This window comes from Streptomyces sp. NPDC048604 (assembly GCF_043199435.1).
In the GTDB taxonomy this organism is placed as follows: domain Bacteria; phylum Actinomycetota; class Actinomycetes; order Streptomycetales; family Streptomycetaceae; genus Streptomyces.
Genome location: NZ_JBICVX010000004.1, coordinates 269737 through 315527, shown reverse-complemented (window position 1 = coordinate 315527; position 45791 = coordinate 269737). Strand labels below are relative to the sequence as shown.

At 72.6% G+C, this 45791-nt stretch carries 47 protein-coding genes and 1 pseudogene (1 of these 48 running past the window's edge); 14 read left to right on the top strand and 34 right to left on the bottom strand.

Annotated features, from left to right (window positions below; genetic code table 11):
• Positions 1 to 137: 137 nt before the first annotated feature.
• On the bottom strand, positions 138 to 431 hold the full coding sequence (locus ACGFMM_RS10825) for a TcpD family membrane protein (protein ID WP_393645214.1): 294 nt from the start codon (positions 429 to 431) through the stop codon (positions 138 to 140).
• A 2-nt stretch (positions 432 to 433) separates the two neighbouring features.
• Between ACGFMM_RS10825 and ACGFMM_RS10820 the strand changes: the two are divergent.
• Positions 434 to 571, top strand: a pseudogene (locus ACGFMM_RS10820) (hypothetical protein); the annotation flags it as partial.
• A gap of 24 nt (positions 572 to 595) precedes the next feature.
• Here ACGFMM_RS10820 and ACGFMM_RS10815 read toward each other — a convergent pair.
• Positions 596 to 1939, bottom strand: coding sequence for a hypothetical protein (locus ACGFMM_RS10815; RefSeq protein ID WP_393645212.1), 1344 nt, complete (start codon positions 1937 to 1939; stop codon positions 596 to 598).
• Between the two features lie 249 nt (positions 1940 to 2188).
• Entirely contained in the window at positions 2189 to 2404 is a 216-nt protein-coding gene (locus ACGFMM_RS10810; protein WP_393645210.1) for a cold-shock protein, read from the bottom strand.
• Positions 2405 to 2544: 140 nt separating this feature from the next.
• Here ACGFMM_RS10810 and ACGFMM_RS10805 point away from each other — a divergent pair, with 140 nt between their 5' ends.
• Both ACGFMM_RS10805 and ACGFMM_RS10800 read left to right on the top strand, forming a co-directional pair.
• On the top strand, positions 2545 to 4389 hold the full coding sequence (locus ACGFMM_RS10805) for a prolyl oligopeptidase family serine peptidase (protein ID WP_393645208.1): 1845 nt from the start codon (positions 2545 to 2547) through the stop codon (positions 4387 to 4389).
• Between the two features lie 22 nt (positions 4390 to 4411).
• Complete coding sequence (locus tag ACGFMM_RS10800) at positions 4412 to 5158, top strand: SURF1 family protein (RefSeq protein ID WP_393645206.1); 747 nt, start codon at positions 4412 to 4414, stop codon at positions 5156 to 5158.
• Positions 5159 to 5177: 19 nt separating this feature from the next.
• Here the strand turns inward: ACGFMM_RS10800 and ACGFMM_RS10795 are convergent, their stop codons facing one another.
• The 7 genes from ACGFMM_RS10795 to ACGFMM_RS10765 form a co-directional block, all read right to left on the bottom strand.
• Complete coding sequence (locus ACGFMM_RS10795; protein ID WP_393645205.1) at positions 5178 to 6308, bottom strand: hypothetical protein; 1131 nt, start codon at positions 6306 to 6308, stop codon at positions 5178 to 5180.
• A complete protein-coding gene (locus ACGFMM_RS10790) occupies positions 6305 to 7135 on the bottom strand; it encodes a SigE family RNA polymerase sigma factor (protein ID WP_393645204.1) in 831 nt (276 codons plus the stop codon). Before ACGFMM_RS10790 ends, ACGFMM_RS10795 begins: the two co-directional genes overlap by 4 nt.
• A 270-nt stretch (positions 7136 to 7405) precedes the next feature.
• Complete coding sequence (locus ACGFMM_RS10785; RefSeq protein ID WP_393645202.1) at positions 7406 to 8455, bottom strand: aspartate-semialdehyde dehydrogenase; 1050 nt, start codon at positions 8453 to 8455, stop codon at positions 7406 to 7408.
• On the bottom strand, positions 8452 to 9726 hold the full coding sequence (locus ACGFMM_RS10780) for an aspartate kinase (RefSeq protein ID WP_393645200.1): 1275 nt from the start codon (positions 9724 to 9726) through the stop codon (positions 8452 to 8454). Before ACGFMM_RS10780 ends, ACGFMM_RS10785 begins: the two co-directional genes overlap by 4 nt.
• Before the next feature lie 160 nt (positions 9727 to 9886).
• Positions 9887 to 10549, bottom strand: coding sequence for a DUF5063 domain-containing protein (locus tag ACGFMM_RS10775; RefSeq protein ID WP_393645198.1), 663 nt, complete (start codon positions 10547 to 10549; stop codon positions 9887 to 9889).
• A gap of 44 nt (positions 10550 to 10593) precedes the next feature.
• A complete protein-coding gene (gene recR / locus ACGFMM_RS10770; protein WP_363005558.1) occupies positions 10594 to 11193 on the bottom strand; it encodes a recombination mediator RecR in 600 nt (199 codons plus the stop codon).
• A 55-nt stretch (positions 11194 to 11248) separates the two neighbouring features.
• Positions 11249 to 11584 (bottom strand): YbaB/EbfC family nucleoid-associated protein, encoded by a 336-nt coding sequence (locus tag ACGFMM_RS10765; RefSeq protein WP_393645520.1) that lies wholly within the window; start codon positions 11582 to 11584, stop codon positions 11249 to 11251.
• A gap of 337 nt (positions 11585 to 11921) precedes the next feature.
• Between ACGFMM_RS10765 and ACGFMM_RS10760 the strand changes: the two genes are divergently transcribed.
• The gene (locus ACGFMM_RS10760; RefSeq protein WP_393645518.1) at positions 11922 to 12653 is read left to right on the top strand and encodes an SLATT domain-containing protein; all 732 of its coding nucleotides are present in this window, start codon (positions 11922 to 11924) and stop codon (positions 12651 to 12653) included.
• A 163-nt stretch (positions 12654 to 12816) separates the two neighbouring features.
• Here the strand turns inward: ACGFMM_RS10760 and ACGFMM_RS10755 are convergent, their stop codons facing one another.
• From ACGFMM_RS10755 to ACGFMM_RS10745, 3 genes are all read right to left on the bottom strand, one after another.
• Positions 12817 to 13467 carry a hypothetical protein gene (locus tag ACGFMM_RS10755; protein ID WP_393645196.1) on the bottom strand — a complete coding sequence of 217 codons (651 nt, stop codon included), beginning with the start codon at positions 13465 to 13467 and terminating at the stop codon, positions 12817 to 12819.
• Positions 13468 to 13577: 110 nt separating this feature from the next.
• Positions 13578 to 14303, bottom strand: coding sequence for a GntR family transcriptional regulator (locus tag ACGFMM_RS10750; protein ID WP_393645195.1), 726 nt, complete (start codon positions 14301 to 14303; stop codon positions 13578 to 13580).
• Positions 14304 to 14414: 111 nt separating this feature from the next.
• Positions 14415 to 15776 (bottom strand): aspartate aminotransferase family protein, encoded by a 1362-nt coding sequence (locus ACGFMM_RS10745; protein WP_393645193.1) that lies wholly within the window; start codon positions 15774 to 15776, stop codon positions 14415 to 14417.
• Between the two features lie 174 nt (positions 15777 to 15950).
• On the opposite strand from ACGFMM_RS10745, the gene ACGFMM_RS10740 reads away from it, so the two are divergent.
• Positions 15951 to 16553 carry a DJ-1/PfpI family protein gene (locus tag ACGFMM_RS10740; protein ID WP_393645192.1) on the top strand — a complete coding sequence of 201 codons (603 nt, stop codon included), beginning with the start codon at positions 15951 to 15953 and terminating at the stop codon, positions 16551 to 16553.
• A gap of 7 nt (positions 16554 to 16560) precedes the next feature.
• Positions 16561 to 17037 carry a MarR family winged helix-turn-helix transcriptional regulator gene (locus tag ACGFMM_RS10735; protein ID WP_393645190.1) on the top strand — a complete coding sequence of 159 codons (477 nt, stop codon included), beginning with the start codon at positions 16561 to 16563 and terminating at the stop codon, positions 17035 to 17037.
• Between the two features lie 208 nt (positions 17038 to 17245).
• On the opposite strand, the gene ACGFMM_RS10730 is transcribed toward ACGFMM_RS10735, so the two are convergent.
• The 3 genes from ACGFMM_RS10730 to ACGFMM_RS10720 form a co-directional block, all read right to left on the bottom strand.
• Positions 17246 to 18634, bottom strand: a complete 1389-nt coding sequence (locus tag ACGFMM_RS10730; protein ID WP_393645188.1) for an 8-oxoguanine deaminase — start codon at positions 18632 to 18634, stop codon at positions 17246 to 17248.
• Positions 18635 to 18850: 216 nt separating this feature from the next.
• Positions 18851 to 19159, bottom strand: coding sequence for a hypothetical protein (locus ACGFMM_RS10725; RefSeq protein ID WP_393645538.1), 309 nt, complete (start codon positions 19157 to 19159; stop codon positions 18851 to 18853).
• Positions 19160 to 19508: 349 nt separating this feature from the next.
• A complete protein-coding gene (locus ACGFMM_RS10720; RefSeq protein WP_393645517.1) occupies positions 19509 to 19946 on the bottom strand; it encodes a hypothetical protein in 438 nt (145 codons plus the stop codon).
• A 159-nt stretch (positions 19947 to 20105) separates the two neighbouring features.
• On the opposite strand from ACGFMM_RS10720, the gene ACGFMM_RS10715 reads away from it, so the two are divergent.
• Together ACGFMM_RS10715 and ACGFMM_RS10710 are read left to right on the top strand one after the other, a co-directional pair.
• Positions 20106 to 20942: a helix-turn-helix transcriptional regulator gene (locus ACGFMM_RS10715; RefSeq protein WP_393645516.1), complete on the top strand. Its 837-nt coding sequence runs from the start codon at positions 20106 to 20108 to the stop codon at positions 20940 to 20942.
• Positions 20939 to 21175, top strand: a complete 237-nt coding sequence (locus tag ACGFMM_RS10710) for a DUF397 domain-containing protein (protein WP_393645186.1) — start codon at positions 20939 to 20941, stop codon at positions 21173 to 21175. The genes ACGFMM_RS10715 and ACGFMM_RS10710 overlap by 4 nt, the downstream gene beginning before the upstream one ends.
• 202 nt (positions 21176 to 21377) lie before the next feature.
• On the opposite strand, the gene ACGFMM_RS10705 is transcribed toward ACGFMM_RS10710, so the two are convergent.
• Together ACGFMM_RS10705 and ACGFMM_RS10700 are read right to left on the bottom strand one after the other, a co-directional pair.
• Positions 21378 to 22271, bottom strand: a complete 894-nt coding sequence (locus tag ACGFMM_RS10705; RefSeq protein ID WP_393645184.1) for a glycoside hydrolase family 19 protein — start codon at positions 22269 to 22271, stop codon at positions 21378 to 21380.
• Between the two features lie 133 nt (positions 22272 to 22404).
• The gene (locus ACGFMM_RS10700; RefSeq protein ID WP_393645183.1) at positions 22405 to 23343 is read right to left on the bottom strand and encodes an NADP-dependent oxidoreductase; all 939 of its coding nucleotides are present in this window, start codon (positions 23341 to 23343) and stop codon (positions 22405 to 22407) included.
• A 167-nt stretch (positions 23344 to 23510) separates the two neighbouring features.
• Between ACGFMM_RS10700 and ACGFMM_RS10695 the strand changes: the two genes are divergently transcribed.
• Both ACGFMM_RS10695 and ACGFMM_RS10690 read left to right on the top strand, forming a co-directional pair.
• Positions 23511 to 25391: a serine/threonine-protein kinase gene (locus ACGFMM_RS10695; protein WP_393645181.1), complete on the top strand. Its 1881-nt coding sequence runs from the start codon at positions 23511 to 23513 to the stop codon at positions 25389 to 25391.
• A 104-nt stretch (positions 25392 to 25495) separates the two neighbouring features.
• The gene (locus ACGFMM_RS10690) at positions 25496 to 26674 is read left to right on the top strand and encodes an NAD(P)/FAD-dependent oxidoreductase (protein WP_393645179.1); all 1179 of its coding nucleotides are present in this window, start codon (positions 25496 to 25498) and stop codon (positions 26672 to 26674) included.
• A 67-nt stretch (positions 26675 to 26741) separates the two neighbouring features.
• Here the strand turns inward: ACGFMM_RS10690 and ACGFMM_RS10685 are convergent, their stop codons facing one another.
• The 3 genes from ACGFMM_RS10685 to ACGFMM_RS10675 all read right to left on the bottom strand — a co-directional run bounded on the left by ACGFMM_RS10685 (position 26742) and on the right by ACGFMM_RS10675 (position 29184).
• Positions 26742 to 27101, bottom strand: coding sequence for a hypothetical protein (locus ACGFMM_RS10685; protein WP_393645178.1), 360 nt, complete (start codon positions 27099 to 27101; stop codon positions 26742 to 26744).
• A complete protein-coding gene (locus ACGFMM_RS10680; RefSeq protein WP_393645176.1) occupies positions 27098 to 27775 on the bottom strand; it encodes a DUF6232 family protein in 678 nt (225 codons plus the stop codon). Before ACGFMM_RS10680 ends, ACGFMM_RS10685 begins: the two co-directional genes overlap by 4 nt.
• A 125-nt stretch (positions 27776 to 27900) precedes the next feature.
• Positions 27901 to 29184: an adenylosuccinate synthase gene (locus ACGFMM_RS10675; RefSeq protein WP_393645174.1), complete on the bottom strand. Its 1284-nt coding sequence runs from the start codon at positions 29182 to 29184 to the stop codon at positions 27901 to 27903.
• 142 nt (positions 29185 to 29326) lie between these two features.
• Here ACGFMM_RS10675 and ACGFMM_RS10670 point away from each other — a divergent pair, with 142 nt between their 5' ends.
• The gene (locus ACGFMM_RS10670) at positions 29327 to 30163 is read left to right on the top strand and encodes a diacylglycerol kinase (protein WP_393645172.1); all 837 of its coding nucleotides are present in this window, start codon (positions 29327 to 29329) and stop codon (positions 30161 to 30163) included.
• Positions 30164 to 30169: 6 nt separating this feature from the next.
• Here the strand turns inward: ACGFMM_RS10670 and ACGFMM_RS10665 are convergent, their stop codons facing one another.
• Entirely contained in the window at positions 30170 to 30664 is a 495-nt protein-coding gene (locus ACGFMM_RS10665; RefSeq protein WP_393645170.1) for a GbsR/MarR family transcriptional regulator, read from the bottom strand.
• A gap of 92 nt (positions 30665 to 30756) precedes the next feature.
• Between ACGFMM_RS10665 and ACGFMM_RS10660 the strand changes: the two genes are divergently transcribed.
• The 3 genes from ACGFMM_RS10660 (at position 30757) to ACGFMM_RS10650 (ending at position 33909) form a co-directional block, all read left to right on the top strand.
• Positions 30757 to 31656, top strand: a complete 900-nt coding sequence (locus ACGFMM_RS10660; RefSeq protein WP_393645169.1) for an ATP-binding cassette domain-containing protein — start codon at positions 30757 to 30759, stop codon at positions 31654 to 31656.
• On the top strand, positions 31653 to 33233 hold the full coding sequence (locus ACGFMM_RS10655) for an ABC transporter permease (RefSeq protein WP_393645167.1): 1581 nt from the start codon (positions 31653 to 31655) through the stop codon (positions 33231 to 33233). Before ACGFMM_RS10660 ends, ACGFMM_RS10655 begins: the two co-directional genes overlap by 4 nt.
• Positions 33234 to 33309: 76 nt before the next feature.
• Positions 33310 to 33909 carry a hypothetical protein gene (locus ACGFMM_RS10650; protein ID WP_393645165.1) on the top strand — a complete coding sequence of 200 codons (600 nt, stop codon included), beginning with the start codon at positions 33310 to 33312 and terminating at the stop codon, positions 33907 to 33909.
• A 12-nt stretch (positions 33910 to 33921) separates the two neighbouring features.
• Here the strand turns inward: ACGFMM_RS10650 and ACGFMM_RS10645 are convergent, their stop codons facing one another.
• The 12 genes from ACGFMM_RS10645 to fbaA form a co-directional block, all read right to left on the bottom strand.
• The gene (locus ACGFMM_RS10645) at positions 33922 to 35160 is read right to left on the bottom strand and encodes a cytochrome P450 (RefSeq protein WP_393645163.1); all 1239 of its coding nucleotides are present in this window, start codon (positions 35158 to 35160) and stop codon (positions 33922 to 33924) included.
• A 9-nt stretch (positions 35161 to 35169) separates the two neighbouring features.
• On the bottom strand, positions 35170 to 35829 hold the full coding sequence (locus ACGFMM_RS10640; RefSeq protein ID WP_393645161.1) for a response regulator: 660 nt from the start codon (positions 35827 to 35829) through the stop codon (positions 35170 to 35172).
• The gene (locus ACGFMM_RS10635; RefSeq protein ID WP_393645159.1) at positions 35826 to 37148 is read right to left on the bottom strand and encodes a sensor histidine kinase; all 1323 of its coding nucleotides are present in this window, start codon (positions 37146 to 37148) and stop codon (positions 35826 to 35828) included. The genes ACGFMM_RS10640 and ACGFMM_RS10635 overlap by 4 nt, the downstream gene beginning before the upstream one ends.
• The gene (locus ACGFMM_RS10630; RefSeq protein ID WP_393645514.1) at positions 37136 to 38365 is read right to left on the bottom strand and encodes an acyltransferase; all 1230 of its coding nucleotides are present in this window, start codon (positions 38363 to 38365) and stop codon (positions 37136 to 37138) included. Before ACGFMM_RS10630 ends, ACGFMM_RS10635 begins: the two co-directional genes overlap by 13 nt.
• A gap of 2 nt (positions 38366 to 38367) precedes the next feature.
• Complete coding sequence (locus ACGFMM_RS10625; RefSeq protein ID WP_393645157.1) at positions 38368 to 39279, bottom strand: alpha/beta hydrolase; 912 nt, start codon at positions 39277 to 39279, stop codon at positions 38368 to 38370.
• Positions 39280 to 39432: 153 nt separating this feature from the next.
• On the bottom strand, positions 39433 to 40302 hold the full coding sequence (locus ACGFMM_RS10620) for an alpha/beta hydrolase (RefSeq protein ID WP_393645155.1): 870 nt from the start codon (positions 40300 to 40302) through the stop codon (positions 39433 to 39435).
• Positions 40303 to 40410: 108 nt separating this feature from the next.
• Positions 40411 to 41655, bottom strand: coding sequence for a kynureninase (kynU, locus tag ACGFMM_RS10615; protein WP_393645154.1), 1245 nt, complete (start codon positions 41653 to 41655; stop codon positions 40411 to 40413).
• A complete protein-coding gene (locus tag ACGFMM_RS10610) occupies positions 41648 to 42496 on the bottom strand; it encodes a tryptophan 2,3-dioxygenase family protein (protein ID WP_393645152.1) in 849 nt (282 codons plus the stop codon). The genes kynU and ACGFMM_RS10610 overlap by 8 nt, the downstream gene beginning before the upstream one ends.
• A 108-nt stretch (positions 42497 to 42604) precedes the next feature.
• Positions 42605 to 43471 (bottom strand): DUF3152 domain-containing protein, encoded by an 867-nt coding sequence (locus ACGFMM_RS10605; RefSeq protein WP_393645151.1) that lies wholly within the window; start codon positions 43469 to 43471, stop codon positions 42605 to 42607.
• Between the two features lie 165 nt (positions 43472 to 43636).
• Positions 43637 to 44050 (bottom strand): DUF3151 domain-containing protein, encoded by a 414-nt coding sequence (locus ACGFMM_RS10600; RefSeq protein ID WP_393645150.1) that lies wholly within the window; start codon positions 44048 to 44050, stop codon positions 43637 to 43639.
• A gap of 14 nt (positions 44051 to 44064) precedes the next feature.
• Complete coding sequence (locus tag ACGFMM_RS10595) at positions 44065 to 45561, bottom strand: MFS transporter (protein WP_393645149.1); 1497 nt, start codon at positions 45559 to 45561, stop codon at positions 44065 to 44067.
• A gap of 121 nt (positions 45562 to 45682) precedes the next feature.
• A protein-coding gene (gene fbaA, locus ACGFMM_RS10590) for a class II fructose-bisphosphate aldolase (RefSeq protein ID WP_393645148.1) crosses the window boundary here: on the bottom strand, positions 45683 to 45791 show its 3' end. 914 nt of this gene lie beyond the right edge of the window; the window shows 109 of its 1023 coding nt (coding positions 915-1023); the start codon falls outside the window, past its right edge; it ends in the stop codon at positions 45683 to 45685.

Genomic DNA, 45791 nt, shown 5'->3' with positions numbered 1-45791 from the left:
GGGCTTGTTGCCATGCCACGGGGGGGGTTAGCCCCGCGGGCTCCGGGGCCGGTCGGCTATGGCCCCCCCGTAGCCGGGCCGCGGGGCGGGCGGGGCGCCGGGGGGGGGCCGGGGGCCCCCCCCCCCGCCGCGCCGGATCACGAGTCCAGGATCGGGTCCCAGATGTTGGTCTTGATGAAGTCGCCGCCGTCCTCCAGCAGGGCCTTCGGATCGTCGACGATCATGAAGGTGAAGCTGCCGATCAGGAGGATCGTGACGACGACCATCCACTTCCGCTGCGACTGGGTGAAGAACGCGGCGACCACGGCGAAGATCACCGTGGCGGCGAGGATGGCCTGGCCGATGGTGCTGGTCTTGTTGGTGATGTCGTTGGCGTCGGCGAGATACACGTGCATGTCGGCCGCGTTGGCCAGGAGCTGCTGAGTCAGCATGGTGTGGTCCAGTTCCTCTTCTGCGTGGCGCGCGTGGAGCTACGTACTCGCGCGAACTATCGTATAGACACAAGAAAGGGCGCGGCATGCGGTTTCCCCCCGGTGAACCACCGTCGTCCCCGCCGCCACATCCTGTATAGACGCTTCACACCGCTCAAGGTGCGTCAGCGGGCGGGCTGTTGCACGCCTGTCGATGTTGTTGCACGGGGGTAAGGAGCGGGACTCTGTGAGTACATACCGCCGGTCCCCTCCGAAGGCTGGACGTTGGGGACCTGCTCGCCACCGTTCATGCCCACGGCCGGCGTGGGGTCGGCGCCGAAGTACCACTGGCCGTTCCGCTTGACGATGAGGACCCGGTAGGTCGACTTCTGCTCGGCCTTGCCGTCGACGCTCAGCAGCGTCGTGGTGAAGGTGACCGTACGACGGTCCGCGTCCTTGCCGGACTTGGCCGGTACCGGAACGTAGACGCTCTCCACCGTCGGACGCCCGCCGTCACCGGTGCCGGTGTACGCGCCACCGAGACCGAACGAGACGGAGCCGGGCAGCAGATAGCGGTCGAGGTTGACGGTGTCGCTCTGCGCCCAGGCGGCGAGGAACGGCGGGAGCAGCTCTGCCTTGAGGGTGGCCGACAGGGCCGAGTCGTTGGACGCACCGCCGGCGGTCTTGTCCTGCGGCGGCGACGTCAGCCCACCACACGGCACGTACACCGGCGAGGAGGTCAGGCCGAAGGCCGTCGACCCGCCCCGGTTCACCGTGTACATCGGGACCGCCACGCACCTCCAGGAGCCGTCCTGGATCTGCACGGTGCCGCGCACGACCGCGTGGCCCGGGGCGCCCATCTGGACGTCGGGGCTCATCACCAGGTCGATCACGGACTGCTTGCCCTGGCCGTTCCAGCCGAGCTGCGGGTCGATGCCGTTGATGGCGTACGGCCGCAGGGCGCGGCCGCGGTCGTCGACGTGCTGCTTGTCGTACGTGGCGAAGAGCTTCACCACCGGCGCGGACCACATGACGGCGGCGCCGCGGGGGAAGGTGTCCGCGGCCGACTTCACCCGCGCGTCCACCGCGGCCTCCACCTGCGCCTTGCTCGCCTTCCCGTTGATCTTCATGAAGAGGAAGAGCAGCAGGAAGACGGCGAACAGGCCGAGCAGCCGCCGCAGGAGCACGCCCCGGCGCGGTCCGGCCCACATCTGCGCGGAGGAGACGTTCGACCGGTCGCCGGCCGAGGAGGCCGTCTTGGGCTTGGCGAACGGGTTGTGGAACCAGCCGTTGCCGCTGGGCGCCTCGTCCTGCTCGGCCTTCTTGCCCTTGCCGCCGTTCCGGCCGGCGGGCGGGTTCTGTTCGACGGGGGACTCCGGAAGGTACGAGTCGCTCACCGCGCCCTGGCCCCCGGGCAGTTGCCCGACCGCTCCCGGGGCGGCGGGCTTCTTCCGGCGGAGGGGATTGAGCGAACGCGCACGCGTACCGGCGTCGTCACGGAGCAGCATCTCCTCCGTCAGCACAGGCACGTGACGGCCTCCCTGCGCCTGCCCGCCCTGCTGTGGAGCATCACCCTGAGGCGGCACTGTCACGAGTCCCCCTTCCGCTGCGTCAGCCCCGGCGCAGGAACGGCAACACTGCAGCCCGCCCCCGCCGACCACTGTCTGGACACGGTTTGCCCAGCCGAGTGTCTGTATAGACGCTAGAACCATACCGCGCGGAGGACCCGTCATCATGTATATACACAACGATAGGGTCGGGCGGGGGTCGGGAGACGGTCAGGGGCGGATGTGTCTGGCTTCGAAGCGGCCGGCGCCGAGAGCCAGGACGAATGAGACCTGCTGCCCCTCGGAGAGGACGCGGGGTTCGGACTCGATGTCCTCGGCGGTGAAGAAGGCCGGCTCCTGCGAACCGACGGGGAGAACGAAGCCGTAGCCGTGACGGCGGTCGAAGGACTTCACAAAGCCGATGCTTCTGCCTTCCATGCCTTCCATGGAGGCCTCCTTCCTCTCCTCATGTCTACCCCACGCGCCGCGGCACGGCCCGGGCCGGCCGGGGTCGGCCCGGGCCGGGAGTTATCCACAGGTTCGGGGCGGGCGCACTGGATGTCCGTGGCTCGGAGCATCATGGGGACATGACCGAGAGCAACCAGAACCCCACCGCCGTACCCGTCTGGGAGCAGCGTTTCCGTGCGCCGCGGGTGTCGCTGCCCGAGTGGGCCGAAGAGGCCCCGGAGCGTTCGCTGTTCGTGTCCAACGCGACGGGGACGTACGAGTTGTACGCGTGGGACCGGGCCACGGGCATACAGCGGCAGGTGACGGACCGGCCCAACGGGACGACGGACGGGGCGCTGCCGCCGGACGGCCGCTGGGTGTGGTGGTTCGCGGACACGGACGGCGACGAGTTCGGGGTGTGGATGCGCCAGCCCTTCGAGGGCGGTGCGGACGAGCCGGCCGTCCCCGGGCTCGAGCCGTCCTACCCGGCGGGGCTGGCCATCGGCCGGGACGGAACGGTGGTCGTGGGGCGGTCCACCGACGAGGACGGGTCGACGGTCCACGTGGTCCGGCCCGGGCAGCCGGAACCGGTGGAGATCTACCGGCACCGGGAGTCGGCGGGCGTCGGCGACCTCTCGTACGACGGGACGCTCATCGCCATCGAGCACACCGAGCACGGCGACTCGATGCACGCCTCGCTGCGGGTGGTCCGCGCCGAGGACGGCTCGACGGTCGCGGAGCTGGACGACAGCAAGGGCGGCGCCGAGGAGCTGGGCCTGTCCGTGTGGGGGTTCGCCCCGCTGGCCGGCGACACCCGGCTGCTGGTCGGGCACCAGCGGCGCGGCCGCTGGGAGCCGCTGCTGTGGGACGTGGCGACGGGCGAGGAGACCGATCTCGCGCTCGAGCTGCCGGGCGACGTCTCCGCGGAGTGGTACGCGGACGGCTCCGGGCTGCTGGTCGGGCACGAGCACGAGGCCCGCAGCGAGCTGTGGCGGTACGAGGTCGGCACCGGGGCGCTGGTGAAGGTGGACACGCCGGTGGGCTCGGTCTCGGGCGCGACGCCCCGGCCGGACGGCTCGGTGGAGTACCTGTGGTCGTCGGCGGCGCGGCCGGCGGTGCTGCGGTCGACGGACGGCGGCGTGGTGCTCGACCCTCCGGGGCCCAAGGCGCCGGAGTCGGTGCCGGTGGAGGACGTGTGGGTGGAGGGTCCCGGCGGGCGGGTCCACGCGCTGGTGCAGCGGCCCGTCTCCGGCGAGGGCCCGTACCCGACGGTCTTCGAGGTGCACGGGGGTCCGGCCTGGCACGACAGCGACGCCTTCGCGGCGGGCCCCGCTGCCTGGGTGGACCACGGCTTCGCGGTGGTGCGGGTCAACTACCGCGGGTCGACCGGCTACGGACGGGAGTGGACGGACGCGCTCAAGCACCGGGTCGGGCTGATCGAGCTGGAGGACATCGCGGCCGTCCGCGCCTGGGCGGTCGCTTCGGGGCTCGCGGACCCGGAGCGGCTGGTCCTCTCGGGCGGTTCCTGGGGCGGGTACCTGACGCTGCTGGGCCTGGGCACGCAGCCGGACGACTGGGCGCTGGGGCTGGCCGCGGTGCCGGTGGCGGACTACGTGACGGCGTACCACGACGAGATGGAGGCCCTGAAGGCACTGGACCGCACGTTGCTCGGCGGTTCGCCGGAGGAGGTGCCGGAGCGGTTCGAGGCCTCGTCGCCGCTGACGTACGTGGACGCGGTGAAGGCGCCGGTGCACATCTCGGCGGGGGTCAATGATCCGCGCTGCCCGATCCGGCAGGTGGACAACTACGTGGACCGGCTGGCGGCCCGCGGCGCTGTGCACGAGGTGTACCGGTACGACGCCGGGCACGGCTCGCTGGTGGTGGACGAGCGGATCAAGCAGGTGCGGCTCGATCTGGACTTCGCCAGACGCCACCTGGGCTTCCCCGGGGACGCCCCGGCGGGGACCCCGGCGGAGGGGAGGTGAGGTCGCTGCGTACCGTGGAGGGGTGTACCGGTTCCTGAGAACGCCCCGCTGGTGGGGGATCAACGTCTTCGTCCTGCTGGCGATCCCGTTCTGCGTCTTCATGGGGACCTGGCAGCTGGGCAAGTTCGAGGAACGCGTGGACAACCACCAGGCGGCCGAGAAGCGCCCGGACCCGTCGGCGCAGAAGGCGGCGCCGCTGGACTCCCTGCTCCCCGTGGACAAGGACACCTCGGGCCGGGTGGCCGAGGCCACGGGCCGGTACGGCGAGCAGTTCCTCGTACCGGACCGGCGGCTCGACGACCGGGACGGCGCTTACGTGCTGACGCTGCTGAAGACGGACGGCGGCCGGGCGCTTCCGGTGGTGCGGGGCTGGCTGCCGGCCGGTGCGAAGGCCCCGGTCTCGCCGCCCGGCGAGGTCACGGTCGTCGGGGCGCTGCAGGCCTCGGAGAGCGCGGGCGGCAAGGGCGCGGGCGCGGCGGGCGGCCTGCCGCAGGGGCAGCTGGGAGTGATCAGCGCGGCCGCGCTGGTGAACCTGGTCGACGACGAGGTGTACGACGCCTGGGTGACCCAGACCGACGCGCCCGCCGGGCTGACCCCGGTGCCGCCGAAGGCGGCCTCGGGCACCGGCCTGGACGTCAAGGCGTTCCAGAACCTGGGCTACACGGCCGAGTGGTTCGTCTTCGCGGGCTTCGTGGTCTTCATGTGGTTCCGGCTGCTCCGCCGGGAGGCCGAGGCCTCCCGCGACCAGGCCCTCGGCCTGACCGGCTGAGACCTCAGCCGCTGCGACCTCAGGACGCGTCCAGGACGCCCGTGCGGTAGATCGTGCCGGCGCAGGCGTTCGGGATGGTCGTCGAGGCGGACGGGCCGCCGGACTCGGCGGTGTGGGTCACCGCGACGCTGCCGTCGACGAGCCCGCCGTCCTCCGCGACCAGCTGGGGCTGGGCGCCGTCGGTGGTGTCCGTGCCGGTGGAGCCGCCCGTGCCCGTCCCGCCGTCCGTGGGCGTCGGCGTGGGCGAGGTGTTGGCCGTCGGGCAGGTCTCCGAGGGGACCCAGGCGAACTTCACCTCGTACGCCGTGTCCGGCTTCAGCAGCAGCGACGGCGACTCCTGCGAGGGGTCCGGCAGGCCGCCGGCCGCGTCGCCCGCGTGGTGCGGGACGACGGAGATCTTGCCGGGGTCGGCCGCGCCGGAGGTCTGGAAGGCGATGCTGCCCGAACCACTGACGGCGCAGTCGCGGCCGGACAGGTTCGAGACCCGGAACGTGCCGTAGACCTTGCCGTCCGCGTCCGGCGAGCCGCTGTGCGCGGAGGTGACGCCGAGCTGGTCGGCCCGGCAGGCCGGGGCGGAGATCGCCACGGAGTCCGGGACCTGCTGGCCGGTGCCGTCGTCCCAGCCGCCGCCGGTGCTGGTGCCGGTCCGGCGGGGCTTGTCGGACGACGGGTCGTCGCGGGTGGGCGAGGCGGAGGCAGTCGGGCTTCCGCTGCCCTTGCCGCCGCCCTCGACGCCCGTCTCGCTGCCGGTGCCGCCCTGCGCCTGCTCGCCGTGCCCGGCGTTGATCGCGGCGGCGTCGGTGACCCCGCCGGAGTTCGCGACGTGCACGAACGCGGGGATCGCGGTGCCGATCAGGACCGCGGCGGCCGCCATGCCGACGACGGCCTGGCGCTTGCGTGCGCGCCGCGCGGGCACCGCCCGGCGCAGGTGGTCCAGCGCTCCGTCGGAGGGCTCCAGGTCGCTCACCGCGGTCTGCAGCAGCCGCCGCAGCGCCGCCTCGTCCCCGCGCTGACTCTTTCCGAAGCCGGCGCCCAGCAGTTCGCCCAGCTCCGGCTCGGGCCGCCCGTCGTTCACGATGTCGTCGTTTCCACTCAGCTTGTCGTGCCCGCTGTTCAGCGGTTCCTGCTCGTCGTCCCGGCGGCCGGTCATGTCGTCGCCTCCATGGCGATCCGCAGCGCCGCGATGCCGCGCGAGCCGTACGCCTTGACGGAGCCCAGGGATATCCCGAGCGTCTCGGCGACCTGCGCCTCGGTCATGTCGGCGAAGTACCGCATCACCAGCACCTCGCGCTGTCTGCGCTGCAGCCCGCGCATCGCCTTGATCAGCGCGTCCCGCTCCAGCTGGTCGTACGCGCCCTCCTCGGCGCTCGCCATGTCGGGCATGGGCTTCGACAGAAGCTTCAGGCCGAGGATGCGGCGGCGCAGCGCCGACCGCGACAGGTTCACCACCGTCTGCCGCAGGTACGCCAGCGTCTTCTCGGGGTCGCGGACCCGCGAGCGCGCCGAGTGCACCCGGATGAACGCCTCCTGGACCACGTCCTCGCAGGCCGCGGTGTCGTCCAGGAGCAGGGCGGCGAGACCCAGCAGCGACCGGTAGTGGGCGCGGTAGGTCTCGGTGAGGTGATCGACGGTGGTTCCGGCGGCGGCGTCCGTGACGGAGCCGGCGGCCCCGGCCGTACCGGTGGTCCCGGTGGTCCCCGCGGCCATGGCGTCGTCAGCGCCCTCGCGCGGAGGGGGGATGCGGGTGGTGCGGGCAGAGGGCATGGGTGCGATCACCGGCATGCCGCCGGCCGGCCGGGGCCGCCGGAGCGGGCGCACCACAGCGCCGCCTGCGGGAACCACGGGAGCCGCGGGGACCGTGCGCGCTGCGGGTGCGCCGACCGCGCCCCGGACCGGAACGAGCGCCGCGCCCCGTACGGGGACGAGCGCCGCGCCGCGGAGCGAGACCACCGCAGTGATGTCGAGTACCTCTGCCACGCCTGTTGGACACGTTCCCCCCCGTCAGGGTTGTACGCGTACGCCACCGTTTTTGGCGGTGCGTCGTTCGTCCTCATGCGTACCCGATCTTCCCCACTACCCCGTTCGTACCGCCGCCGCACGCCACCCCCGGGGTGCTCACGAAGACGCCCCTGTCCGGCCGGCGGTTGCGGACGGCGGGAAGAGCATCGTCGAACATGAGATCGCCGCAGTTCAAGAGCCACTTACTCGTGATCGTGCGACGACTTGCTCACAGCATGTCCACAGATCCTACAAACCAGAACGAACGGCTTCCGCGATCTGGACGACATTGAGGGCGGCGCCCTTGCGCAGGTTGTCGCCGCAGACGAAGAACTCCAGCGCCCGCTCGTCGTCCGGGGCCCGGCGGACCCGTCCCACCCAGGTCGGATCGGTGCCGACGACATCCGCGGGGGTGGGGAAGTCCCCGGCGTCGGGATCGTCGGCGAGCACGACGCCCGGCGCGGTGGCGAGGATCTCGTGGGCCCGCTCCACCGTCACCGGCTGCTCGAAGCGGGCGTGCACGGACAGCGAGTGCGTGGTGAGCACCGGCACCCGTACGCAGGTGGCGGCCATCGACAGCGCCGGCAGGTCGAGGATCTTGCGGGTCTCCGCCCGCAGCCCGGCCTCCTCCGAGGACCAGCCGCCGTCCAGGGAGGCGCCCGACCAGGGCACCACGTTCAGCGCGACGGGCGCGGCGAACGGGCCGGTGTCCTCGCCCACGGCCCGCCGTACGTCGCCGGGGTGGGAGCCCAGCTCCGTGCCGGCGACCAGGGAGAGCTGGGAGCGCAGCGCGGCCACGCCCCGCTGGCCGGCCCCGCTGACCGCCTGCAGGGCGGTGACGACGACCTCGACGGCGCCGAACTCGGCGTGCAGCGCGCCCAGCGCCACGATCAGGGCGAGGGTGCTGCAGCCGGGGCTGGCGACGATCCCGCGCGGCCGTACCCGTACCGCGTGCGGATTGATCTCGGGCACCACCAGCGGCACGTCCGGGTCGAGCCGGAACGCCGCCGAGTTGTCCACGACCACCGCGCCCTTGGCCGCGGTGACCGGCGCCCACTGCGCCGCCACGTCCCGCGGTGCGAGGAAGAGGGCGACGTCCACCCCCTCCAGAGCCTCCTCGGAGAGGGCCACGACCTCGGTCTCCTCCCCGCGCACCGCCAGCTTGCGGCCGGCGGAGCGCGGCGAGGCGATGAGTCGGATCTCGCCCCAGACGTCCGCGTGCTGCGAGAGCAGCTGGAGCATCACGGCACCGACGGCTCCGGTCGCACCGACGACCGCGAGCGCCGGCCCGCGGTTCATCGGCCGGTGCCTCCATAGACGACGGCCTCGTCGGAGTCGCTGTCCAGGCCGAAGGCGGTGTGGACGGCGCGGACCGCCTCGTTGACGTCGTCCTGGCGGGTGACGACCGAGATGCGGATCTCGGACGTCGAGATCAGCTCGATGTTCACGCCCGCGTCGGACAGCGCCTTGAAGAAGTCGGCGGTGACGCCCGGGTTGGTCTTCATGCCCGCGCCGACGAGGGAGATCTTGCCGATCTGGTCGTCGTAGCGGAGCGAGTCGAAGCCGATCGACTGCTTCGCCGTCTCCAGGGCCTCTATGGCCTTGGGGCCCTCGGTCTTGGGGAGGGTGAAGGAGATGTCCGTGAGACCGGTGGCCGCGGCGGACACGTTCTGCACGATCATGTCGATGTTGATCTCGGCGTCCGCGATGGCGCGGAAGATCGCCGCGGCCTCGCCCGGCTTGTCCGGGACGCCGACGACCGTGATCTTGGCTTCGGAGACGTCGTGGGCGACTCCGGAGATGATGGCGTGCTCCACCTGAACGTCCCCATTCGGCTTCTCGTTGCTGACCCAGGTGCCCGGCAGCCCCGAGAACGAGGAGCGCACGTGGATCGGGATGTTGTATCGGCGCGCGTACTCCACGCAGCGGTGCAGCAGCACCTTGGAGCCGGAGGCGGCGAGCTCCAGCATGTCCTCGGAGGAGATCCAGTCGATCTTCCGGGCCTTCTTGACCACGCGCGGGTCGGCGGTGAACACGCCGTCCACGTCGGTGTAGATCTCGCAGACCTCGGCGTCCAGCGCGGCCGCGAGGGCGACGGCGGTGGTGTCCGAGCCGCCGCGGCCCAGGGTCGTGATGTCCTTCGAGTCCGCCGAGACGCCCTGGAAACCGGCGACGATGGCGATGTTGCCGCCGTCGAGCGCCGTACGGATCCGGCCCGGCGTGACATCGATGATGCGCGCTTTGTTGTGGACCGAGTCGGTGATGACGCCTGCCTGGCTGCCGGTGAACGACTGGGCCTCGTGGCCCAGGTTTTTGATCGCCATGGCCAGCAGTGCCATGGAGATCCGCTCTCCGGCGGTCAGCAGCATGTCGAACTCACGCCCGGCAGGCATCGGGGAAACCTGCTCGGCGAGATCGATCAGCTCGTCCGTCGTGTCGCCCATCGCGGACACCACGACGACGACCTGATGGCCGTCCTTCTTGGCATCGACGATTCGCTTGGCGACGCGCTTGATGCCTTCGGCATCGGCAACGGAGGAACCTCCGTACTTCTGCACGACAAGGCCCACGTGCGCTCCTCGCTCAGTCCCTGCCGCAGTCATCACTGCGGTCGGCGTCAGTTTATCGAGCGGGCCGGAAACACCGACCGGATATCGCATGCTGAGATCCGCTGCTCAAGAAGCGAGCAGAAGCGGCAGACGGCGACCGGCAGCCGACCGACCAGCGGCTTCAGCGCTTGACCGGCCGGAGCCCCAGCGGCCCCGCGATCTCCTGCACCATCACCCGGCCGGCCTCCTCCGCGAGGTCGTCCTCCGCGAGGTCCTCGTCCGTGTCCAGACCGTCCAGCTCGGCCAAGGGCTGGTCCAGGCGGACGTGCGCGACCAGCGACTGCAGCGCCCGCAGGGTCGCCGAGGCGGTCGGGCCCCAGTTGGAGAAGTACGAGAACTGCCACCACCACAGCGCTTCGGACGTCCGCCCGGCCCGGTAGTGGGCGAGGCCGTGCCGCAGGTCGGTGACGATGTCCGCCAGGCTGTCGGAGATCCGGGACGGGACCGGCGCCTTGCGCGGCTCGTACGGGTCGAAGACCTCGGAGAACACGTCGATCGGGTCGAGCATCACGGCGAACCGCTCCCGCAGGTCGTCCACGTCCGGCTCCGGGCCCGTGTCCGGCTCGTACCGCTCGTCGGGGACGATGTCCTCGTGCGCGCCGAGCCGCCCGCCCGCGAGCAGCAGCTGGGAGACCTCAAGAAGCAGGAAGGGGATCGCGCTGTCCGGCTCGTCGCCCTTGGCGACCTCGGTGACCGCGACGATGAAGGACTCGATCGAGTCCGCGATCTGGACGGCGAAGTCGTCCGGGTCCTGCGTGATCGAGTGCAGCGTGGCGTCAGACATCGAGGGTGCCTCCCTTGGGCGCGGGGTGCGCGCGTGCCCTGTCGTCATACATCTAGCAGGCGCCGCCCCTCGAAGGCACGGCCCAGCGTGACCTCGTCCGCGTACTCCAGATCGCCGCCGACGGGGAGCCCGCTCGCGAGCCGCGTCACCTTGAGTCCCATGGGCTTGATCATCCGCGCCAGGTACGTCGCGGTGGCCTCGCCCTCCAGGTTCGGGTCGGTGGCCAGGATCAGCTCGGTGACCGTGCCGTCGGCGAGCCGCGCGAGCAGTTCACGGATCCGCAGGTCGTCCGGGCCGACGCCCTCGATCGGGCTGATCGCGCCGCCGAGCACGTGGTAGCGGCCGCGGAACTCACGGGTCCGCTCGATCGCCACGACGTCCTTCGGCTCCTCGACCACACAGATCACCGCCAGGTCCCGGCGGGGGTCGCGGCAGATGTTGCACTGCTCCTGCTGTGCCACGTTCCCGCAGACCGCGCAGAACCGGACCTTCTCCTTGACCTCCAGGAGCGCCTGCGCCAGCCGGCGCACGTCGGTCGGCTCGGCCTGGAGGATGTGGAAGGCGATCCGCTGCGCGCTCTTGGGACCGACGCCGGGCAGCCTGCCCAGTTCGTCGATGAGGTCCTGAACCACGCCTTCGTACAACGGAACGCCCTTCTCGGGAGTGCTTGATTCTTACGGTAGTGGCTTAAGGCGCGCGTCAGAAGCCCAAGCCCGGCATGCTGGGCATGCCCTGGGCGAGCGGGCCGAGCTTGGCCTGCTGGAGCTGCTGCGCGTTGTCGTTGGCGGCCTTGACCGCGGCGACGACGAGGTCGGCCAGGGTCTCGGTGTCATCCGGGTCGACCGCCTTCGGGTCGATGACGAGGGCGCGCAGCTCGCCGGAGCCGGTCACCGTCGCCTTGACGAGGCCGCCGCCGGCCTGGCCCTCGACCTCGGTCGCGGCGAGCTCCTCCTGGGCGCGCGCGAGGTCCTGCTGCATCTTCTGGGCCTGCTGGAGCAACTGCTGCATGTTGGGCTGGCCACCACCGGGGAACACGGTCACTCACTCCTGGGGTCACTGCTTGCGTCGGTCACTGCTTGCGTCACTGACGACGACTCTCGGTATGCCGAGCCTACGTGGTCCACGCCCCCGCTGCCGCCCAACTCTTTCGAGTGAGAAACTCGGGGCTCCTCTACCTGATCAAGACCCTCTTGCGGGCGGATTTCCGTGGAATGCGGGCCCACAGCCCACCATTCGGCGGTAGGAAGGGCAGGCACCACGTGCACCGCACGTCACGCACGACGCATCGCACGACGTATCGCACGTTTCGCACGACGCAACCATGCAGAGGAGTGCCCCGGTGAGCCAGCAGCCGGACATGCAGCCGCCGGAGATGCCGGAGATGCAGCCTGGGCAGCCCGGCGAGAGCCGCGACGGCCGCCCGGACGGCAACCCGGACCTCACGAGCGCCCCCTTCCCGCACGGCGACTGGGGCGAGCCGGCGGAGCGCCTCGACGAGCTGTACCGCTGGGTCGAGGCGCAGGCGCTGCGCACCGCCGACTGGTACCTCTCCGACCGGGTCCGCAAGCGCCGCGCTGCCGTCGCCCTGCGCGTCGGCACGGCCGTCGGCGTCGTGGCGGGCGCGGCGCTGCCGCTGCTCGACCTGACGGGCGTGGCGGCGGACGGGGCGGCCGGCTGGGGCTACCTCTCGCTGCTGCTCGGCGCGGCGTGCGTGGGCTGCGACCGGTTCTTCGGGCTCACCTCGGGCTGGATAAGGAACGTGGCGACGGCCCAGGCCATCCAGCGGCGGCTGCAGGCGCTGCAGTTCGACTGGGCGTCGGAGAGCGTCCGCGAGGTGCTCGGCCCCACGGAGGGCACCGCGAGCGAGGCGGCGGAGCGCTGCCTGGGGATCCTGCGGCGGTTCTCGGAGGACGTGACGGAGCTGGTGCGGGCGGAGACGGCGGACTGGATGGTGGAGTTCCGCTCCGGTCCGGCGCCGCTGGTGATGCAGTCGGTGGGGGCGGTCGGTTCGCGGCCGGAGGCGCCGCACCCGTCGAACCGGTTCCCGCTGCCGCCGGGGACGCGGCCGAACATGCCGCGGCAGCGGCCGCCCGAGCCGCGGTAGCGGCCAGTCAGGGGGTCGGCTTTCGGCTGCGGGGTGCGTTGTGGTTGCTCGCGCAGTTCCCCGCGGCCCTAAAGGGGCCGCGCCGTTGCCATCTGCGGGTGCGTCGTGGCTTGTCGCGCAGTTCCCCGCGCCCCTGGCGGGGCGCGGGGGTCCGCCGTCCCACTCAGCTGAAGATGATCATTGAGCCCTGGCTCAGGCTTCTTGTCGCTGCCGCGTGCAGGCCGAGCCAGACGTGCCGTTCGCGGGCGAAGGGGTTGTCGTCGTACGGGATGGGGCCGGCCGGCTCCTCAAGCGAGGTGGGCCGCTCCGGCGGGAGCGGCGCGGCCGGCGGGTTCGCCGGGTCGATGCCGATCGCCGGGGCGACGAACTCCAGCTCCCGCAGCAGCCCGTGGGAGGAGCCGAGCGGTCCGCCGCCCTCCAGGAGCTCGTCGTTGGAGAGCGGGGCGGGGAAGTCCACCGGGACGTACGCGCCGGCGTGGTCGTAGTGCCAGACGAGGTGGGACTGCTGAGCGGTCGCCTCGAACATCTCCAGGAGCTGCTCGTAGTCCCCGCCGAGCTCGCCGACCGGCTCGACCGGCAGCCCGCAGAGCTGGAGCAGGTAGGCGCGGCGCAGGAAGTGCAGGGCGTCGTAGTCGAAGCCGGCCACCGGTGCGACGTCGCCGGAGAGGCCCGGCATGTACGCGAAGACGGGGACGGTGGGCAGACCGGCCTCGGTCAGGGCCTTGTCGTAGGCGGCGATCTCTTCGGCGAAGGGGTTGTCGGGGCTGTGGCACAGCACGTCGACAAGGGGGACCAGCCACAGGTCACAGGCCAAGGCGGGCTCGCTCTCCGTTGTCTGTCGTCGTCACGCGTCGGGTCGGGACAGCGTAGTGGCCTCAGTACCCTCCGCACAGGCCGGGTACGCGCCCGGTGCGAGCGGCCTTCTCAGCGCTCCAGCCGGTCCGCCCACTCCAGCGCGTGCCCGTTGTACTGCTCGACGACCGCGATCGCGGCCTCCGCGTCGCCCCGGGTGATCGCGTCGACGAGGTCGGTGTGCCCGCCCCACAGCCATTCGAGCAGTTCGCCGTCGGCGCGCAGGTAGGGCACGGCGAACACCCAGGCGTGCACGCGCAGCTGGTGCAGGAAGCCGGCGACGTAGTCGTTGGCGGAGACCAGCCGGCTCAACTCGCGCCAGAACCGGATGTCGTAGCCGACCAGGACGTCCAGGTCCCCGGCGCGGGCGGCGCGGGCGGCGGCCTCGGCCCGGCGGCGTACGGAGGCGAGGGCGACCCCGAAGCGCACGTCGGGTTCGCCGGGCACGGGGGGCTGCAGGCCGGCGAAGGGCGCGGGCGTGCGCGGGTCGGTGGAGAGATGTCGGCGGAATATCCCGTCCACGATCATCATCCGGGCGTCGACCATGCCCCGGTAGTCGTCGACGCTGAAGCGGTGGACGCAGAAGCCGCGGTGGTGGTCGGAGTCGAGCAGCCCCTGCGCGGAGAGGTCGACGAGGGCCTCGCGCACGGGTGTCGCGGAGACGCCGTACTGCTCGGCGATGTGCTTGACGGTGAAGGTGTCGCCCGGCCTGAGACGCCCCGCGAGGATCTCGTCACGCAGCGCGTCCGCGATCTGCTGTCGCAGGGTGCTCCGCGTCACGCTCGCGTTCGTGGCCATGGTGAGGCCCCCTCCGTCCGGCTCCGGGACACAGTAGTCCAGGCGGAGGGGGCTTCATGATCAATTACGGCGCCACGCACCCGCCACGGGGCGTCGGGGCGCCCCGGGGCGTCAGACCGTGTGCTCGTCGGCGACCGACAGGGCGGCGTCGAGGGCGGCCAGGCCCTCCTTCGCCTCGGCCTCGGAGACGTTGCAGGCGGGCACGGCATGGGTGCGGTTCATGTTGATGAACGGCCACAGACCGTGCTTCTTCGCCTCCGCGCCGAAGGCCGCCATGGGGGCGTTGGCCGCGCCGGACGCGTTGTACGGGACGAGCGGCTCGCGGGTCTCCTTGTTCTTGACCAGGTCCAGCGCCCAGAACGCGCCCATGCCGCGCACCTCGCCGACGGACGGGTGGCGCTCGGCCAGCTCGCGCAGGCCGGGGCCGAGCACGGTCTCGCCGATGCGGGCGGCGTGCTCGACGACCTTCTCGTCCTCCATGACCTGGATCGTCGCGACGGCGGCGGCGCAGGCCAGCGGATGGCCGGAGTAGGTGAGGCCGCCGGGGTACGGGCGGGTCTCGAAGGTGGCGGCGATCTCCTCGCTGATCGCGACGCCGCCGAGCGGCACGTAGCCGGAGTTGACGCCCTTGGCGAAGGTCATCAGGTCGGGGACGACGCCGAACTGCTCGGCGGCGAACCACGTGCCGGTGCGGCCGAAGCCGGCCATGACCTCGTCGAGGACGAAGACGATCCCGTACGCGTCGCAGATCGCGCGCACGCCGGCGAGGTAGCCGGGCGGCGGGACCATGATGCCGGCGGTGCCGGGCACGGTCTCCAGGATGATCGCGGCGATGTTCTGCGGGCCCTCGAAGGCGATGGTGTCCTCGAGGTGCTGCAGCGCGCGCTCGCACTCCTGCTGCTCGTTCTCGGCGTAGAACGCCGAGCGGTACAGGAACGGCGCCCAGAAGCGGGCCACGCCGGCGGTGCCGGTGTCGGAGGCCCAGCGGCGCGGGTCGCCGGTGAGGTTGATCGCGGTGGAGGTCGCGCCGTGGTACGAGCGGAAGGCGGAGAGCACCTTGTGGCGGCCCGTGTGCAGACGGGCCATCCGGACGGCGTTCTCGACGGCCTCGGCGCCGCCGTTGGTGAAGAAGATCTTGTTCAGGTCGCCGGGGGTGCGCTCGGCGATGAGGCGGGCGGCCTCGGAGCGCACGTCGATGGCGAAGGCGGGCGCGAAGGTGGTGAGCTTCGCGGCCTGCTCCTGGATCGCGGCGACCACGCGGGGGTGCTGGTAGCCGATGTTGGTGTAGACGAGGCCGCTGGTGAAGTCCAGGTACCGGTTGCCGTCGTAGTCCCAGAAGTACGAACCCTCCGCGCCGGCGACGGCGAGCGGGTCGATCAGGCCCTGGGCGGACCAGGAGTGGAACACGTGCGCACGGTCGGCGGCCTTCACGGCCGCACCGGCCTGGGGATCGGGTTCGACATGAGGGGTCATGCGGCCAGGGTAAGGACCTGCAGGTCGGAGCGGCCATGGCCATCTTGTCCACCGAGAACGCGGGCGACGCGACACGTTGCCGGACACGTTCCCCGGCGGGTCCTCCATTGACAGCAAGCTGTCATCATGACAGTCTGCTGTCAGAAGCAGAGACACAGCAGCAGGAGGCACGCCATGCGCACCGTCCACCTCGCCGTCTACGACGCCCTCGCCGACTGGGAGACCGGCCACGCCACCGCGTGGCTCGCCCGCACCGGCTTCACCGTCCGCACCGTCGGCTTCGCCGCCGACAAGCCCGTCCGCACCATCGCCGGGGTCCGGATCCTCCCCGACCTCGCGCTCGACGACCTGCGCCCCGAGGACAGCGAGCTGCTGATCCTGCCGGGCGGCGACCTGTGGGACACCGGCGACGACCTCGCCCCGTTCGCGGAGAAGGCCCGCGCGTTCCTCGACGCGAAGGTGCCCGTCGCCGCCATCTGCGGGGCGACCGCGGGCCTCGCCCGCGCGGGCCTGCTCGACGACCGCGCGCACACCAGCGCCGTCGACTTCTACCTCGCCGGGACCGGCTACCGCGGCGGCGGGCGGTACGTGGACGCCGACGCGGTCACCGACGGCGAGCTCATCACCGCCGGCCCGACCGAGCCGGTCGCCTTCGCCCGCGAGATCCTGGGCAGACTGGGGGCCTTCGAGGGCTCCAAGCTGGACGCCTGGTACCGCCTGTTCCACGACTCGGACCCGGCGGCCTTCGCGGAACTCGACGCCGACGACGAGGAGTAGGGCGACCATGAGCCGGGCGCAGCAGGACGCACTGTCCCAGACCGCTCTGACCGTGTTCCGGCTGAACGGCCAGTTCCTCTCCGTCTCGGAGCGGCTGGCCGAACCGGCCGGCCTCACGGCCGCCTGGTGGCAGGTCCTCGGGGCCGTCCTGCCCGAACCGCTCCCCGTCTCCGGCATCGCCCGCGCCATGGGCATCACCCGCCAGAGCGTCCAGCGGATCGCGGACCTCCTCGTCGGCGAGGGCCTCGCCGCGTACGCGCCCAACCCGGCCCACCGCCGCGCCAAGCTCCTCTCCCCCACCCCCGAGGGCCGCGCCGCCGTCCGCCGCATCGGCCCCGGCCACGCGGAGCTGGCGGCCCGCCTGATGAGCGAACTCGGCGGCCAGGACGCCTTCGACGAGACCGTACGGGTCCTCCACCGGCTCTCGGCGGCGCTCGACGCGCTCGAGGCGGGCGACGGGAAGGCGCCGACTTCTCCGCGATAGGCGGCCGTGGGCCCGCGCGGGTCCACGGCCCGCCCCGCGAGGAGGGCGCCCGCGCCGGGCTCCCCCGCCCCGCCCGGAGGGCGCGGCGCGGGGGGCGGGCCCCCGGGGCGCGGGGCGGGCGCCGCCCGCCCCGCCACACCCCCGCGGGGGGGCGGGTGCCCCCCCGGCGCCCCCCCGCCCGGCCCGGCGTGGATCGCCGCCGGGCGGTTCAGCCCCGGGCGGCGATACGGGCAAGGCGCTGGGCCTCGTCCCGGGTGGAGCGCGCGATCGCGTCCTCGTCGGCGGTCAGCAGCCGTCCGTCCTCGACGATCTGACGCCCGTTGACGAACGACGCGGTGACCGGGGCGGCGGCGCCGAGGACGAGGGCGGCGACCGGGTCGGCGATGGAGGCGTGGGCGAGGGTGTCGAGCTTCCACAGCACCAGGTCGGCGAGTTTGCCGGGCTCCAGGGAACCGGTCTGGTCGGCGCGGCCGAGGACCTGGGCGCCGCCATAAGTGCCGAGGCGCAGGGCCTGGCGGGCGTTCAGGGCCGCCTCGCGGTGGGCGCCGAGCCGGTTGACGAGCAGCGCGTTGCGCAGCTCGGTGTGGAGCTCGCCCGACTCGTTGGAGGCGGTGCCGTCGACACCGAGGCCGACCGGGACGCCCGCGGCGAGCATGTCGGGGACACGGGCGATGCCGGCGGCGAGGCGGGCGTTGGACGAAGGGCAGTGGGCGACCCCTGTCCTGGTCCGGGCGAAGGCGGCGATGTCGGAGTCGTTCATGTGGACGCAGTGGGCCATCCACACGTCCTCGCCGAGCCAGCCCGTCGACTCGAAGTAGTCGGTGGGGCCCATGCCGAACAGCTCGTGGCAGAACTGCTCCTCCTCCACGGTCTCCGAGCCGTGGGTGTGCAGCCGCACGCCGAGGCGGCGGGCGAGTTCGGCTCCCTGGCGGAGCAGTTCGGTGGAGACGGAGAAGGGGGAACAGGGGGCGACGGCGATCTGCGTCATCGCGTCGGAGGAGGCGTCGTGGTACTTCCGGACGGTCTCCTCGGTGGCGGCGAGGGCGCCGTCCAGCGTCTCGACGGCGAAGTCCGGCGGCAGGCCGCCGTCCTTCTCGCTGCGGTCCATGGAGCCGCGGGCGAGGGTGAAGCGGACGCCCATGTCCCGGGCCGCCCCGATGATCGCGCCGGACAGGTCGCCCGAGCCGTGCGGGAAGACGTAGTGGTGGTCCATGGCGGTGGTGACGCCGCCGCGGGCCATCATCGCGAGGGAGCCCTGGGCCGCCGCGTACACCATCTCCTCGTCGATGCGCGCCCAGGTGGGGTAGAGGGCGACCAGCCAGTCGAAGAGGTTGTGATCGGTGGCGAGGCCGCGGGTGATCCACTGGTAGAAGTGGTGGTGGGTGTTGATCAGGCCCGGCGTGACGAGGTGGCCGGTGGCGTCGATGCGCCGCACCACGCCCGTGAGGCCCTCGGGGGCCCTGCCCCGGCCGACCGTCTCGATCCTGTTGCCCGCGACGACGATGTGGCCCGAGGCGTACTCGGTGTCCTGGGCGTCGACGGTCGCGATCGCGCAGTTCTCGATCACGGTGCGCCGGGCTGCTGCCGAAGGTGCCATGACGTTTGTGTCCTTCTTCTCTTCCGATACGACGGGAGGGCACGGCAGGACCCCACGAGGATTTGAGTGCCGCGGCCGGCCGGCTGCGGGTGCCGAGGGAATGAAGCTGCGTGGTCACCGGGCCGCGGGCCTCCGCCCGCGTGATGTGCGGCGCCCGCTGCTCAGGTAATGGGGAGGTCGGCTCCCTTGGGGTGGCCGACCAGCTCGCAGAAGCGCTCAGGCAATCTGCGCAGCCATCGGAAGCGCTCGTCGGCGATCTCCCGCAGCAATGCGTCCAAGCTGCCGGCCACGACCCCCTGCGTACATGCCGGCGACGTGCTGGAGCGCGACGGTCGCCATCCGTCCGGGCGGCAGCACCTCGTCGACGGGATGACGTGACGTCTTCGGCTGAACTGAAAGCTGGCTTTCCACCTGCTGTCCCTCCACCATCCGGCTATGGCTTCGGGCCCGGGAGCGGCGACCGGGCTGCGGAACGAGCGCGGTGACGCTGGGACGACCCTGGCGGGCGACGGTGTCGTCGCTCACCCGCCGGAGCTGAGGGGACAGGTCCGACCCATGAGGGAATCCACGATGCGGAATGCAATTTCCGCGTCGAACGGAATGTAGAAAGTGTCCACCCCGCCGTCAATCCCTCCTACCCAATCGACTCACCCGATTCGGGAGTCTGGAGTTTCCTCCAAGGGACTCGGCCACCTGCGGCCACGGTGGCCTCCCGTGGGCACCTCGGCTACGCCATGGCCTCCATCACCCCCGCACCGAACGCCGCCAGGACGAGGCCCAGGAACAGGCCGAGGAACAGCAGGATCCACCGCTTGCGGGGGAAGGCGATACGCATGCCCGCACCCTCCGGCACCGCCCGCACTTCCGGCCATCCCTACAGATCCGAACGGCCCTGAGAACTCACCCCGTGGGCCAGCAGCACCGTCGCCACGCTCCTCAGCAGCAGCGCGTGCACGTACCGGCCCGGCCGCGTCGGCGGGAACCGCCACGACAGTGGCCACGTCCGCCCCTGCAACGCCGGCACCGGCACGTACCCCACATGGGTCGGTCCCGCGTTCAGCCGGGTGACGCCCCTGGGCCACGGGCGGTGCGTCGTCGACCCCGGCGGCACCAGGAAGTACACCGAGCGCCGCCCGTTCGCCTCCACCACGACCGGGCCCGGGTCCCCACCCGTCAGCCGCTCCATGTGGTCCGCGAGCGCCCGGCCGTCGTCGCCGTCGACGCGTACCGCGTCGAATTGCACACCCGCTTTGCGGAGTTGGAATCCGGAAATGGGAATCCAATCCAGGTTTTCTTCCCGATTCGCTGCCATCACGAAGACAGGATCGCGCCTCGTCGCTACCGTTTTCCACGACTGACAGGGGCGCGTCGGGAACCCCTTGACCTGCACGAACGCGCCTTGCGGGCAGTCGAATTCGGCGGGGAGCAGTTGAGACCGGTTGAGACCGGTCGAGTTCGAATGGGGATCGCGATGGCGCGAGCGGAGAACAAGGAATCAGCGGGCCCGGCGGCACGGACGGCAGCGAACGTCGCCAAGCGTTTGCGGCGAAGGAAAGGGCTGACGCAGGAGCAGCTGGGGCGAGTGATGGGCTACACCGGTGCGGCGGTGAGCGCCATGGAAACGCTCTCGCAGCCCGTGAGCGACGAGATGCTGGTGAAGCTGGATGAGGCACTCGGGGACGGCAGCGGGATCTTCGAGGAGCTGCGGGAGACGGTACGGCTTGAGAGGCTGCCGCGGAAGTTCCGGGACTACCTCCCGATCGAGCAGAAGGCGCTGAGCCTGTACCTGTACGCGAACCACGTCGTGCACGGCCTGTTCCAGACGGAGCGGTACGCCCGGGCGCTGATCGCCGGAGGCTACCCGACTCCGGCCCCGGAGCGGGTCGAGGAGCTGGTCGAGATGCGCATGGCGCGCAAGGACCTGTTCGACCGGCAGCCCCTGTGCCTGGTCGAGCTGGTCCTGGACGAGTCGGCACTGAGGCGGCCGCTCGGCAGCAGGGAGATCATGCGGGAGCAGCTGGAGCACCTCGCGGCGTGCTCAGGACGCCAGAACGTCAACCTGTACGTCCTGCCCCTGGACGCCGGACTGTACGGGGAATACGCAGGTGCACGAGGTGAGTTGAACCTCGTCGAGACGCCCGAGAACGACCGCTTCGTCTACCTGGATGTACAGGACGAGAGCATGCTCATCACGGTCCCCTCAAAGGTGAGTACGCTCGCGCATCGCCATGCGAAGATCCGGGCACAGGCCCTGGACCCTCGCAAATCACTGGGGCTCATCAGGCAGTTGGCGGGAGAAGGAACATGAGCGAGACCATGACCTGGTTCAAGTCCAGCTACAGCGACGACAGCGGGGGCAACTGCGTCGAAGTCGCCTTCGACTGGCGGAACTCGTCGTACAGCGACAGCAGCGGCGGAAGCTGCGTCGAGGTCGCCACCTGTCCCCACTCCGTCCACCTCCGTGACTCCAAAGTCCCCCACGGCCCCACCTTCGCCGTCGCGTCCGACGCGTGGTCGGCGTTCGTGGGCTGGCAGGGCTGAGGGGCCGTGTCGAGGGGGGATTCGAGGGGGCTCACCGGGACCTCAGCGTCCTGTACCTCGATCTGCCGCTCGTCGCCGCGGGCGGCGCCGTGGCGGCGGGGCTGGGAATCTGGGCGGTGACGAGCTGGTGGGTCCCCTATCAGGCACCGGAGATCCTCTACTGATCTCCGGGGACCCACCCGCCCTGTGCGTACCGGCTGCGTCAGCAGTACAGGTTCGCGCCCGTCGGGACACCGAGCAGGGACGTGAACTGGCGGTACTTGCTCACCCGGCTCTCGACCTGCGCCGGGTTCTTGCCGTCGCACTCCAGTGAGCCGTTGATGGAGCGGATGGTCTGGCCGAAGCCCGCGCCGTTGACCATGGCGTTGTGGCCGGTCATCGTGCCGGGGCCGTTCTGGGTGTTCCAGTACCAGAGGCCGGTCTTCCAGGCGACGGCCGCGTCGCGCTCGACGCGGTACGGGTCGTTCAGCAGGTTGATGCCGAGGGCGTCACCCGCCGCCTTGTAGTTGAAGTTCCAGGACAGCTGGATCGGCCCGCGGCCGTAGTACGCGGCCTGGCCGGCCGGGCAGCCGTAGGACTGGCTCCAGTCGCAGTAGTGCGGGTAGTTCGCGGTGTTCTGCTCGACGATGTGGACGAGGCCGCCGGTCTCGTGGCTGACGTTGGCGAGGAACGCCGCCGCCTCCTGCTTCTTGACCGTGTCGCTGCCGGTCGTCGCGAAGGCCGGGTACGCGCTGAGCGCGGCCTTCAGACCGGCGTACGTGTAGAACGAGTTCCGGCTCGGGAACATCTGGTTGAACTGGGCCTCGGAGACCACGAATCCGGACGACGGGGGCGGATTGGTGCCGCCGTCGCCGCAGGCGCCCTCGTCGCGCCAGACGTCGGCGCTGCCGGGGCGTTCGTTCTGGGTCCACCACTTGGCGTACCAGTTGTGGCCGTTGTACGAGGCGGTCATGCCGCCGGTGTAGACGCTGGAGGAGTTCCAGGGGGTCACGCAGGCGGCCGCGGCCGCGCCCGTCGCCGTGGCGGCGGGGAGGAGTACGGCGACGACAACGGCCGTACAGAGGGCGGACATCAGGGTGAGCAGGCGTCGCAGCATGCGCTCCGTCCTTCCTGTGGGGAAGGCCAGAGAAGCGGTATTGGTATGGACCTGTCAAGGTCTAGACCAAAAGTAGGCGGAGATCGCACCCTCGCGGTCTCCGCCTTCGGCGGCGTCCTTCAGGGACGCCCTCTCACATGACCAGCACGATCCGCCCCAGCCGCCCGCCGCCCTCCGCCCGCCGGTGGCCCTCCGCGGCCTCCTCCAGGGGCAGCACGTCGGCCACGCGGGTGGTGAGGCGGCGTTCGGCCAGCCGCTCCAGCATCTCCTTCAGGCGCGCGCCGTCCGACGTGGTCGCGAACGTGTGGGCCCGGATGTCGCGTTCCGCCTCGGGGACCGAGGACTCGTGGCCGGCGATGAAGACGCCGCCGTCCCTGACCACGCGCATCAGCGGGTCGGCGATGCGGGCCGGGTCGAAGACGCCGTGCACGCCCTCCGGCGAGTGGCGCAGCACCTCCGCGACGATCTCCTCCGGCTCCCCGCGCAGGATGGTGTGCTCCGCGCCGAGCACCTTCAGCTCGCCCTCGCCGCCCTCGTGGGAGAGCGCGATGACGCGCAGGCCGCGTTCGGCGGCGTGCTGTACGGCGAAGCGGCCGACGACGCCGCTCGCGCCGGAGATGAAGACGACCGAGCCCTCGGGGAGCGCGAGGTGCTCCAGGGCCTCGTGGGCGGTCTGGGAGCTGAAGGGGACGGAGGCCGCGTCGACCACGTCCACCGCGTCGGGCACGGGGGCCAGCCAGGCCGGGTCGGCGGTGATGACCTCCGCGTACGTGCCCTTGCCGGGCCGCCGGAACCAGGGGACGAAGCCGGCGACGCGCTGCCCCTTCTCGAGGCCGGGGGCCGGGTCGAGGAGCCGGCCGACGAAGTCGAAGCCGAGCACGAAGGGGGGCTTGAGGTCGGGCATGACCTCGGCGAACGCGCCCGCGCGGATCGCGAGGTCGGCCTGGTTGACCGTGGTGGCCTTGAGCTTGACGCGTACCTCGCCGGGCACCGAACCGGCCTCCGGCTCGGGCCGGTGGGCCATCCGCAGTACTTCCGGGCCGCCGTAGGCGGAAACTTCGACCACGCGCATCGGGGGTTCCTCTCGGGCGGGCTCGGACGGATGGGGACGGAATCATGCGGAATGTCCCCTCCGGGGCCATTGAACCCACCGCCCGGGCCACCGGCAACGCGGGTGCGCCCGGACGAGTACCGGAACCCTTCGAGCCGTCACAGGGCCGTCTGGCATGCTCTGGAGACGTGGACCCCTTGCATCCCGAAGACCCCGTCGCCATCGGCCCGTTCCGCCTGCTCGGCCGGCTCGGCGTGGGCGGCATGGGCCGGGTGTTCCTCGCCCGTTCGGAGGGCGGACGGACCGTGGCGGTGAAGGTCGTGCACGCCGAGCTGGCGGAGCAGGACGAGTTCCGCCGGCGGTTCGCCCGGGAGGTCGCGGCCCTGGAGCGGGTCGGCGGGACGGGCACCACGCCCGTACTGGCCTCCGACACCTCGGCGCACGCCCCGTGGGTGGCGATCGGGTACGTGCCCGGGCCCTCGCTGCGGACCGTGGTGGCCGACGAGCACGGGCCCCTGCCGCCGGCGTCGGTACGGGCGCTGGGGGCGGGCCTGGCGCGGGCGCTCGGCCACGTCCACGCGGCGGGTCTGGTGCACCGGGACCTCAAGCCGTCGAACGTGCTGCTGACGGTCGACGGGCCGCAGATCATCGACTTCGGCATCGCGCGGGCCGTGGACACGATCACGGACGGCGGCCTCACGAGCACCGGGGCGGTCGTCGGCTCGCCCGGGTTCATGTCGCCCGAGCAGGTGCGCGGCGAGAAGCTGACGCCGGCGTCGGACGTGTTCTGCCTGGGCTCGGTGCTGGTGTACGCGGCGACCGGGCGGGCGCCGTTCGGGACCGTGGACAGCGGCGTGCACGCGACGATGTTCCGGATCGCCCACGACGAGCCGGACCTGGCCGGGCTGCCGGCGGAGCTGGCGGGCCTCGCGCGGGCCTGCCTGGCGAAGGAGCCGGCGGACCGGCCGACGGCCGTGGAGCTGGCCGAGGCGCTGCCGGTCGCCGAGCCGTGGCTGCCCGCGGAGGTGCTGGCCGGGCTGGGGCGGCACGCGGCCCGCGTCCTGGAGGCGGAGGCGGCCGCCGCGGCCTCACCCGTACCCACCACGGGGCGGGGAGCCGCACCGGTGGACCCGACGGCGCCCGCGGCGCCCGCGCCGCGCCGCCGGCGCAGGGGCCCGGTCGCGCTGCTGGCCGCGCTCGCGGTGGCCGCGGCGGCGACCGTGACGTACGTGTACTGGCCCGACCCGAGCAAGGGGGCCGACGCGCAGAAGGACCTGCCCGCCGGCACGACGGACGGCGTGGCCGCCCGTCCCGCGGGCATCGTCCCGGCCGCGCTCGTCGGCGCGTGGGAGGGCGTGCTGCGGGGCACGGCGGACGCCCCGTACGAGACCGCCCGCGTCGAGATCACGCAGGGCGCGGCGGGCTCGAAGACGGCCGTCTACGTCCAGGTCTCCGGCGACCGGCTGTGCATGGGGCGGTCCGTGCTGGTCTCGGCGGACCAGGACAAGGTCGTCCTCGGCGACTCCGACGTGACGACCAGCGTGCCCGCGGGCCGCTGCACGGCGGTCGCCCAGCAGACGCTGACGCTGCGCGGCTCGAACGTCGCGGAGTGGACCTCCGGTGCGGTCCGGGCCACCTTCCGCAAGGCGAAGACCGGCCAGGACGTTGTCCCGGCGGCCTTGGTGGGGCGCTGGAAGGAGCTTCCGTACCCCAATCTGCCCGAGGGCGAGAAGGCGCCGGACTCCGGCGGCTACATCCGCCGGCTGACCGTCACCCAGGGGCCGGTCGGCGCGTCCCTCGTCCGGTACGAGTACACCGGCCCGCGCACCGACGACCAGGGCAACCCGACCGGCGAGACGTACAGCTGCACCGCCACCGCCGTGCTCGGCGGCACCGCTCCGTACCTGGTCCTGGGCCCGGAGGTGCGCGATCCGGAGGTCTGGGACACCAAGGACTGCGCGGAGAACGGCTCCGCGAACCTGCGCATCCAGCGGCGCGACGGCAAGGAGCAGCTGCTGGTCTACGGCATGGAGGCCGACGGCGAGCCCGGGGTCTACGTCCGCCCGTAGGCGGTGTGACACAGGTCCCATTCACCACCTGTCACGCGGGGCGGGGCCCGCTTGTCCTATGGGCGTCACCGGCACGAAGCCGGTGCCCGACCCAGGAGACAGAGATGAGCAACGGCCACCACATCGTCGTCCTCGGCGCCGGCTACACGGGCATGTTCACCGCGATCCGGCTGGCCCACCGCACCCGCCGCACCGGCGTGAAGATCACCCTGGTCAACCCCTCGGGCCGGTTCGTCGAACGGCTGCGGATGCACCAGATCGCCGCCGGCCAGGAGCTGGCCGTCCACCGCATCCCCGCACTGCTCGACGGCACCGGCGTCACCTTCGTCCAGGGCGCCGCCACCGCGATCGACCCGGAGACCCGGCGCATCACCGTCGACGACACCACGACCCTCGGGTACGACACGCTCGTCTACGCCCTCGGCAGCCGGACCGACACCGGCAACGTCCCCGGCGCCGACGCCCACGCCCTCACCCTCAACAGCCCCGAGATCGCCGGCCGCTTCGCGGCACGGGCCGCCGAGCTCGCCGCGGCCGGCGGCACAGTCACCGTCTGCGGCGGCGGCCTGACCGGCATCGAGGCGGCCACCGAGCTCGCGGAGGCCCACCCCGGCCTGAACGTCACCCTCATCAGCTCGGAGCAGCCCGGCGCGATGATGGGCGACAAGGCCCGCGCGTACCTGCGCCGCTCGCTGGACCGCCTCGGCGTCACCGTCGTGTCCGGCGTCCGCGTCGCCCGGGTCCTTGCCGACGCCGTCGAGCTGACCGACGGCCGGACCGTCCGCTCCGACGCCTGCCTGTGGACCGCCGGCGTCAAGGTCTCGCCGCTCGCCGCCGACTCGAAGATCGCCACCGACGACCGCGGGCTGATCCTCACCGACGCCACGCTGCGCTCGGTCTCCCACCCGGAGATCCACGCCGTCGGCGACGCCGCCTCCGTCCGGATGACCTGGGGACGGCTCCACGGCTCCTGCCAGAGCGGGCTGCCGACCGCCCAGTACACCGCCGACGCGATCGCCCGGCTGGTGCGCGGCAAGACCGTGAAGCCGTTCCGCTTCGGCTACTTCCACCAGCCGGTCAGCCTCGGCCGGCGCGACGCGGTCATCCAGTTCACCAGGGCCGACTTCACCCCGGTCCGCCTGCGCCTCACCGGCCGGGCCGCGGTGATGTACAAGGAGATGTTCAGCGGCAGCCCGCTCATGACGTACCGCTACAGCAAGCGCATGAACATGACCACGTTCGTCTCCAAGCGCGCCACCGCCTCCCTCGAGCCCGCCGTATGACGGGGCCGAGCCCGCTCTGTATGACGGTGCCGACCCCGCTCCGTATGACGGGGCCGACCCCGTCCGCTCAGCCGCCGAGCAGCTCCAGCGCGGCCCGCACCGAGTCCAGCAGGGGCTGCGCCACCGCACCGACGGTCGCCGCGACGCCGGCAACCGTCAGCAGCGCGCGGCGGCGGTCCTCCGGCGGCGCGGGGGCATCGGGGTCGAGGACCGGGAGGGTCTCGTCCACCGACCGCGCATCCGAGGGCGCCAGCTGCCCCCGCACCCGCGCCGCCTGCTCCAGCACCGCGCGCAGCGCGTCCTCCAGGCCGGCCGGGGCGGCGGGGGCGTGGTGGTTGACGATGCTGCCGTGATTGCCCCGGCCGCCGTAGACGTTGACCTGCTGGCCGTAGTTGTGATTGCCGCTCGTGGCGTTCCCGTCGGTCATGCCTTGAGCACCCCCGAGTTCCCGTTGCCGCCGTACATGTTGACCTGGTTGCCGAAGTTGTAGTTCTCCGACTTGCTGATCAGCACGGGCTCGACCCGCACCGCGAACTCGAACTCCGGGTTGTCGATGCTGTCCGTGATCGTGTGGACGAGCTGCTTGAGGTACGCGCGGTCCCGGCTGGTGACGACGGCCGTCGACGGGCCGTTCGTCTCGACCGCCAGCACGAAGTGGGACCTGGCCAGCACGACGCTCAGCATGTCGCCGAGGAAGAAGACAAAGACGCAGGCGATGACCAGCCACAGGATCGCGACGGGGCCCGCGTCGTCCTGTCCGTAGGAGTCGTACGAGTCGGAGCCGGAGCTGAAGGGCCCGTCGTCGGTCGCCCACCGCAGCGCCGTCACGACCAGGAACATGACGACGATCCGCTTCAGGAAGACCCAGAACGCCCGGCCGCGGGCCGGGACGAGCGTGAACGTGTAGACCCGCGCGATGTTGTGCAGCGGATAGGCGGCGTCGTCCACCCACAGCAGCCGCTTGCTGACCTTGAGCTCGATCTCGCCGTGCGTCCGGGGCGGAGCGGCCGGGCGCGGCGGAAGGGCCCGCGCGGCGGGTTCCGCCGGCTGCTTCGCTTGCTTCTGTCCGTTCGGTTCCGTCGGTTCCTTCGCTGCTTCCACAAGTCCCCCTCTTGTCGACGCTCCGTCAATTGTTGTGCAGCGAGAGCGAGTTGGGGAGAGGCGAACGGGCCGGAAACGCCGAGGGCCCGCACCGTGCGGTGCGGGCCCCGACTGTGTCCGGACTCCTACAGGAAGGAGTTGATCTCGATCGTCTCGGTGCGGCCGGGGCCGACGCCGATGGCGGAGATCGGCGCGCCGGACATCTCCTCCAGCGCCTTCACGTAGCCCTGCGCGTTCTTCGGCAGGTCGGCGAAGGTCTTGGCCTTGGTGATGTCCTCGGACCAGCCCGGCAGCATCTCGTAGATCGGCTTCGCGTGGTGGAAGTCGGTCTGCGAGTACGGCAGCTCCTCGACGCGCTTGCCGTCGATCTCGTACGCGACGCAGACCGGGATCTGCTCCCAGCCGGTGAGCACGTCGAGCTTGGTGAGGAAGAAGTCCGTCAGGCCGTTGACACGGGTCGCGTAGCGGGCGATGACCGCGTCGAACCAGCCACAGCGGCGGTCACGGCCGGTGGTGACGCCCCGCTCGCCGCCGATGCGGCGCAGCGCCTCGCCGTCCTCGTCGAACAGCTCCGTCGGGAACGGGCCGGCGCCGACGCGGGTCGTGTACGCCTTGAGGATGCCGATGACCCGGCTGATCTTCGTCGGGCCCACGCCCGCGCCGGTGCAGGCGCCGCCGGCGGTCGGGTTCGAGGAGGTGACGAAGGGGTACGTGCCGTGATCGACGTCGAGCAAGGTGCCCTGGCCGCCCTCGAAGAGCACGACCTTGCCCTCGTCGATTGCGTCGTTGAGGATCAGGGTGGTGTCGGCGACGTACGGCCGGATCTGGTCCGCGTACTGGAGCATCTCCTCGACGATCCGGCCGGACTCGATCGCGCGGCGGTTGAAGACCTTGGCGAGCAGCTGGTTCTTCTGCTCCAGGGCCGCCTCGACCTTCTGCTCGAGGATCGACTCGTCGTACAGGTCCTGGACCCGGATGCCGACGCGGTTGATCTTGTCGGCGTAGGTCGGGCCGATGCCGCGGCCGGTGGTGCCGATCTTGCGCTTACCGAGGAACCGTTCCGTCACCTTGTCGAGGGTGACGTTGTACGGGGTGATGAGGTGAGCGTTGCCGCTGATCAGGAGCTTGGACGTGTCGACGCCACGCTCGTTCAGCCCGCTCAGCTCGGAGAGCAGGACCGCCGGGTCGACGACGACGCCGTTGCCGATGACCGGGGTGCACCCCGGTGAGAGGATTCCGGAAGGGAGGAGATGCAGTGCGTACTTCTGGTCTCCGACCACCACGGTGTGGCCGGCGTTGTTACCACCCTGGTAACGCACGACATAGTCAACGGACCCACCGAGGAGATCGGTGGCCTTTCCCTTGCCCTCGTCACCCCACTGAGCACCGAGCAGCACAAGTGCGGGCACAGGCGTACACCCCTTCCGGGCGGGGCATGTCCAAGGTCAGGGGCGTACGCCGCCTCACCGGTGTGCCCCGGAATAGACGAAGCCCCTGGCGCAATAGCGCAAGGGGCTCTTGCACAAAGATGCTACCCGAGGAAGGACCGAGGTGTCGGATCACGACCAGCTGCTGGTCATCATCGACCCGGTCGCCCGCCGAAGCGACGGCGAGTCCGTACGGATCGCGAAAGATGTGCTGTGCGCAGCGGCGGAAACGAAAATCTGCCTGCCGGACGGCCCGGAGGAATTCGCCCGGGCCCTGGCCCGGCGGGGTGCGCGCCGCCCCGTGGTGGTCGGCGACGACCGCGCGCTGCTGCGCGCGGTGACCCTGCTGCACCGGGAGCGTGCGCTGGCGCGCGGAGCGCTGTCGGCCGTACCGATCGGCGCCCCGGGATCACTCGAACTGGCCAGGGCGCTCGGCGTGCCGCAGGGCGCGGTGGCGGCGGCGCGGGCCGTCGTGGACGGCGTGGCGCGCCGGTTCGACCTGCTGGTCGACGACGGGGACGGGGTGGTGCTCGGCGGCGTGCGGATCGGGACCCCGGCGCCCGCGCCTTCGCCCGCGCCGGCGACGGTCTGGAGCACCTGCCGCACGCTGGTGCGGACGCTGGTCCGCGTCCCGGCGCAGGGCGGGCTGCGCACGCACCGGCTGCGGGTGGAGGCGGACGGGGTGCTGCTGCGGGACCTGGACGAGCCGGTGGAGTCGGTGACGCTCCGCTCCCTCGGCGGCGTCGCGGAGGTCGTCGTCCGCCCCCCGCACGCCCCGCCGGTCCGCACCGAGGCCCGCACGCTGACGGTCTCCGGCCCCGACTTCCGCTACCACGCCGACTCCCGCACCTCCCCGCCGCTCACCCGCCGCACCTGGACGGTCCGCGAGAACGCCTGGAGCCTCACGCTGCCGGCCCCGCCCGCGCCGCCGGCCCTGCCGGAGGAGGTCGCGGCCCTCTGAGGCCCGTCAGGCGGAGGAGGAGGCTCCGCGGTCCTGAGCGTCGAGGTGGGCGCGCCAGCGGTCCATGACGGAGAGGAGTTCCTTCTGGAGGAACTCGAAGAACTCGGCGGTCTGGGCCGTCCGGGCACCCGCCGCGGTGTCCGGGCCGAGGATCTCGGAGCCGTCCCGCAGGACCTTCTCCCAGCGAGTGAGGGCCTGGTCGCGGCGGGTGAAGGTCTCGTACCAGAGCTCGTTGTGGAGCACGTACCGGTCGCGGCGGGTGCCCGGGTCGCGCTCGCGGCCGACCATGTCGACCTGGCCCAGGTAGCGGACCGCGCCTGAGACGGCGGCGGGGCTGATCTGCAGCTGCTCCGCCAGCTCGGCGGAGGTCAGCGAACCCGAATCGGAGGCGAGCAGGGCCGCGAAGACGCGGGCCGCCATGCGCTGCATGCCGGCGTCCGTGAGTTCGGCGGCGAAGCGCTCGACGAAGCGGGCCCGGTCGTCTGCGTTGCTGCTGGTCATGCGGTCATCGTCTCCCTCGTTCACGCCCACTCCTCGACTTTATACGCTTTCTTAACTTCACAAGTTTGTGAAAGTAGCGTACGTTCTGAAGCATGACGAAGGCAATCACCGTCGCCGGACTGCACAAGTCCTTCGGGCGGACGCACGCGCTGGACGGCCTCGACCTCACCGTCGAGACCGGCGAGGTCCACGGCTTCCTCGGACCCAACGGCTCCGGGAAGTCCACCACCATCCGAGTCCTGCTCGGCCTGCTGCGCGCCGACTCCGGAGCCGTACAGCTCCTCGGCCGGGACCCCTGGCAGGACGCCGTCGAACTGCACCGCCGCATCGCGTACGTCCCCGGCGACGTGACGCTGTGGCGCAACCTCTCCGGCGGCGAGGTCATCGACCTCTTCGGCCGGCTGCGCGGAGGGCTCGACACGGCCCGTCGGGCCGAACTGATCGAGCGGTTCGAACTCGACCCGACGAAGAAGGGGCGCACGTACTCCAAGGGCAACCGGCAGAAGGTCGCCCTCGTCGCCGCCTTCGCCTCCGACGTCGACCTGCTGATCCTCGACGAGCCCACCAGCGGCCTCGACCCGCTCATGGAGGAGGTCTTCCAGAGCTGCGTCGCCGAGGCCCGCGACCGCGGCACGACGGTCCTGCTGTCGAGCCACATCCTCAGCGAGGTCGAGACCCTCTGCGACCGGGTCAGCATCATCCGCAAGGGCCGCACCGTGGAGAGCGGTTCGCTCGCGGAGCTGCGCCACCTCACCCGTACCAGCGTCAGCGCGGAGCTCGCCGGCGCGCCCAACGGGCTCGCCCACCTGCCCGGCGTGCACGACCTGGACGTCCAGGGGCGGCGGGTACGGCTCCAGGTCGACACCGACAAGCTCGACGCGGTGCTGCGGTCCCTCACCGAATCCGGGGTGCGCTCGCTGACCAGCACCCCGCCCACCCTGGAGGAGCTGTTCCTCCGCCACTACGCGGACGACGAGGCGATGGCGCGATGAGCACGCTCACGGTTCCCCTGACCGGCACCGGCGCACTGGCCCGGCTCGCGCTGCGGCGCGACCGGCTGATGCTGCCGCTGTGGGTGCTGGTCGTCGGCGGGATGGTCGCCAGCGGGGTCGGCTCGCTGGAGACGCTGTACGGCACCGCGGCCGAACGGGCGCAGATCGCCGCCTCGATGAACGCCAACAGCTCCTTCCGGTCGCTGTACGGGCCGGTGTTCTCCGACGCCCTCGGCGGGCTCGTCGCCTGGCGGTTCGGGGTCTTCGCGTCCGCGCTCGCCGCCGTGATGAGCCTGATCATCGTCGTCCGGCACACCCGGGAGGAAGAGGAGACGGGCCGTCAGGAACTGCTCTCCGCCGGAGCGGTGGGGCGGCGCGCCCCGCTGACGGCGGCGCTGCTCGCCGCGCTCGTCGCCAACACGGCCGTCGCCGCGATCGTCACGGCCGGGCTCGCCGGGCAGGGCCTCGGCGGGGCGCTCGCCCTCGGGCTCGCGGTGGGCGGCACCGGCATGCTGTTCGCCGCCACCGCGGCGATCGTCGCCCAGCTCACGGAGAGCGCGCGGCTCGCGAAGGGCCTGACGGGCGCGGTGCTCGGCCTCGCGGTCGTGCTGCGGGCGGCGGGCGACGCGGGGACGTCGGACGGGTCGTCCGTGCTGACCTGGCTCTCCCCCGTCGGCTGGGCCGAGAACGTCCGCCCGTACGCCGGCGAACGCTGGTGGGTGCTGCTGCTGATCGCGGCGGCGGTGCTCGTCCAGACCGTTGCGGCGTACGTGCTGACGGGCCGACGTGACGTCGGCATGAGCTTCCTGCCGGCCCGCCCCGGCCCGGCGCAGGGCCGGCTCGCGACGGCCGGTGCCCTGGCGTGGCGGCTGCAGCGCGGCGGACTGCTCGGCTGGTCGCTCGGGTTCCTCGTCACCGGGCTCGTCTTCGGCGGAATGGCCGAGGGCGCCGCGGACATCGTCGGCGACAACGAGCAGGCGCGGCAGATCTTCGAGCGGATGGGCGGGCAGAGCGCCCTCACCGACGCCTTCCTCGCCACGATGGTCGGCCTGTTCGGGATGATGGCCGGACTGTTCGTGGTCGGCTCGGTGCTGCGGCTGCACAGCGAGGAGACCTCGCAGCGCGCCGAACCCCTCCTCGCGGGCGCGCTCGGCCGGCTGCGCTGGGCCTGCGGTCACCTGGTCGTCGCCTTCGGCGGCGCGGCGCTGATCATGACGCTGGCGGCGGTCGGACTGTACGCCTCGTACGGCAAGGACTTCGGCCCGATCCTCGGCGCGGCGCTGGCCCAGCTCCCCGCGATCTGGGTCCTCGGCGGCCTCGCGGTCCTGCTGTGGGGCGCGTCCCCGAAGACCGCACCGGCGGCCTGGGGCGCGGCAGGCCTGGTCCTGCTCCTCGGCTGGATCGGCCCGGCCCTGAACCTGCCCCAGGCGGCCCTGAACCTCTCCCCCTTCGGCCACCTCCCGAAGCTCCCGGGCCCGGACCTGACCTGGTCCCCCCTGCTCGCCCTCACGGCGATCGCCGCGGCCCTCACCACCACCGGCCTCTGGCGCCTCCGCCACCGGGACGTGGCCTGCTGAGGACCCGGGACCCGGGGGCCCTGTCGATCACGCCGATCGACAGGGCCCCCTCGGTCAGGCCCTAGCATCGGCGCCCATGGGGACGTTCATCGAAGGACTCGTCGAGACGCGCACGGCGGCCGGATCCTGGGAGGCGTCCGCGGTCGACCTGTACGACTTCGACCTCGGGAAAGCGGTCTACGAGCGCGAGTGCCTGTTCGGCTACGGCGGACGCCTCGGGGTGGAGCGGCCGCTGTTCGACGCGCGGGGGCGACCGGAGGACGCCTGCGCCGAGGTACCGCACGAGGACGAGCTGAACCACAGCCACTCGTACGCGACCTGGGCCGAGATCGCGGCGGTCGACTGGGACGCGCCGCTCTGCGACCGCCCCGACGGGAACCGGCTGGGCCTGTGGAGCCCCGGTCCCGACGGCGAACTCGTCCTGGACGACGTGATCTGGGCGCCGGTCGCAGTCCTCGACGCGGCGGAGGAGCTGTTCGGCGCGGATCTGTTCCCGTACGAATGGCCGCCGGGCGGCGAGGTCCGGCTGGACGGCGCGGTGTACCGGCCGGTGGTCTACACGGCCGGCATGTTCGTCCCGCCGGACGGCGACTGGGCCCCGCTCTGGACGTCGATGCGCGCGCTGGCGGAGCAGTACGGGAACGAGAACGTCCGTCTGGTGGTGTGGTTCGGCTGAGCCCTGGGCCCACTACACCTCCACCGGCAGCTTCTCCACGCCCCTGATGACGTAGCCCTCCTTCCAGCGGGGTTCCGAGGTCAGGCGCAAGGTCGGGGCCTGGTGGAGGAGTTCGGTGAAGAGGGCCTTGAGTTCGACGCGGGCCAGGGGGGCGCCGAGGCAGTAGTGGATGCCGGCGCCGAAGGTGATGTGGGGGTTGTCGGGGCGGGTGAGGTCCAGGGTGTCGGCGGTGGGGCCGAAGCGTTGCGGGTCGCGGTTCGCGGAGCCGAAGAGGAGGGCCACCTCGGAGCCGCGGGGGATCAGCCGGCCGCCGATCTCGATGTCGTCCAGGACCCAGCGTTCGAACATCTGCAGCGAGGTGTCGTAGCGGAGGATTTCCTCCACAGCTGTGGACAGCAGGCCGTCCGGGTCCGCGCGCAGGGCCGCCAGCTGGTCCGGGTGCCGCAGCAGCGTCCACCAGCCGTTCGCGGTGGTGTTCACCGTCGCCTCGTGGCCCGCGTTCAGGAGGAGGACGCAGGTGGAGATCATTTCTTGTTCCGTCAAACGCTCGCCCTCGTCGTGCGCCGCGATCAGGGCCGAGATCAGGTCCTCGCCGGGGGCCGTGCGGCGGCGGGCGATCAGCTCGCGCAGGTAGTCGGAGAACTCGAGCGACGCCCGTACCGCCCGCCGGGCCGTCTCCTCCGACGGGTTCAGCTCGAACATCCCGCAGATGTCCGCCGACCACGGCCGCAGCCGGGCCCGCTCCTCGTCCTCCTCCGGGATCCCGAGCAGCTCCGCGATCACCGCCACCGGCAGCGGCTCCGCCACGTCCGCGAGCAGGTCGCCGCCGCCGCGCGCCACGAGGCCGCCGACCAGGTCCCCGGCCAACCGGCGCACCGTCGGCGCCAGGTTCTCCACCGTCCGCGGTGTGAACGCCTTCGACACCAGCCGGCGGATCCGCGTGTGGTCCGCGCCCTCCAGGTCGAGGAGCCCGTGGTCGTTCAGCGTGTGGAACGGCTCGTGCGCGGCCGGCGGGGCCGTCCGCCCGAACTCCTCGTGGGTGAACCGGTGCCGGTACGTACGGCCCAGCCGCCGGTCCCGCAGCAGCGCCGACACGTCCGCGTGGTGCGGGATCAGCCACTGCTGCGCCGGTGCGTACCAGTGCGCCCGGCCGCGGGCCCGCAGCTGCGCGTAGGCGGGGTACGGGTCGGCGACGAAGGCCGGGGTGTGCGGGGCGAAGAGTTCCTCGACGGAAGGCTGCGCGGTGTCCATGCCCGGACGCTACCCGCCGACCTGCACCAACCGCGCCTCGTACGCGAACACCGCCGCCTGCGTCCGGTCGCGCAGGCCCAGCTTCACCAGGATCCGGCTCACATGCGTCTTGATCGTCGACTCGGCCACCACCAGATGGTCGGCGATCTCCGCGTTCGACAGGCCCTGCGCGATCAGCACCAGCACCTCCGTCTCGCGCTCCGTCAGCTCCCCGATCTGCGCGAGGGCCGGCGGCCGCGGCGTCTCCGCCGCCCGCGCGAACTCGGTGATCAGGCGCTTCGTCACGGTCGGCGCGAGCAGCGCCTCGCCCGCCGCGACCACCCGCACGCCCTCGGCGAGCTGCCGCGCGGAGGCGTCCTTGAGCAGGAAGCCGGAGGCCCCGGCGCGCAGCGCCTGGTACACGTACTCGTCGAGGTCGAAGGTGGTGAGCACCAGCACCTTCGCCTCCGGGTCGGCGGCGACGATCTCGCGGGTGGCGTCGATGCCGTTCAGCTCGGGCATCCGGATGTCCATGAGGACCACGTCCGGGCGCAGCGCCGCGGCCTGCGTCACGGCCTCGCGGCCGTCGACCGCCTCGCCGACGACCTCGATGTCCGGCATCGCGCCGAGCAGGACCGAGAAGCCCTCGCGGACCATCACCTGGTCGTCGACGATCAGTACGCGGATCACGCCTGCTGCTCCTCACGGCTCACCGGGACGAAGGCCGTCACCTCGTAGCCACCGTCCTCGGTCGCCTCGGCCGTCATCTCCCCGCCCAGCATCGTCACACGCTCCCGCATGCCGGTGATGCCGTGGCCCGCGCCCGGCGAGGGCTTCACGAGGCCGCGGGCGGGGCCGTTCGCGATCCGCAGGCCCAGGCCGCCGAGGACGTAGCTGACCTCGACCTTCGCGCCCGCGCCCGGTGCGTGCCGGAGCACGTTCGACAGGGCCTCCTGGACGATGCGGTACGCGGACAGCTCGACGCCCTGCGGGAGTTCGCGGACCGCGCCGGTCACCGTCGTCTCCACGTCGAGCCCGGCCTCGCGGACGTTGCGGATCAGGCCGTCGAGGTCGGCGAGCGTCGGCTGCGGGGCGTCGGGGGCCTCGTAGTCCTCCGCGCGGACGACGCCGAGGACGCGGCGCAGCTCGGTCAGCGCCGCGACGGCGTTCTCCCGGATCGTGACGAAGGCCTGCTCCAGCTCGGGCGGCGGGTTCTCCACGCGGTACGGGGCGGCCTCCGCCTGGATGGCGACCACGGACATGTGGTGGGCGACGACGTCGTGCAGCTCGCGGGCGATGGTGGTGCGCTCCTCCAGCAGCGTCCGCTTCGAGCGCTCGGCGGCGGTCACGGTCTGCTGGGCGCTGACCTCGGCGGCGGCCTGGCGGCGCACGTGGAGGACGGTGACGACGAGCAGGGACAGCGCGGCGAAGAACAGCAGCGGCGCCGAGTCGCTGGTGTGCCCGAGGCCGAGGAACGTCTCGGCGAGCAGGGCGTACACGGCGGTCAGGACCCACATCCACGCACCGGCGCGGGGGCGGGTGCGGGCCGCGACGACGGTCAGCACGACGAGGTGCGCGGCGAAGGCGTTGGGCGGCCAGGGCCAGCCGTCCGGCGATCCGACGACCGCGAGGAACGGGGTCATTCCCAGCAGGGTCCAGAAGGCGAGCACCGGCCGCACGAGCGTGAGCAGCACGATCCCGGCCGGCAGGCACGCGAAGACGAACGCCACGGCCCCGCCGCTGCCGAGCACGGCGAGCCCGGCGATGAACACCATGAAGGCGCACCAGGCCACGGCGGCGTGCGGGAGGTACCCGGTGTACGCGCGTATGCGCTCCGGGAGGTGTCGGGTCAGGCCCCGGTTCACGTCCATCCGCCGCAGCGGCCGGTACGCGAAGGCGTCCTGGAACAGATCCTGCCGCAGCCCCCTGAGCGCGCCCATGACCAGGCGGGCTTCGGGGCTGCGGCTCTCGGCGTGCGGCATGCGCGTCGTCTCGGTCACGCCAGCCAAGGTACGGGCCGGGCGGCCGTCGGGTCGTCCGGCGGAATGGGGATCCTGCGGGGTCCGTCGCAGGTACTACGCGCCGTACGGGCGGTCGGGGGCCTGCGGTCGGCGGTCGGGGTCCTGCGGCGCCGGCGGCCCGTCTCGTACGTGTGGAAGGCCGTCCAGCACAGCGCGAGGGCGAGGGCGAAGGCCGGGAGCCACGCCAGTCGGTGGAGGATCCAGGACGGGTCGTCCGGAGGGGTGTGCAGGCCGGGCAGCGGGCGGCCGGCCAGCAGGCCGCCGGCCGTGACCGCCATCATCGCCGTCTGGTGCCAGAGGAAGACCGTCATCGCGGACAGGTTGAGCAGGGCGATCGCGGCCCAGGCGTACGGGCGGCGCATCGCCCGCCGCAGCGGGCCGAGCAGCATCAGCGCGAGTCCGCACTGGGCCAGGCCGAAGCAGACGGCCGCGAGCGTCGGCGGGTTGAGGTTGGAGACGGCGGCGCCGGGGACGCCGACCATCGAGGCCGGGTAGCCGCTCACGACGACCAGCACGGCGGTCGCGGCCGCGCCGGACAGCAGCAGGGCCGGGCCCGCGCGCCGGCCGAGGCCGCCGCGCGCCCACAGCGCGCCGAGCGTGTACGGGACGAGCCAGCCCGCGGCCACGTTGATCCAGCCGAGCTCCTGCGGGCCGCCGAAGCCGAAGCGGACCAGGTCGACGTGCGCGACGAGGGCGAAGGGCCACAGCGGGTGGAGCCGGGCCACCAGCGGCGTCGCCGCGGTCAGCGCGGTGAAGACCAGCAGGAACCAGAGCGGGGAGAGCACGAGTTTCCCCAGGGTGTGGACGGTCTGCGGCTCCGCGCCGGAGACCAGCAGCGCGACCGCGGCCACCGCCCACAGGGCGAGCACCGCGAGGACCGGCCGGAACAGCCGCGCCGTCCGCGCCGCCAGCCACGTCCGGTAGTCCGTGCCGCGGGCCTGCGCGGTGAGATGGCTCTTCACCGCCACATGGCCGCCGACCAGGAAGAACACCGCCAGGGTCTGGAAGACCCAGGAGACCGGGGTGAGTTCGGGCAGCTGCCGCAGCGGGCTCGCGGTCCGCAGCGTGCCCGTGTCCGCGACGAGCGCGGTGACCAGCCAGTGGCCGAGGACGACGCCGAGGATCGCCAGGGCGCGCAGCGCGTCGACCGCGCGGTCCCGGTCGGGCGGGGTGGCCGCGTCGATGCGGCGGGCTCGTTCGCGCAGGTTCACGACGCCTCCACGATGGCTGCGACGGCGCCCAGGGCCGGGCCGTCGGGCTCCAGGTAGTCGCCGTGCCCGCCGTCGCCGGCCGCGAACGGGCGGGCTCCGAAGGCCGGTTCGGCCGGATCGGGGCCGAGGCCAAGAGTGGTGCCGAAGAGTTCGACGCGGGCGTGCGGCAGCCGCTCGACCCAGTCGCCGGAGGCCCGCCCGGCCCACACCCGGGCCCGGGTCCCGAGCGCGGCGGCCGTGTCCGCGCCGGTGCCGGGGCTGCCGTACAGGACGAGGTCGGTGACGCCGAGGCCGGGCGCGGCGCGGCCGCAGACGACGGAGCCGTACGAGTGGCAGAGCGCCGAGACCCGCGCGGACGGGTTGAACGACCGCAGCAGGGCCACGAAGTCCCGCAGTCGGGGCGCGGCGTCGTCGGCCCGGCCGGGGGTGAGCACCTCGGGTCCGACGGTGTCGGGGGTGTCGTACCCGAGCCAGGCCACCACGGCGGTATCCGGCCCGAGGCGCTCACTCAGCGCGGCCGCGCCGCGCCGGAACCGGCCGCCGTACGTGTCGAGGCGGACGTCGGAGCCGGGGACCAGCACCGCGATCCGCCGGGCCCGCTCCAGATCGCCGAACACCTCGACGATCCGGCCCCGGCCGCGCCCGTCGAAGGCCAGCAGCTGACGGCCGGCCAGCGCGCGCAGGCTCGCGGCGCGCCGCCGGTCGCCGTGTCCTGCGGCGAGCCGGGCGGCCTCGGCGACGGCGAGACGGTTCGCGGCGTACCGCTCCGCGGGCCGGTCGGCCGGCCCGAACGCGACGGCGTCGGGCGCGGGCACCGCGGCCCGCGTCACCGCCCCGGAGAGCGGGACGGCGACGGCGGCGACCAGGAGCGAGGCGAGCAGCGTGCGTCGGAGCCGGTTCGTGTTCATGCCCCCGACGCTAGGAACGCGGCCTTGTCGCGGGCGTCACACCAGGGGGGACACTTGCGCCTGCCCCCGGGGTATGACGGGTACGACGGGATGTCACCTCACGGTGTAGTCAGGGAAGTTGACCACCCGTCTCCGGAGCGAGCGAGCGCCCGCTCACCACGCCAGCTGCGCCAGCTCCTCCGCCACGACCGCGCACGCGTCCGCCGCCGGGTCGATCAACGGAAAGTGGCCCACGTCCTCCAGGAGAGTGACTCCCACCGTCTCGCCCGCCTTGGCGGCCGCGTCCGCGTACGCCTCCGCGACGTCCGCCGGGACCACGATGTCGGCGCGGCCCTGGACGAGCGTCGTGGCGATGCCCGTGGGAAGCAGCGCGGCGGGGTCCGCGTACGGGTAGCGGGCCTCCGACTCGGCCTCGCCGCCGAGGAGTTGGGTCACCGCGCCGCCGCAGACATCGAGCTCGACGGAGCGGGCGAAGTGGGCGATGGGGGCCAGCGCGACGACGCCGCGCAGGGTCGGCGGGGCCGGCAGGCGCCAGGGGGCGTCCTGGGGCAGGCAGTGCCGCGACGCCGCCCAGAGCGCCAGGTGGCCGCCCGCGGAGTGGCCGGTCAGCACGATCCGCCGCGGGTCCGCCTGCGGCAGCACCGCCGCAGCGAGCTCCGGCAGCGCGTCCATCGCCGCGGCCACGTCGTCGAAGGTCTCCGGCCAGCGGCCGGCGACCGGGGCGGTGCCGCCCTGCCGGGGGATGTCGCTGCCGCGCCGGTACTCGACGTTGGCGACGGCGAAGCCGCGGCGCGCCAGATAGTCCACGAAAGGAGTCAGATGCTGCCGGTCGTACGGCGCGCGCCACGCCCCGCCGTGCAGCGCGACGACCAGCGGCGCCTGCCGCGTCCCGTCGCGCGGGGCGTAGAAGTCGACGACCTGGTCCGGGTGTTCGCCGTACGGGGCGGACGCGTCAGGGGCGACGGCCGGGTGCGAGAAGGCCGAGGCTTCTTCGGCGGCGTCTCGCGCGGCGGGGTCCGGCATGGCAGTTCCAACCTCTCGGGGACGGGGCCGATCCGGCCTGACCTGCGGGGACGGTACCAAAAGCCCGACCCCGCAGATCAGCCGATCAGCCGATCGTCCGACCGGCCGTCAGGCCCCCTGACGGCCGCCCATGACGTCCGCCACGACCTCCGCCAGCACCCGCGCCGCCCGCTCCGCGTCCGCGAAGCCGACGTACAGCGGGGTGAAGCCGAAGCGCAGCACGTCCGGCCGGCGCAGATCGCCCACCACACCGCGGGCGATCAGCTCCGCCATCACCGCCGGCGCGGCCTCGCAGCGCAGCGCGACCTGGCTGCCCCGCTCCGCGTGCGCCTCCGGCGTCAGCGACGTGACGGCGCCCTCGGGCACGTACGCACGCACGCACCGGAGGAAGAAGTCCGTCAGCGCGAGCGACTTCGCGCGCACGTCCTCGATCGCGACCCCGTCCCACACGTCGAGCGCCGACTCCAGGGCCAGCATCGACAGGATGTCGGGGGTCCCGACCCGGCCGCGCACCGCGCCGTCCGCCGCCTCGAAGCCCGGCGTCATGCCGAACGGGTCGGCGTGCGAGTTCCAGCCCGGCAGCGGCGAGTCGAAGGCCGCCTGATGACGCTCGGCGACGTACAGGTACGCGGGCGAACCGGGGCCGCCGTTCAGGTACTTGTACGTGCAGCCGACGGCGAGGTCGACGCCGTGCGCGTCCAGGCCGACCGGCAGCGCGCCCGCGCTGTGGCACAGGTCCCAGACCGCCAGCGCGCCCGCCGACCGCAGGGCCGCGGTGATGCCGGGCAGGTCGTGCAGCCGGCCGGTGCGGTAGTCGACGTGGTTGACCAGCGCCGCGGCCGTACGGGGGCCCGCCGCGGCGGCGACCTCCGCCGGCTCCACCGGGACGAGCCTGCGGCCCGTCATCCGCGCCGCGGACTCGGCGATGTACCCGTCCGTGGGAAACGTCGTCGCGTCGACGAGGATCTCGTCCCGGCCGTCCCCGGCGAGCCGCGCCGCCGCGACGACCGCCTTGAAGACGTTCACGCTGGTCGAGTCGCCGACCACGATCTGCCCGGGGGCCGCCCCGACCAGCGGGGCGATCCGGTCGCCGATCCGCTCCGGCGCGGTCCACCAGCCCGACTCGTCCCAGGAGCGGATGCGCATCCGCCCCCACTCGCGGGAGATCACGTCGGCCATCCGGTCCGGGACGTGCGCGGGCAGCGCGCCCAGCGAGTTGCCGTCCAGGTAGACACCCGCGGCGTCAGCCGCATGATCGGACCCCGTGTCGAGGGCGAACAGCTCGCGCCGCTTGGCGAGCGGATCGTGGGAGTCCAGCCGCAGCGCGGTCTCGTGGAGCGTCGGCTCAGACATGGCTGCGCGCCGTCCACAGCTCGGGGAACACGTTCTTCTGCGCCCGCTTCTCCAGCCAGGCCACGCCCGCGGAGCCGCCGGTGCCGGTCTTGGAGCCCATGGCCCGCCGGGTGGCGACCAGGTGGTCGTTGCGCCAGCGCCAGACCAGCTCGGCGACGTCGCTCAGCGCCTCGCCGAGCCGCACCAGCTCCGCGTTCTGGTCGGGGTCGGCGTAGATGCCGGCCCAGACGTGCTCGACCTCTGGCGAGGGCTCGTAGCGCAGCGCCAGGTCACGGCCGAGGACCGACTCCGGCACCGGCAGCCCGCGGCGGGCGAGGAGCCGCAGCACCTCGTCGTACAGGCTCGGCTCCTGGAGCGCCTTCTCCAGCTCGGCGTGGACCCGCGGCGCGCCGCGGTGCGGCACCAGCATGGACGCGGACTTCTCGCCGAGCAGGAACTCCATGCGCCGGTACATCGCCGACTGGAAGCCCGAGCCCTCGCCGAGGGCGGCCCGGTAGGAGTTGAACTGCGCCGGGGTGAGCTGGGCCAGCGGCCGCCAGGAGTGGTTCAGGGCCTCCAGCTCGCGCACGGAGCGCTTGAGCGCGTCCATCGCCACGGGTATCCGGTCCTCGCGCAGGGCGCGGCTCGCGGTCTCCCACTCGTGGACGATCACGGTGAACCACAGCTCCATGACCTGGGTGGTGACCAGGAAGACCATCTCGCCCGGATCGTCGGAGCGAAGGTGCTGGAGGTGGGTGAGGACGTCCGCCTGGACGTAGTCCTCGTACGGCGTGGTGCCCGCGAAGTCGAGGTTCGGGTCATCGACCGAACCGGCTCCGGAGGCATCGGGGAAAGTAGACATTTCTGTCTCCTCGATACGTACTTCCGGGTAGCGGTCCGCTCCTTCCGTGTGACGACGGAGCCCCGGTCCCCTCGGGGCGCGCACGACGGTGTGCACGTCCCACGCGCATCATGGCACGACTGGACCGGAGATGTAGCTCCCGTCTTCGTCATACGGATATGCGTTCGAACGGCAGCCGTTCAGGCCCTTGATCTGCTGCATCATCACCGGCGCGAGCCTGCCCGCTCCCGGGCAGCCCATGTGCTGCCGGATGCCGATCTCGTGCCCGACCTCGTGGTTGATGATCAGATGCCGGTACTCGGCGGGCGACCCGGAGAACGTCGGGGAGCCCAGCATCCAGCGCTTGAGGTTCACCACCACGCCCTGCGTGGTCTCGCAGTTCAGCTCGCCGTGGGTGTTCAGGCCCTGCGCCAGACAGAGCCGGTCCGCGGTGTCCGGGGTGGCGATCCGGATGACGAAGTCGGCGTTCTCCGAGACCAGCTGGAAACGGCCGCGGCCGTGCGCGGCCCAGCCGCGCGGATGCGCCAGGATCGCCTGGATCTCGGCGGCCGCCTCGCGCGCGGAGATGTCCACGCCGTCCTCGACCTGGACCCGGTAGCGGCGCAGCGTGCCGCCCGCGCCGACCTCGTCGCCGGCGGAGTCGGCGGTGGTGAAGGTGCCCCTGCCGGACTTCGGGACGGTGGTCTTCTTCGGCTTCGGCTTGGGCTTCGGCTTGGGCGTGGCCTTCGGGGTGGGCGTCGGGCTCGGGCTCGGCGTCGGGCTGAGCACCTGCGTGGGCGTGGGCGCCGTCTCGGGCGCGGCCTCCGCCTCCTGGGTGTCCTTCCAGTACCCCAGCGCCGCGCCGCCCGCGAGCGTCATGCCCGTCAGCACCAGCGCGAGCAGCAGCAGCCGGCCCGCCGGACGGCGTCTGCTGCGGGCCCGGCGACGCCCCTGCGCACGTCTGCGCCCCCGGCTCCCGGCACCACGCTTCCCCACGACCGTTTCCCCCCTGCGCCGGCCCGGTGGACCGGATGGTCAATTCGATGGTTCGTGCGATCGTACCGGCCGCCACTGTCGCCCCCCGGCGTGCCGCCACGGCGGGCCGGGGGTCCGGAGTCGTGCCCCGGGCCCCCGACCTGCGGCGTTGTCCGCGGTCCGGTGTCAGTTCAGGGTGTCGGCTGCGGTGGGCGAGGAGTCACGCAGGAACGTCGAGCAGCGCTCGTACTCCTGCTCCTCGCCGATCGACTGCGCGGCCCGCGCCAGCGCGTGCAGCGCGCGCAGGAAGCCGCGGTTCGGCTCGTGCTCCCACGGCACCGGGCCGTGGCCCTTCCAGCCGGCGCGGCGCAGCGCGTCCAGGCCGCGGTGGTAGCCGGTGCGGGCGTACGCGTACGACTCGACGACGCGGCCGCCCTCGTACGCCTCGTCGGCGAGCCGGGCCCACGCCAGCGAGGAGGTCGGGTACTTCGCCGCGACGTCGGCCGGGTCGGCGCCCTCGGCGAGCAGCTCGCGCGGCTCGGGGTCGTCGGGCAGATGGGTGGGGGCGGGTCCCCCCAGCAGGTTCTCGTGCATGGCCATGGGGCCAGTCTGCCTCAGGCCGCCGCCGGCCCCGGCCGCTCGGGCCGCCCGCTCCCGTCCTTGTCCTCGTTCCGCGCGCCCGGGTCCAGCGGGGGCGAGGTGACGCCGCAGTGGACCTTGCACTCCGGGTGGCAGCCGGCCGGCGCCGGCTTGCGGATGGTCACCCAGGCCAGCACCGCGCCCGCCACCAGCAGCCCGGCGCACATCGGCATGGCGCGCTTGAAGGTGTCCCCGAACTCCTCCGCCGACCGGTACGCCTCCGGGCCCATCCCGGCCAGCAGCGGCAGCGCGGCCACCGCCAGCAGGCCCGCGGCCCGCGCGGCCGCGTTGTTGATGCCGCTGGCCAGGCCCGCCCGGGACACGTCCACGGAGGACAGCACGGTCGCGGTGAGCGGGGCGACCAGCATCGTCATGCCGAGGCCGAGCACCAGCATCGCGGGCAGCACGTCGCTCCAGTACGAGGCGTTCTCGCCCACCCGCAGCATCAGCAGCATCCCCGCCGCGCACACCAGAGGGCCGACGGTCAGCGGGATCCGCGGCCCGATCTTCTCGCCCAGCTCCCCCGCCCGGGCCGACAGCAGCAGCATCAGCACCGTCGTCGGCAGCATCGCCATGCCGGCCTCGAGCGCGGAGTAGCCGGAGACCACCTGGAGCTGGAGCGCGGACAGGAAGAAGAAGCCGCTGAACGCCGCGTACACGCACAGCGTCACCAGATTGACCGCGGTGAACAGCCGCGAGCGGAAGATCGACATCGGCAGCATGGGGTTCGCGATCCGCCGCTCGTACAGCACGAAGCCCACGCCCACGACCACCCCGGCGGCGCCCGCGAGCCAGGTCTCGCCGATGAGCGCGTACGTGACCAGCGCCAGCGACGCCGCGCCGAGCGTCGCGCCGAGGACGTCGAAGCGCCCCGGGGCCGCGTCGGGGTCCCGGGTCTCCGGGACGTGCCGCAGCGCGATCGGCACGCACAGCGCGGCCAGCGGCACGTTCAGCAGGAAGACCCAGCGCCAGCCGGGCCCGTCGACGAGCCAGCCGCCGACGAACGGCCCCACCGCCGCGCCGACCCCGCCGAAGCCCGACCACAGGCCCACCGCCCTCGCCCGGTCGTCGGGATGGAAGCTGGCCTGCAGGATCGCCAGCGAGCCGGGGGTGAGCAGCGCGCCGCCGACCCCCTGCAGGGCGCGCGCGGCGATCAGGATCTCCGCGTTCGGCGCGAGCCCGCACAGCAGCGAGGCGAGCGCGAACCAGACCGTCCCGATGACGAAGACCTTCCGCCGCCCGTAGCGGTCGCCCAGCGCCCCGCCGAGCAGGATCAGCCCGGCGAGCGTGAGCATGTACGCGTTCACGGTCCACTGGAGCGCCGCCATGTCCGTGCCGAGGTCCTCGCCGATATGGGGCAGGGCGACGTTGACGACGGTCGAGTCCAGCAGCACCATCCCGGACCCGAGCACCGTCACACCGACGACCCAGCGTCCGGCCGGGGACCGCAGCCGCATCTCCGTATCGGCCATACCGGCATCCTCCCGTACGCGGACGGGCCCGGCACCCGTACGCGGACGGGCCCGGCACCCGTACGCGGACGGGCCCGGCACGCCGCAGTGGCGTGCCGGGCCCGTCCGGACGGAGCGCGGGTTACTTCGCGTGCGTGCCCGCGGAGCGCAGCGCCTCGCAGGCCTCGACGACGCGCTTGGCCATGCCGGCCTCGGCCAGCTTGCCCCAGGTGCGCGGGTCGTAGGTGGAC

What these genes read in the sequence shown, in the direction of transcription:
- ACGFMM_RS10825 (WP_393645214.1), bottom strand. Translation starts at nt 431, where the DNA reads ATGCTGACTCAGCAGCTCCTGGCCAACGCGGCCGACATGCACGTGTAT.
- ACGFMM_RS10810 (WP_393645210.1), bottom strand. Translation starts at nt 2,404, where the DNA reads ATGGAAGGCATGGAAGGCAGAAGCATCGGCTTTGTGAAGTCCTTCGAC.
- ACGFMM_RS10805 (WP_393645208.1), top strand. Translation starts at nt 2,545, where the DNA reads ATGACCGAGAGCAACCAGAACCCCACCGCCGTACCCGTCTGGGAGCAG.
- ACGFMM_RS10795 (WP_393645205.1), bottom strand. Translation starts at nt 6,308, where the DNA reads ATGACCGGCCGCCGGGACGACGAGCAGGAACCGCTGAACAGCGGGCAC.
- ACGFMM_RS10785 (WP_393645202.1), bottom strand. Translation starts at nt 8,455, where the DNA reads ATGAACCGCGGGCCGGCGCTCGCGGTCGTCGGTGCGACCGGAGCCGTC.
- ACGFMM_RS10775 (WP_393645198.1), bottom strand. Translation starts at nt 10,549, where the DNA reads ATGTCTGACGCCACGCTGCACTCGATCACGCAGGACCCGGACGACTTC.
- ACGFMM_RS10760 (WP_393645518.1), top strand. Translation starts at nt 11,922, where the DNA reads ATGCCGGAGATGCAGCCTGGGCAGCCCGGCGAGAGCCGCGACGGCCGC.
- ACGFMM_RS10750 (WP_393645195.1), bottom strand. Translation starts at nt 14,303, where the DNA reads ATGGCCACGAACGCGAGCGTGACGCGGAGCACCCTGCGACAGCAGATC.
- ACGFMM_RS10745 (WP_393645193.1), bottom strand. Translation starts at nt 15,776, where the DNA reads ATGACCCCTCATGTCGAACCCGATCCCCAGGCCGGTGCGGCCGTGAAG.
- ACGFMM_RS10740 (WP_393645192.1), top strand. Translation starts at nt 15,951, where the DNA reads ATGCGCACCGTCCACCTCGCCGTCTACGACGCCCTCGCCGACTGGGAG.
- ACGFMM_RS10735 (WP_393645190.1), top strand. Translation starts at nt 16,561, where the DNA reads ATGAGCCGGGCGCAGCAGGACGCACTGTCCCAGACCGCTCTGACCGTG.
- ACGFMM_RS10730 (WP_393645188.1), bottom strand. Translation starts at nt 18,634, where the DNA reads ATGGCACCTTCGGCAGCAGCCCGGCGCACCGTGATCGAGAACTGCGCG.
- ACGFMM_RS10720 (WP_393645517.1), bottom strand. Translation starts at nt 19,946, where the DNA reads ATGGCAGCGAATCGGGAAGAAAACCTGGATTGGATTCCCATTTCCGGA.
- ACGFMM_RS10715 (WP_393645516.1), top strand. Translation starts at nt 20,106, where the DNA reads ATGGCGCGAGCGGAGAACAAGGAATCAGCGGGCCCGGCGGCACGGACG.
- ACGFMM_RS10710 (WP_393645186.1), top strand. Translation starts at nt 20,939, where the DNA reads ATGAGCGAGACCATGACCTGGTTCAAGTCCAGCTACAGCGACGACAGC.
- ACGFMM_RS10705 (WP_393645184.1), bottom strand. Translation starts at nt 22,271, where the DNA reads ATGCTGCGACGCCTGCTCACCCTGATGTCCGCCCTCTGTACGGCCGTT.
- ACGFMM_RS10700 (WP_393645183.1), bottom strand. Translation starts at nt 23,343, where the DNA reads ATGCGCGTGGTCGAAGTTTCCGCCTACGGCGGCCCGGAAGTACTGCGG.
- ACGFMM_RS10690 (WP_393645179.1), top strand. Translation starts at nt 25,496, where the DNA reads ATGAGCAACGGCCACCACATCGTCGTCCTCGGCGCCGGCTACACGGGC.
- ACGFMM_RS10685 (WP_393645178.1), bottom strand. Translation starts at nt 27,101, where the DNA reads ATGACCGACGGGAACGCCACGAGCGGCAATCACAACTACGGCCAGCAG.
- ACGFMM_RS10665 (WP_393645170.1), bottom strand. Translation starts at nt 30,664, where the DNA reads ATGACCAGCAGCAACGCAGACGACCGGGCCCGCTTCGTCGAGCGCTTC.
- ACGFMM_RS10660 (WP_393645169.1), top strand. Translation starts at nt 30,757, where the DNA reads ATGACGAAGGCAATCACCGTCGCCGGACTGCACAAGTCCTTCGGGCGG.
- ACGFMM_RS10655 (WP_393645167.1), top strand. Translation starts at nt 31,653, where the DNA reads ATGAGCACGCTCACGGTTCCCCTGACCGGCACCGGCGCACTGGCCCGG.
- ACGFMM_RS10650 (WP_393645165.1), top strand. Translation starts at nt 33,310, where the DNA reads ATGGGGACGTTCATCGAAGGACTCGTCGAGACGCGCACGGCGGCCGGA.
- ACGFMM_RS10645 (WP_393645163.1), bottom strand. Translation starts at nt 35,160, where the DNA reads ATGGACACCGCGCAGCCTTCCGTCGAGGAACTCTTCGCCCCGCACACC.
- ACGFMM_RS10625 (WP_393645157.1), bottom strand. Translation starts at nt 39,279, where the DNA reads ATGAACACGAACCGGCTCCGACGCACGCTGCTCGCCTCGCTCCTGGTC.
- ACGFMM_RS10620 (WP_393645155.1), bottom strand. Translation starts at nt 40,302, where the DNA reads ATGCCGGACCCCGCCGCGCGAGACGCCGCCGAAGAAGCCTCGGCCTTC.
- kynU (WP_393645154.1), bottom strand. Translation starts at nt 41,655, where the DNA reads ATGTCTGAGCCGACGCTCCACGAGACCGCGCTGCGGCTGGACTCCCAC.
- ACGFMM_RS10610 (WP_393645152.1), bottom strand. Translation starts at nt 42,496, where the DNA reads ATGTCTACTTTCCCCGATGCCTCCGGAGCCGGTTCGGTCGATGACCCG.
- ACGFMM_RS10600 (WP_393645150.1), bottom strand. Translation starts at nt 44,050, where the DNA reads ATGGCCATGCACGAGAACCTGCTGGGGGGACCCGCCCCCACCCATCTG.
- ACGFMM_RS10595 (WP_393645149.1), bottom strand. Translation starts at nt 45,561, where the DNA reads ATGGCCGATACGGAGATGCGGCTGCGGTCCCCGGCCGGACGCTGGGTC.